49 protein-coding genes (1 of these 49 running past the window's edge) are annotated in these 47,739 nt (G+C 64.9%); 24 read left to right on the forward strand and 25 right to left on the reverse strand.

What is annotated here, in order from left to right; all coding sequences use genetic code 11:
- Both ubiA and QRQ56_RS36300 read right to left on the reverse strand, forming a co-directional pair.
- Positions 1–21, reverse strand: the start of a protein-coding gene (ubiA, locus tag QRQ56_RS36295; RefSeq protein WP_438746416.1) for a 4-hydroxybenzoate octaprenyltransferase. The gene continues 912 nt to the left of window position 1, outside the view; the window shows 21 of its 933 coding nt (coding positions 1–21); it begins with the start codon at positions 19–21; the stop codon falls past the left edge of the window.
- Positions 18–680 carry a hypothetical protein gene (locus QRQ56_RS36300; RefSeq protein WP_438746491.1) on the reverse strand — a complete coding sequence of 221 codons (663 nt, stop codon included), beginning with the start codon at positions 678–680 and terminating at the stop codon, positions 18–20. Before QRQ56_RS36300 ends, ubiA begins: the two co-directional genes overlap by 4 nt.
- 219 nt (positions 681–899) lie before the next feature.
- Between QRQ56_RS36300 and QRQ56_RS36305 the strand changes: the two genes are divergently transcribed.
- Entirely contained in the window at positions 900–1,655 is a 756-nt protein-coding gene (locus QRQ56_RS36305; RefSeq protein WP_438746417.1) for a 16S rRNA (uracil(1498)-N(3))-methyltransferase, read from the forward strand.
- Position 1,656: 1 nt separating this feature from the next.
- Here QRQ56_RS36305 and QRQ56_RS36310 read toward each other — a convergent pair whose 3' ends face one another.
- Both QRQ56_RS36310 and QRQ56_RS36315 read right to left on the reverse strand, forming a co-directional pair.
- Positions 1,657–2,667 (reverse strand): helix-turn-helix domain-containing protein, encoded by a 1,011-nt coding sequence (locus QRQ56_RS36310; protein WP_438746419.1) that lies wholly within the window; start codon positions 2,665–2,667, stop codon positions 1,657–1,659.
- A 9-nt stretch (positions 2,668–2,676) separates the two neighbouring features.
- Complete coding sequence (locus QRQ56_RS36315; RefSeq protein WP_438746420.1) at positions 2,677–3,243, reverse strand: hypothetical protein; 567 nt, start codon at positions 3,241–3,243, stop codon at positions 2,677–2,679.
- 144 nt (positions 3,244–3,387) lie between these two features.
- Between QRQ56_RS36315 and QRQ56_RS36320 the strand changes: the two genes are divergently transcribed.
- The 6 genes from QRQ56_RS36320 to QRQ56_RS36345 all read left to right on the forward strand — a co-directional run bounded on the left by QRQ56_RS36320 (position 3,388) and on the right by QRQ56_RS36345 (position 8,896).
- Positions 3,388–3,612, forward strand: a complete 225-nt coding sequence (locus QRQ56_RS36320) for a hypothetical protein (RefSeq protein ID WP_438746421.1) — start codon at positions 3,388–3,390, stop codon at positions 3,610–3,612.
- Between the two features lie 225 nt (positions 3,613–3,837).
- Complete coding sequence (locus tag QRQ56_RS36325; protein WP_438746423.1) at positions 3,838–4,989, forward strand: ATP phosphoribosyltransferase regulatory subunit; 1,152 nt, start codon at positions 3,838–3,840, stop codon at positions 4,987–4,989.
- Between the two features lie 3 nt (positions 4,990–4,992).
- Positions 4,993–5,970: an ATP phosphoribosyltransferase gene (gene hisG, locus QRQ56_RS36330; RefSeq protein ID WP_438746425.1), complete on the forward strand. Its 978-nt coding sequence runs from the start codon at positions 4,993–4,995 to the stop codon at positions 5,968–5,970.
- Positions 5,971–6,066: 96 nt separating this feature from the next.
- The gene (locus QRQ56_RS36335; protein ID WP_438746428.1) at positions 6,067–7,116 is read left to right on the forward strand and encodes a glycosyltransferase family 2 protein; all 1,050 of its coding nucleotides are present in this window, start codon (positions 6,067–6,069) and stop codon (positions 7,114–7,116) included.
- Entirely contained in the window at positions 7,113–7,958 is an 846-nt protein-coding gene (locus QRQ56_RS36340; RefSeq protein WP_438746429.1) for a ChbG/HpnK family deacetylase, read from the forward strand. Before QRQ56_RS36335 ends, QRQ56_RS36340 begins: the two co-directional genes overlap by 4 nt.
- A gap of 125 nt (positions 7,959–8,083) precedes the next feature.
- On the forward strand, positions 8,084–8,896 hold the full coding sequence (locus QRQ56_RS36345) for a DUF2076 domain-containing protein (protein WP_438746430.1): 813 nt from the start codon (positions 8,084–8,086) through the stop codon (positions 8,894–8,896).
- A 119-nt stretch (positions 8,897–9,015) separates the two neighbouring features.
- Here QRQ56_RS36345 and QRQ56_RS36350 read toward each other — a convergent pair whose 3' ends face one another.
- Positions 9,016–9,828: a L,D-transpeptidase family protein gene (locus QRQ56_RS36350; RefSeq protein ID WP_438746432.1), complete on the reverse strand. Its 813-nt coding sequence runs from the start codon at positions 9,826–9,828 to the stop codon at positions 9,016–9,018.
- A 51-nt stretch (positions 9,829–9,879) separates the two neighbouring features.
- On the opposite strand from QRQ56_RS36350, the gene QRQ56_RS36355 reads away from it, so the two are divergent.
- A complete protein-coding gene (locus QRQ56_RS36355) occupies positions 9,880–10,086 on the forward strand; it encodes a hypothetical protein (RefSeq protein WP_438746433.1) in 207 nt (68 codons plus the stop codon).
- Between the two features lie 60 nt (positions 10,087–10,146).
- Positions 10,147–10,938, forward strand: coding sequence for a protein phosphatase CheZ (locus tag QRQ56_RS36360; protein WP_438746434.1), 792 nt, complete (start codon positions 10,147–10,149; stop codon positions 10,936–10,938).
- Between the two features lie 210 nt (positions 10,939–11,148).
- Here QRQ56_RS36360 and QRQ56_RS36365 read toward each other — a convergent pair whose 3' ends face one another.
- On the reverse strand, positions 11,149–11,670 hold the full coding sequence (locus QRQ56_RS36365; protein ID WP_438746435.1) for a hypothetical protein: 522 nt from the start codon (positions 11,668–11,670) through the stop codon (positions 11,149–11,151).
- A 317-nt stretch (positions 11,671–11,987) separates the two neighbouring features.
- Between QRQ56_RS36365 and QRQ56_RS36370 the strand changes: the two genes are divergently transcribed.
- The 3 genes from QRQ56_RS36370 (at position 11,988) to QRQ56_RS36380 (ending at position 15,492) form a co-directional block, all read left to right on the forward strand.
- The gene (locus tag QRQ56_RS36370; protein ID WP_092229977.1) at positions 11,988–12,284 is read left to right on the forward strand and encodes a co-chaperone GroES; all 297 of its coding nucleotides are present in this window, start codon (positions 11,988–11,990) and stop codon (positions 12,282–12,284) included.
- Between the two features lie 166 nt (positions 12,285–12,450).
- Positions 12,451–14,082: a chaperonin GroEL gene (gene groL, locus QRQ56_RS36375; protein WP_438746437.1), complete on the forward strand. Its 1,632-nt coding sequence runs from the start codon at positions 12,451–12,453 to the stop codon at positions 14,080–14,082.
- Positions 14,083–14,280: 198 nt separating this feature from the next.
- The gene (locus QRQ56_RS36380) at positions 14,281–15,492 is read left to right on the forward strand and encodes a hypothetical protein (RefSeq protein ID WP_438746438.1); all 1,212 of its coding nucleotides are present in this window, start codon (positions 14,281–14,283) and stop codon (positions 15,490–15,492) included.
- A 126-nt stretch (positions 15,493–15,618) separates the two neighbouring features.
- On the opposite strand, the gene QRQ56_RS36385 is transcribed toward QRQ56_RS36380, so the two are convergent.
- Entirely contained in the window at positions 15,619–16,017 is a 399-nt protein-coding gene (locus QRQ56_RS36385) for an META domain-containing protein (RefSeq protein WP_438746440.1), read from the reverse strand.
- A gap of 139 nt (positions 16,018–16,156) precedes the next feature.
- Positions 16,157–17,821, reverse strand: coding sequence for an L-lactate permease (locus tag QRQ56_RS36390; RefSeq protein ID WP_438746442.1), 1,665 nt, complete (start codon positions 17,819–17,821; stop codon positions 16,157–16,159).
- 316 nt (positions 17,822–18,137) lie between these two features.
- On the opposite strand from QRQ56_RS36390, the gene QRQ56_RS36395 reads away from it, so the two are divergent.
- Complete coding sequence (locus QRQ56_RS36395) at positions 18,138–19,895, forward strand: ABC transporter ATP-binding protein/permease (RefSeq protein WP_438746443.1); 1,758 nt, start codon at positions 18,138–18,140, stop codon at positions 19,893–19,895.
- Between the two features lie 201 nt (positions 19,896–20,096).
- Here the strand turns inward: QRQ56_RS36395 and QRQ56_RS36400 are convergent, their stop codons facing one another.
- The 5 genes from QRQ56_RS36400 to QRQ56_RS36420 form a co-directional block, all read right to left on the reverse strand.
- A complete protein-coding gene (locus QRQ56_RS36400) occupies positions 20,097–21,113 on the reverse strand; it encodes a TorF family putative porin (RefSeq protein ID WP_438746445.1) in 1,017 nt (338 codons plus the stop codon).
- A 368-nt stretch (positions 21,114–21,481) separates the two neighbouring features.
- Complete coding sequence (locus QRQ56_RS36405; RefSeq protein WP_438746446.1) at positions 21,482–21,976, reverse strand: hypothetical protein; 495 nt, start codon at positions 21,974–21,976, stop codon at positions 21,482–21,484.
- Positions 21,973–23,295, reverse strand: coding sequence for a glycolate oxidase subunit GlcF (gene glcF / locus QRQ56_RS36410; RefSeq protein WP_438746447.1), 1,323 nt, complete (start codon positions 23,293–23,295; stop codon positions 21,973–21,975). Before glcF ends, QRQ56_RS36405 begins: the two co-directional genes overlap by 4 nt.
- Positions 23,292–24,530 carry an FAD-binding protein gene (locus QRQ56_RS36415; RefSeq protein ID WP_438746449.1) on the reverse strand — a complete coding sequence of 413 codons (1,239 nt, stop codon included), beginning with the start codon at positions 24,528–24,530 and terminating at the stop codon, positions 23,292–23,294. Before QRQ56_RS36415 ends, glcF begins: the two co-directional genes overlap by 4 nt.
- A gap of 58 nt (positions 24,531–24,588) precedes the next feature.
- On the reverse strand, positions 24,589–26,082 hold the full coding sequence (locus tag QRQ56_RS36420; protein WP_438746451.1) for an FAD-linked oxidase C-terminal domain-containing protein: 1,494 nt from the start codon (positions 26,080–26,082) through the stop codon (positions 24,589–24,591).
- Positions 26,083–26,349: 267 nt separating this feature from the next.
- Between QRQ56_RS36420 and cycA the strand changes: the two genes are divergently transcribed.
- Entirely contained in the window at positions 26,350–26,745 is a 396-nt protein-coding gene (cycA, locus tag QRQ56_RS36425) for a cytochrome c-550 CycA (RefSeq protein ID WP_438746453.1), read from the forward strand.
- 961 nt (positions 26,746–27,706) lie between these two features.
- On the opposite strand, the gene QRQ56_RS36430 is transcribed toward cycA, so the two are convergent.
- A complete protein-coding gene (locus QRQ56_RS36430) occupies positions 27,707–28,684 on the reverse strand; it encodes an alpha/beta fold hydrolase (protein ID WP_438746454.1) in 978 nt (325 codons plus the stop codon).
- Positions 28,685–29,017: 333 nt separating this feature from the next.
- Here QRQ56_RS36430 and QRQ56_RS36435 point away from each other — a divergent pair, with 333 nt between their 5' ends.
- On the forward strand, positions 29,018–29,200 hold the full coding sequence (locus tag QRQ56_RS36435) for a hypothetical protein (protein ID WP_438746455.1): 183 nt from the start codon (positions 29,018–29,020) through the stop codon (positions 29,198–29,200).
- Between the two features lie 22 nt (positions 29,201–29,222).
- Here the strand turns inward: QRQ56_RS36435 and QRQ56_RS36440 are convergent, their stop codons facing one another.
- From QRQ56_RS36440 to ykgO, 3 genes are all read right to left on the reverse strand, one after another.
- On the reverse strand, positions 29,223–29,483 hold the full coding sequence (locus tag QRQ56_RS36440) for a hypothetical protein (RefSeq protein WP_438746457.1): 261 nt from the start codon (positions 29,481–29,483) through the stop codon (positions 29,223–29,225).
- 125 nt (positions 29,484–29,608) lie between these two features.
- Complete coding sequence (locus QRQ56_RS36445; RefSeq protein WP_438746459.1) at positions 29,609–30,241, reverse strand: tetratricopeptide repeat protein; 633 nt, start codon at positions 30,239–30,241, stop codon at positions 29,609–29,611.
- 107 nt (positions 30,242–30,348) lie between these two features.
- Positions 30,349–30,474, reverse strand: coding sequence for a type B 50S ribosomal protein L36 (gene ykgO / locus QRQ56_RS36450; RefSeq protein ID WP_006611362.1), 126 nt, complete (start codon positions 30,472–30,474; stop codon positions 30,349–30,351).
- Positions 30,475–30,815: 341 nt separating this feature from the next.
- On the opposite strand from ykgO, the gene QRQ56_RS36455 reads away from it, so the two are divergent.
- On the forward strand, positions 30,816–31,700 hold the full coding sequence (locus tag QRQ56_RS36455; protein WP_194477893.1) for an amidohydrolase family protein: 885 nt from the start codon (positions 30,816–30,818) through the stop codon (positions 31,698–31,700).
- A 69-nt stretch (positions 31,701–31,769) separates the two neighbouring features.
- Here QRQ56_RS36455 and QRQ56_RS36460 read toward each other — a convergent pair whose 3' ends face one another.
- The gene (locus QRQ56_RS36460) at positions 31,770–32,504 is read right to left on the reverse strand and encodes an SDR family NAD(P)-dependent oxidoreductase (RefSeq protein ID WP_438746462.1); all 735 of its coding nucleotides are present in this window, start codon (positions 32,502–32,504) and stop codon (positions 31,770–31,772) included.
- An 85-nt stretch (positions 32,505–32,589) separates the two neighbouring features.
- Here QRQ56_RS36460 and QRQ56_RS36465 point away from each other — a divergent pair, with 85 nt between their 5' ends.
- Positions 32,590–33,024 (forward strand): winged helix-turn-helix transcriptional regulator, encoded by a 435-nt coding sequence (locus QRQ56_RS36465; protein WP_438746463.1) that lies wholly within the window; start codon positions 32,590–32,592, stop codon positions 33,022–33,024.
- A 68-nt stretch (positions 33,025–33,092) separates the two neighbouring features.
- Here QRQ56_RS36465 and QRQ56_RS36470 read toward each other — a convergent pair whose 3' ends face one another.
- From QRQ56_RS36470 to QRQ56_RS36480, 3 genes are all read right to left on the reverse strand, one after another.
- Positions 33,093–33,758 carry a hypothetical protein gene (locus tag QRQ56_RS36470; RefSeq protein ID WP_438746465.1) on the reverse strand — a complete coding sequence of 222 codons (666 nt, stop codon included), beginning with the start codon at positions 33,756–33,758 and terminating at the stop codon, positions 33,093–33,095.
- Positions 33,759–33,887: 129 nt separating this feature from the next.
- Positions 33,888–37,793, reverse strand: a complete 3,906-nt coding sequence (locus QRQ56_RS36475) for a hypothetical protein (protein ID WP_438746466.1) — start codon at positions 37,791–37,793, stop codon at positions 33,888–33,890.
- Positions 37,735–38,844, reverse strand: a complete 1,110-nt coding sequence (locus QRQ56_RS36480) for a helix-turn-helix transcriptional regulator (protein ID WP_438746468.1) — start codon at positions 38,842–38,844, stop codon at positions 37,735–37,737. The genes QRQ56_RS36475 and QRQ56_RS36480 overlap by 59 nt, the downstream gene beginning before the upstream one ends.
- 345 nt (positions 38,845–39,189) lie before the next feature.
- On the opposite strand from QRQ56_RS36480, the gene QRQ56_RS36485 reads away from it, so the two are divergent.
- Genes QRQ56_RS36485 through QRQ56_RS36495 form a run of 3 tightly spaced genes read left to right on the forward strand, consistent with a single transcriptional unit; the run spans position 39,190 to position 41,291 of the window.
- Positions 39,190–39,921, forward strand: coding sequence for a haloacid dehalogenase type II (locus QRQ56_RS36485; RefSeq protein ID WP_438746470.1), 732 nt, complete (start codon positions 39,190–39,192; stop codon positions 39,919–39,921).
- A gap of 27 nt (positions 39,922–39,948) precedes the next feature.
- Positions 39,949–40,416, forward strand: a complete 468-nt coding sequence (locus QRQ56_RS36490) for a YbaK/EbsC family protein (protein ID WP_438746471.1) — start codon at positions 39,949–39,951, stop codon at positions 40,414–40,416.
- Positions 40,417–40,475: 59 nt separating this feature from the next.
- Positions 40,476–41,291 (forward strand): adenylate/guanylate cyclase domain-containing protein, encoded by an 816-nt coding sequence (locus QRQ56_RS36495; RefSeq protein ID WP_438746472.1) that lies wholly within the window; start codon positions 40,476–40,478, stop codon positions 41,289–41,291.
- Between the two features lie 69 nt (positions 41,292–41,360).
- On the opposite strand, the gene QRQ56_RS36500 is transcribed toward QRQ56_RS36495, so the two are convergent.
- The 3 genes from QRQ56_RS36500 to QRQ56_RS36510 form a co-directional block, all read right to left on the reverse strand.
- Positions 41,361–41,717 carry a hypothetical protein gene (locus QRQ56_RS36500; protein ID WP_438746474.1) on the reverse strand — a complete coding sequence of 119 codons (357 nt, stop codon included), beginning with the start codon at positions 41,715–41,717 and terminating at the stop codon, positions 41,361–41,363.
- Positions 41,718–41,811: 94 nt separating this feature from the next.
- Positions 41,812–42,801, reverse strand: a complete 990-nt coding sequence (locus QRQ56_RS36505) for a Bug family tripartite tricarboxylate transporter substrate binding protein (protein WP_438746476.1) — start codon at positions 42,799–42,801, stop codon at positions 41,812–41,814.
- A 137-nt stretch (positions 42,802–42,938) separates the two neighbouring features.
- Positions 42,939–43,754, reverse strand: coding sequence for a hypothetical protein (locus tag QRQ56_RS36510; protein ID WP_438746478.1), 816 nt, complete (start codon positions 43,752–43,754; stop codon positions 42,939–42,941).
- Between the two features lie 205 nt (positions 43,755–43,959).
- Between QRQ56_RS36510 and QRQ56_RS36515 the strand changes: the two genes are divergently transcribed.
- On the forward strand, positions 43,960–44,217 hold the full coding sequence (locus QRQ56_RS36515) for a hypothetical protein (RefSeq protein WP_438746480.1): 258 nt from the start codon (positions 43,960–43,962) through the stop codon (positions 44,215–44,217).
- Positions 44,218–44,338: 121 nt separating this feature from the next.
- On the opposite strand, the gene QRQ56_RS36520 is transcribed toward QRQ56_RS36515, so the two are convergent.
- Entirely contained in the window at positions 44,339–45,274 is a 936-nt protein-coding gene (locus QRQ56_RS36520; RefSeq protein ID WP_438746481.1) for a LysR family transcriptional regulator, read from the reverse strand.
- 117 nt (positions 45,275–45,391) lie between these two features.
- Between QRQ56_RS36520 and QRQ56_RS36525 the strand changes: the two genes are divergently transcribed.
- The 3 genes from QRQ56_RS36525 (at position 45,392) to wrbA (ending at position 47,613) form a co-directional block, all read left to right on the forward strand.
- Complete coding sequence (locus QRQ56_RS36525) at positions 45,392–46,144, forward strand: SDR family NAD(P)-dependent oxidoreductase (RefSeq protein ID WP_438746483.1); 753 nt, start codon at positions 45,392–45,394, stop codon at positions 46,142–46,144.
- Positions 46,145–46,181: 37 nt separating this feature from the next.
- Entirely contained in the window at positions 46,182–46,880 is a 699-nt protein-coding gene (locus QRQ56_RS36530; RefSeq protein WP_438746484.1) for a pirin family protein, read from the forward strand.
- A 133-nt stretch (positions 46,881–47,013) separates the two neighbouring features.
- Complete coding sequence (gene wrbA, locus QRQ56_RS36535; protein WP_438746485.1) at positions 47,014–47,613, forward strand: NAD(P)H:quinone oxidoreductase; 600 nt, start codon at positions 47,014–47,016, stop codon at positions 47,611–47,613.
- Positions 47,614–47,739 lie beyond the last annotated feature (126 nt).

Genomic DNA, 47,739 nt, shown 5'->3' on the forward strand with positions numbered 1-47,739 from the left:
GCGGGCTGATGTGTCGCTCATCGGGTGAGGACGTTGCCGTTGAGCGTGTCGAAGGTGCTGCCGCCCTTCTTGCCGGCATTGGCCTCAGGCGCCGAGCCCGAGCCCAGCACCTCGCTCAGCGACGGGCCCGCGGGGCGCGCCTGCTGTTGCTGCATCTGCTGCGCGACGTTGCAGACCTTGGCCTGCATGGCCTCGGTGTTCTTGTGGCCGTCCTTCATCTGCGCGCCGACCTGCGGCGGAATTCCGCACTTCGAGGCGTTGCCCTCGATGTACTTGATCATCTTCGACTCGGCCTGACTGAAATTGCGGATCAGCTTGCAGGCTTCATCGGGCGGCGCGTGACGGTCGCTCGCGGCCTTGATCAGCTTGCCGCGCTTCTCGGCCTCTTCGCGCAGGGGCATGAACGCCTTCATGCAGTCCTCGCCGGGGCCCGCTTGCGTCGGCGGAGCCGCGCCAAACGCACCGGGGCCGCCGATCGGCGCAGCGCCGTTGACGGGGAACGAGGATTGCGGGGACGTCCCGACGGACGCCGTCGGCGCCGAACCGTTCACCGGCGGGAACGCCGAGCTGGTCGGAGCCTGGTTGGGCAGCGGTGCGGGGAACGCGCTTTGCGCATAAGCACCCGCGCCAGCCATGGTGACCATGGCGGCAGTGATCGGAACCATCAAATGACGGATCATACGGATCATCTAGAAAATCTCTCCGGCAGGAGCTGACGGGGTCCAGCGCCTTCTCAATTGAAGCGCAACCAGCGTGCTCGCGATTTTACGATTCCCGCCGGCCCTTAACAACCCACCGAATAGGGCAAGAGCGCGGCGCGCCGACGCAGCGACTTGGCAATATTTACCCCGAAATGGCTGCTTTCGGTTAATAACGGCCCCAAATTGGACTTTTGCACCATGCCTTCCCACGATTTTCGCGCCCCCCGCCTGTTCGTCGACACCCCCTTGGCCCAGGACGCCCGGATCGCGCTCGACCGCGACCAGAGCAATTATCTCGGAAATGTGCTGCGGCTTGGGGCCGGCGCGGAGGTTTTGGCGTTCAACGGCCGCGACGGCGAGTGGCAGGCCGCCATTGAGGGCCGCAAACGGCCGGACGGGCTCGTCATCCTGCAGCAGACCCGGCCGCAGGACCGGCTCGCCGACCTCGCCTACGTCTTCGCCCCGCTCAAGCACGCCCGGCTCGACTACATGGTCCAGAAGGCCATCGAGATGGGCGCGGCCGAACTGCACCCGGTTTTGACCCGGTTTACCCAGGCCTCCCGGGTCAACACCGAGCGGATGCGGGCCAATGTCGTCGAGGCCGCCGAGCAATGCGGCATTTTGAGCATCGCTACCGTCGCCGAACCGGTCGCCCTGGAGCGTTTCCTCAGCCAGCGCCCGGCCGACCGCCTGCTGATCTTCTGCGATGAGGCCGCCGAGGTCGAAAATCCGGTTCAGAGCCTCCAGGCCGCCCGCGCCGCCGGACAAGGTATCGACGTCCTGATCGGCCCCGAAGGCGGCTTTGCCGAGGAAGAGCGGGCCTTGCTGCTGCGCCAGCCCAAAATCCTCCGGCTGGCCCTCGGTCCCCGGATCATGCGGGCCGACACCGCCGCAGTGGCAGCGCTGGCGCTGGTCCAGGCCGTGCTGGGCGATTGGGACGGCGGAAAACGCTAAATTAAATCGTTTCCTGCATCGCGCGCTGCAAGGTCTCGGACGGCAGCTCGCCAAAGGCCGCCCTGTAACTCGCCGCGAACTCGCCCAGATGCCAGAAGCCATGCGCGATCGCGCAGGCCTTCACGCTGCGCCGCCCCGCGCCGACGCGCAGCTGCTTGCGTAGCGACCAGAGCCGCAGGACCCGGCTATAGCGATGCGGGCTGATGCCGCAGATGGCCTGGGTCGCGCTCTGGAGCGTGCGGACGGACACGCCCACCTGCTCCGCGAGCTCGGGCGTCTTGAGCCAGATCGTCAGGTCCTGCTGGATCAGTCGTTCCATGTCCGCGACGATCCGCCGGTAGCCTTTCATCTTGGACGACACCGGGCCGCCAATCGTGCTGGTGCGCAGCGCAGCTTCCATCGTGCTGAGCAGCGATTGCTCGACGGCCGTCAACGACGTCGGCGCGTTCAGGAAGTCGGGGTCATGGGCTGCGGTTTCCAAAGTGACGGAGACCAGACGGCGCAACGAGGCCAGGACGTCCGGCGTCGGGTTCACCAGATGATAGCCGTCACCGAGATGCGACCAGGGCTCGCGCGGGGGCGGTGTGAAATAGACGACGCCGATCAGCCGGCCCTCCGGCTCGTGGACCACGCAATCGGAGCCGCCTCTGAGAACGACGATGGAACGGCCCATCGATTGCCCGTTGATGCGGGCCGAGGTCACGTGGTCCATCGGCACCACGAAGGCGGCGGCATTCGATAATTGATAACCGCGAATGATCCGCGGAAAGGTCTTCACCAGCGACAGGGTCAGGCTCGGCAGGTTGAGCCGCGCCCGCATGATGGCGATCGCCCCGGCCGACAAGGGCATGCTGGATGCGCCGGCATATCTTTCCGTCTCGCCGAAATGGTCGATGTCGTAGGCCCTGAGCTCGAGGGCCGACGACGGCTTGAGGCCCTGGAAGGACATCAGGCGGTCCGTCGCCAGCTTTTGCGCGCCGTCGCGCCCGGTATCGAGATGGCCCTGATCCATGTCGCGCGCTTACTTTGCCTTTCTTGCGGACGCGGCGCCCTTGGAGGCGCGCAGGTCGTCCGGCCCATTGATGCCCGCACGCTTGAGATCGCGAAGCAGCTTGGTCAGCAGCAGCATGTTGGTCTTCTGCAGTTCGTGGTTGTTGCCGAACCTGAACGCGTTCTGCTCGGTCACGATCAGTCCGGCCTTGGTCTCTTCGAGGATCTTCCGCCGCTTCAGCCCCGTCACGCGACGGCGAACCGTCTCGAGCGGCAGGCTGAGAAAGCGGGAGAGTGCCGCACGAGACACCCCCTGCTTGATCACATCCGGCTCGACGGCATGAATGCTGGAGAACTTCTCGTCCAGCACCGGATCGTTCATCACGTGGATGACGTTCGCGTTCAGCACGGCATGAACGATCAGAAGGTCCAGTGGATCGAATTCCTCGTAGTGCCGGAACAGCTCGCTCATCGAGAACAGCATGTAGGCGAGCGTATGTCGCGAGACCGTCCGGATAATATCTGAAGCATTGCGCATGAATCGAAAACCAACATCCATCTTGTAAACGATGGCTACGGCGAGCGGATCATCCGCCATACCCAAATTGAGTATGCGGCGACTTGCCGTCGGTTCTCAATTTATCATTGTGACTTCAGGCATTCGGCCGCACCGCGACATCGCGCGCCGCTGCGTTCGCGAAGGCGATGACGGCCACTCGAGGTGACGAGAGCGATGGATGGCATGACGGTCAACGACGGCGTCGCGCCGGATCCAAGGCGATACGAAGAGCTGCGGCTCATCAGGGCATTTCTCCGTCTCACCGACCACGACAGAAGGCAGAGGATACTCGAGCTCGTGGAGCAGCTAGCGGAAGACGCCGAACTCGCCGCGGCGGCGCCGGCCTTCGTCGCAGCCGAGACGTCGGCCCCAGAGCTGATCAGGGACGCCGCTGGTCCCAGCGAGTGAAATTGGCCCTCTTCCGGAGCGGCAAGAAGTTAGGTATTTTGTTACCTTGTTGGAAATGAAAGCGCTGCTCCGCTTCAGACCTGACCGACCGGCCGCCTTCGCGCCGAACTCGTTAAGCGATTGATCCTTTGGAGGTCGAAACCGCTTCCGGGCCATGCTAAGGGCTGCGCAATTCCTGTCCTTTCCCTTGCCTGCCCGGTTCCGCCGGGTCGATGGACCCCTGTTATGACCGCGACTGCCACCTCAAATGCTGCCAGCTCCGCCGCCTGGGCGGACACGCTGCTCTTGTCGTTCGCGCAGGCCGGTTACGTCAGGGCCGAGCCGGCGATCCTGCAACCGGCCGAGCCGTTCCTCGACCTCTCCGGCGAGGACATCCGCAAGAGCCTCTACCTGACCACGGACCTCACGGGCGAGGAACTCTGCCTGCGCCCGGACCTGACCATCCCGGTCGCCCGCGACTATCTCGCCTCGACCCGCGCCGGCCAGCCGTCCGGCTTCAGCTATCTTGGCCCAGTATTTCGTTACCGCAGCGGCCGCGCCAGCGAATTCCTGCAGGCCGGCATCGAATCGTTCGGCCGTCAGGACCGCGCCGCGGCCGATGCCGAGATGCTGGCGTTGGCGCTGGAGGCAACCAGCGCCTTCGGCGTCCACGACGTCGAGATCCGCACCGGCGATGTTGCGCTGTTCAACGCGCTGCTCGACGCGCTCAACCTCTATCCGGTCTGGCGCCGCCGGCTGGTCAAGGATTTCAACCGCAAGATCAGCCTGGAGCAGGATCTGGAGCGGCTGGCGGCCACGACCACCGCGACGCGCAGCGAATATGAGGGTGTGCTCGCCGCGCTGGCCGGCTCCGACCGCAAGGCCGCGCTCGCCTTCGTCACCGATTTGATGTCGATCGCCGGCACCACCAATGTCGGCGGCCGCAGCACCGCCGAGATCGCCGATCGATTCCTCGAGCAATCGACTCTGAAGGGCGGCGCGCTGTCGCGCGAGGCGATCACGGTGCTCAAGCGTTTCCTGTCGATATCGGGCAACCCCGACGATTCCATCGCCGCGTTGCGCGCGCTCACCAGCGATGCCCGGCTCGACCTTGCCGGGGCGATCGACCAGTTCGAAAGCCGGGTCGGCTTCATGGCCGCGCGCGGCATCGACGTGAAGCATACGCGCTTCTCGACCGCGTTCGGACGCGGCCTCGACTATTACACCGGCTTCGAATTCGAGCTGCATCACCGCGGCAACGGCAGCGAGCCGCTGGTTGCCGGCGGCCGCTATGACGGGCTGATGACCCAGCTCGGATCGAGCGAACCGATCCCCGCGGTGGGCTTCTCGGTGTGGGTGGATGCGCTGACCGGAATCGGCCGCAAGGTGGGAGCTTAAGTCATGAGCGCGCCATTCGTTCTGGCCGTTCCCTCCAAGGGCCGCCTGCAGGAAAACACCGAAGCCTTCTTCGCCCGGGCCGGCCTCAAGCTGTCGAAGGCCGGCGGCGCCCGAGACTATCGCGGCACCCTCGCTGGCCTCGACAACGTCGAGGTCGCCTATCTCTCGGCGAGCGAGATTGCCTCGCAGCTGTCGCGCGGCCTTGCGCATCTTGGCGTCACCGGTGAAGACCTGGTGCGCGAGAACATCGCCGATGCCGACAAGCGCGTGTTGCTGATCGACGGCCTCGGCTTCGGCTATGCCGACGTCGTCGTCGCGGTGCCACAGGCCTGGATCGACGTCCGCACCATGGCCGACCTCGACGACGTCACCACCGGCTTCCGCGAGCAGCATCACATGCGGATGCGGGTCGCGACCAAGTTCGTCAATCTCACCCGTTCGTTCTTCCAGACCCAAGGCATCACCGATTACCGCATCGTCGAAAGCGCGGGCGCAACCGAAGGCGCACCGGCGGCCGGCAGCGCCGAACTGATCGTGGACATCACAACCACGGGCGCAACCCTCGCCGCCAACGGCCTGCGGGTGCTCGACGACGGCGTGATGCTGCGCAGCCAGGCCAATCTGGTGGCGTCGAAGGATGCCGACTGGTCGCCGCAGGCGCGGGAGACGGCACGGGTGATCCTCGACCACATCGCGGCACGGGCGCGGGCCAACAAATACCGCGAGGTCCGCACCCGCTTCCGGCAATGCGACGCCGCCCTGCTCGGCGAAACCCACAGCCGGTTCGGCGTCGAGGCCCCGTTCGGCGGCCCCACCTCGTCAGGCATGCTGACGTTGCACTGCCCGCCGGGACAGCTCTATGCACTGGCAAGCTTCCTGCGCGAGCATGGCGCCGAGACCGTCTCGGTGGCGTCGCTCGACTACGTGTTCGACCGGGAGAACCCGCTGTTCGCCAAGCTCGAGACCTTCCTGCGGCGGTAAGCCCCAGGTACGCTCGGCTCCGTTCAGCTTTGCGACAGCAAACGGCAGCTACCATATGCTGTTGAGATGACTTTGAACGCCTCTGGGACTTGATCGATGACGCTGGGCTCCGACGTTTCCGGCATGACGACCACCGCGAGCACTGCGGCCGCGAAGGGATTGTCGATAGTCGTCCCCGTCTACAACGAGGCGGCGGGGCTCGCCGCCCTGCATCAGCGCATCTGCGATCTCGCAAGGACCGTGCAGGAGCGCTACCGGCTCGCTTGCGAGGTCGTCTATGTCGACGACGGCAGCAAGGATTCGACGCTGGCGATCGCACGTAGCCTGCCGGCCGACGCGATCGACGTCCAGGTGGTCTCGCTGTCGCGCAATTTCGGCAAGGAGGCGGCGCTGATGGCCGGCCTCGATCACGCCCGGCTCGGCGCCGTCATGTTCATGGACGGCGACGGCCAGCATCCGCCGGCGCTGATCGAGCAGCTGGTGCGGCACTGGATCGATGACGGCTATGACGTCGTCTATACCGCCAAGGCACATCGCGACAACGAGAGCTTCCTGCGCCGTGTCTCCGTGCACGGCTTCTACGCGCTGATCAATTGGGGCGCTCGCCAGAAGATCCCCGAGGACGCCGGCGACTTCCGCCTGCTGTCGCCGCGCGCCGTCGCCGCGCTCCGGCAGCTGCCGGAACGCAACCGCTTCTTCAAGGGCCTCGCAAGCTGGATCGGCTTCCGCCAGATCCGCGTCGACTACGAGCCTTCGGCGCGCGCCCATGGCGTCACCACCTTCAACGCCGCGAGCCTGCTGGGCCTGTCGATCGAGGGCCTGACCTCGTTTTCGGTGGCGCCCTTGCGCTTCGCCAGCCTGCTCGGCGTCATCCTCGCCGGCGGCGCCTTCCTGTTCGGCCTGTCGATCCTCTGGGAGGTGTTCACCACCGGCAAGCAGGTCCCCGGCTATCCCTCGCTCGTGATCGGCCTGATGACGATCGGCGGCGTGCAGCTCATCATGATCGGCATCGTCGGCGAATATATCGGCAAGATCCTGTCCGAGATGAAGGCGCGGCCGATCTACTTCGTCGCCGAGCACAGCGAAAAGCGCGCCGAGGCCGACGCTTCGAGTGAAGCCGCCGCGAAGCGGACGGCGGCCGAATGAGCACGGCCGCGGAGCTGCGGCGGATCTGGCTCTGCGCCGACGATTACGGCATCAGCCCCGGCGTCAATCGCGCCATCCGCGACCTGATCGAGCGCGGTCGTCTCAACGCCACCTCGGTGATGATGGTGGGGCCTGCGATCGCGCGCAGCGAGGTCGAGGCGCTTCAGGCGGCGGCGCAGACGAGCCCGCGCTGCGCGATCGGTTTGCATGTGACGCTGTCGGCGCCGTTCCGTCCCCTCACCATGCATTTCCGCCCGCTCGACGGCGACATGTTCATGCCGTTTCCTAAGTTGCTGCGCGCCGGACTGATGCGCCGGCTCGACCGCGAGTTCTTTCGCAACGAGGTGAAGGCGCAGCTCGCCGCCTTCATGGAAGCGTTCGGTCGCGCGCCCGACTTCGTGGACGGCCATCAGCATGTGCAGCTCTATCCGCAGGTGCGCGACGGCTTCGTGGAAGCGGTCAGCGACGGCGCGCCGAAGGCCTGGGTACGCCAGGGTGGCCGCGACCTGCCGCTCAAGCAGCGGCTGGCTTCGCCGAAGGCCCTGGTGCTCGATGTCCTCAGCGCGCAATTCCGCCGCTGCGCCGGCGACGCCGGGCTCGACTTCAATCCGGGTTTCGCCGGCGCCTATGATTTCACGCGCGGGACAGATTTCGGCGAGTTGATGCGACAGTTCCTGGAAGGCTTGCCGGACGGCGGCCTCGTGATGTGCCACCCCGGCTTCGTCGACGACGTCCTCGTCGGCCTCGACGAGATGACCGACGTCAGGGAACGCGAGCATGCCTATCTCGCGGGCGAGGCGTTCGAGCGCCTGCTGACGGAGCGCCGCGTCACGCTGGGATGACGCCGGCAAAAGCCTGGCTTTGAGGCACCTTGTCGCATACGGAAATTTAATCCGGCCGGCACTGTTGGGGCCACAATGGAACCCTACATCTGCCTCGCGCTTGTTTTGCGCGAGGGAGACTGACCATGACGCCGCAGGAACGCCAGCTCGTCGACGACCTTTTCGACCGGCTTTCGAAACTGGAAAACGCACCGCGCGATCCCGACGCGATCGCCGCGATCTCCGATGGCCTGCGCAAGGCCCCCGGCGCGGTCTATGCGCTGGTGCAGACCACGCTGTTGCAGGACGAAGCGCTGAAGCGTGCTCATAACCGGATCCAGGAGCTGGAAGCGGCCCATGCGCCCGAACAGGCGCAATCCGGCGGCTTCCTCGACACCATGCGCGACACCCTGTTCGGCGGAGGCCCCTCGCGCGGCTCGGTTCCGAACGTGCCGCCGCGCGAGCAGCGGCCCGTCTGGAACACCGGACAGGCGATGCCGCAGGGCCAGCCGGGCTACGGCGCGCCGCCGCCTTATGGGCAGGCCTACGGCCAAGGTCAGGGTTATGGCGCTCCGCCGGTCGGCGGTGGCGGCGGCTCGTTCCTCGGCACGGCCGCGGCGGCCGCGGCCGGCGTCGTCGGCGGCTCGCTGCTGCTCTCGAGCATCCGCGGCATGATGGGCGGATCGCACCAGCAGGCCTTCGGCGACGGCAATTCCCTTGGCGGCGATCGCAGTCCCTGGAGCGGCAGCGATCAGTCCGGCGGCTCGCTGGCGCGCGATGCCGGCCTCAACGACATCGGCTCGAACCGGGAGTCCCGCCAGAGCTTCTCCGACCAGGCGAGCAACGATCATAACGACAACGATCGGAACTACGGCGACGACAACGACGGCGGCAACCTGGACCTGGCCGACGACAGCGATTTCGGCGGCGACGACGATGGCGGCAGCGATTACGCGTAAGGCTGCTCGATAGCGCAACAGACGAAGACGGCCGCCCGGGAGGCGGCCGTTTTATTTTGCGTCGTTTTGCGCTCTTCGCTTTTCCCCTCCTTGGGAGAAGGCGAGCAGCGATCGCTTGGCTACATCACCACGACCTTGGTGCCGACATTGACGCGGCCGTAGAGGTCGATGACATCCTCGTTGCGCATGCGGATGCAGCCGGAGGAGACGTTGGTGCCGATGGTCCAGGGCTCGTTGGAGCCGTGGATGCGGTAGAGCGTCGATCCGAGATACATCGCGCGCGCGCCGAGCGGATTTTCCGGACCGCCTTCCATGTGCCGGGGCAGATCGGGTCGGCGCGCCAGCATTTCCGACGGCGGCGTCCAGGCCGGCCATTCGCGCTTGGCCGTGATCGACTTCACGCCGGACCAGGTGAAGCCGGGGCGGCCGACGCCGATGCCGTAGCGCATCGCCCTGCCGTTACCCTCGACCAGATAGAGGAACTTGTTCGGCGTATCGACCACGATCGTGCCGGCACTTTCCTTGCCGCTATAGTCAACGGATTGTTTCTCGAATCTCGGGTCGAACTGACGCTGCCGCGGATCGACCGCGTCCTGCTGCAGCGCGCCTTGCTGATATCCACCCTGCATCTGCGGCTCGCCCATCGGCGGCAGGCGGCGCTGGTCGTAATAGCCCGGCTGCTGCTGATACACCGGCCGCTCGGGCGCATAGGCCGGACCGCGGCCGGGGCCGTCGCCGAACAGGAACTCGATGAAGCCGCCGCCCATGTTCGCATTGGAGGCGACGCGCACCGGCGCCGGCGGCACCTGCGGCTGGTAGAGCACCGCGGGCGGATCGTTCGGCACGGTGTTGTCGAAGGCGCTGGCGCTGTTCGCGCCAACAATGAAGGTGCAAGCGCTGCCAAGCAGCGCGACAGACATTTTCTTGAACATCGACGTACTCTGTACTGTTTCGTCTAGATCACATGCGTCGCCCGAGAGCCGGTGGTTGGTCCTGCGCTCCTCGACGTGGTCAATAAAGGGCAAAAGCCGTTTCGTTTAGTAAACGGAAGCGGCGTTTGGATTCACCACGTCGTCAAGCGCGCGGCAATTTGGCGATCAGCGTTTATTTTCGATGAACGCGGCGCGGCCATGGTTAATCGCTTCTTTGCAAGCCGTCGCACGACAGCCGCACAACAGTTCCGGCTGTGAACTTCGTGTTAAATCGCTTCTGCCTAAAAAGACGCGTGAGTGAGGTGGGGGGAGTTCCTGATGGCTGTTCACCGCAAACGTTTTCGGGTCGAGGATATCGTTAGTGGCGAGATGCCGATTCTCGAAGTAACCGAAGAGGCGGGCCCGATGCATAGCGAGATCATGGCGGAGCTGCGCGCGATCCGCGCACAGATGGCGAAGGGCGCCACGGCGGCCCCGCTGTCCGGCAGCGCAGCCATGGCGGCGATCGACGCCTCGACGGCCCATGAGCTTTCCGAAGCGCGCACCATGCTCGATACGTATCGGGCGCAGATCGAGCAGTGCGAGAAGCTGAAGGTCGAGCTCGACCTCATCCACGACGCCATCGACCGCACCAAGCGCGAGATCGCGACGCTGCACGGCAAGAGCTTCGACGGCGGCGAAATGGCCAAGGTCAATGGCGAGCTCGGCGCGGTGGTCGGCGGCACCGAACAGGCGACCCAGCAGATCCTCGAGGCCGCGGAATCGATCGACCAGGCCGCCAGCGCGATGTCCAAGGTCGACTCGGCCGATCAGCAGAAGCGCCTCGCCGACGACATCCAGGAACGCGTCATCTCCATCTTCGAAGCCTGCAACTTCCAGGACCTGACCGGCCAGCGCATCAGCAAGGTCATGACCACGATGAAGTTCATCGAGCAGCACATCAATGCGATGATGGACATCTGGGGCGGCGTCGACGCGATCAAGTCCCATGTGCCGGCGCATGTGCATGCCGATAACCGCAGCGAGGACGAGAAGCTGCTCAACGGCCCCAAGCTCAACGGCGACGTCGGCCACGCCTCGCAGGACGACATCGACGCGCTGTTCGACTGAGCGGACGACAGACAGAAAGACAAAAACGCCGGCCTTGGGGCCGGCGTTTTTTGTTTTTGGGTGTCATCCCTTCCGCTGTCATCGCCCGGCCAGTGCGCAATTGCGCACCGGGACCGGGCGATCCAGTATTCCAGACACAGCAGTGATTGAGCCGAGAAGCCGCTGCGTACTGGATGCCCCGCCTTCGCGGGGCATGACGGAGAAATGTAACTACGCCCGCGGCGCGCAGCGGACGTAGACCATGTTGCCGTAGCGGGTGGCGGCGTCCTTGTCGATGAAGCGGGTGATCAGGACGCGGCCGTCGAACGAGACGATCTCGCGGTCCTGCTCGCCAGGGGTGGGACCTGCCGGTCCGATATAGTTCTTGCCGCTGGGCGAGCCCTTCAGCCGCAGTTCCTGGGGCGTCGCCTGGTCGGCCAGATGCATGATCACGCCGCCGGAGGAGCCGGCGGTGATCACGTAGGGATTCTTGCACTGGGCCCGGGCGGCCGCCTCGGTGCGGGTGCGGTCGGCCGGGTTCTGGAACGAGGCCAGGCCCCAGCGGCCGACGATCTCGTCGGCGCGAATGGTCGCAGGCATTTCCGGGGCGACGCCCGGCTCGGCGTCGGGCGGCGGCGAGGACGACGAAAAGGACGGCAGGCTCATGCCGCCGCCGCAGGCGCCCAGCAGCAGCGCCAGACAAGAGGCGGCCGCCAGATTGGCAACCGTGCGCGCGTGAGCTGAACTGATCATGGCATTCCCCCGAACAAGACCATGGCCGCACCCCTCCTGCAGCCAAGCGCAAAACCGCTGCCGGAGCAATGACGTCCTTTAATACGTCGGCGCCCCGAACAAGTTTCCAATGCCACCATCCTATATCCGCCTCACCAATCGCTTAACCACCTTTGCTTGACAGGATCGCGGCCAAGCCATATTTCCCAGCCCACTATTAGCACTCGGAAAGCCCGATTGCTAAGCGCGCCGTTCGATCCTCGGGATAGGGGGTGGACGGAAGCGCCGCCCCACCCACTTTCCACTACTTCCGAAGCGAGCCTCCAAAGGGAAACGTCATGGCTAAATCCAAATTTCGTCCGCTGCATGACCGTGTCGTGGTCAAACGTATCGACGCCGAGGAAAAGACCAAGGGCGGCATCATCATTCCGGACACCGCCAAGGAAAAGCCGTCCCAGGGCGAAATCGTCGCCGTCGGCCCCGGTGGCCGTGACGAGGCCGGCAAGCTGATCCCGATCGACCTCAAGGTCGGCGACCGCGTGCTGTTCGGCAAGTGGTCGGGCACCGAGGTCAAGATCGACAACGAAGATCTCCTGATCATGAAGGAGTCGGACATCATGGGCGTTATGGCCTAAGGCCGTCCGCCTGAACGGCCGCTGAATGTCATGCCCGGATCCGAGCGATCCGGGCATCCATGCTTCCGCACAAGAAGATGGATGGCCGGGTCAAGCCCGGCAATGACGAAGACAGCGCCGTACAGCACGAAACAAGACACAGCACGAAACACGAGGGATTGCAGATATGGCTGCCAAGGACGTCAAGTTTTCCGGAGACGCGCGCGATCGCATGCTGCGCGGCGTCGACATTCTCGCCAACGCCGTCAAGGTGACGCTCGGCCCGAAGGGCCGCAACGTCGTCATCGAGAAGTCGTTCGGCGCGCCCCGCATCACCAAGGACGGCGTCACCGTCGCCAAGGAGATCGAGCTCGAGGACAAGTTCGAGAACATGGGCGCCCAGATGGTCCGTGAGGTCGCCTCCAAGACCAACGACCTCGCCGGCGACGGCACCACCACCGCGACCGTGCTGGCCCAGGCCATCGTGCGCGAAGGCGCCAAGGCGGTTGCCGCCGGCATGAACCCGATGGACCTCAAGCGCGGCATCGACACCGCGGTTGCCGCCGTCATCAAGGACATCGAAAAGCGCGCCAAGCCGGTTGCCGCCTCCTCCGAGGTCGCCCAGGTCGGCACCATCTCCGCCAACGGCGATGCCGCCATCGGCAAGATGATCGCCCAGGCGATGCAGAAGGTCGGCAACGAGGGCGTCATCACTGTCGAGGAGAACAAGTCGCTCGACACCGAGGTGGACATCGTCGAGGGCATGAAGTTCGACCGCGGCTATCTCAGCCCCTACTTCGTCACCAACCCCGAGAAGATGACCGCCGAGCTCGAGGACGCCTATATCCTCCTGCACGAAAAGAAGCTCTCCGGCCTGCAGGCCATGCTGCCCGTGCTGGAAGCCGTGGTGCAGTCGGGCAAGCCGCTCGTCATCATCGCCGAGGACGTCGAAGGCGAGGCGCTGGCCACCCTGGTCGTCAACCGTCTCCGTGGCGGCCTCAAGGTCGCTGCCGTCAAGGCGCCGGGCTTCGGTGACCGCCGCAAGGCCATGCTCGAAGACCTCGCGATCCTCACCGGCGGCCAGCTGATCTCCGAAGACCTCGGCATGAAGCTCGAGAACGTCACGGTGAAGATGCTCGGCCGCGCCGGCAAGGTCGTGATCGACAAGGAGAACACCACGATCGTCAAGGGCGCCGGCAAGAAGCCGGAGATCGAGGCCCGCGTCGGCCAGATCAAGGCCCAGATCGAGGAGACCACCTCGGACTACGACCGTGAGAAGCTCCAGGAGCGCCTCGCCAAGCTCGCGGGCGGCGTCGCGGTGATCCGCGTCGGCGGCGCCACCGAGATCGAGGTCAAGGAGAAGAAGGACCGCGTCGAGGACGCGCTCAACGCCACCCGCGCCGCGGTGCAGGAAGGCATCGTCCCCGGCGGCGGCGTCGCGCTGCTCCGCGCCAAGAAGGCTGTGGGACGCCTCACCAACGCCAATGCCGACGTGCAGGCCGGCATGAACATCGTGCTGAAGGCGCTGGAAGCTCCGATCCGCCAGATCGCCGAGAACGCGGGTGTGGAAGGCTCGATCGTGGTCGGCAAGATCCTGGAGAACAAGTCCGAGACGTTCGGCTTCGACGCCCAGAACGAGGCCTATGTCGACATGGTCGAGAAGGGCATCATCGACCCCGCCAAGGTGGTGCGCACCGCGCTGCAGGACGCCTCCTCCGTGGCCGGCCTGCTGGTGACCACCGAAGCCATGGTCGCCGAGGCGCCGAAGAAGGACGCTCCGCCTGCCATGCCGGCCGGCGGCGGAATGGGCGGCTTCTAAAGCCCATCCTCACCCGACACCATCGCGAAGGCCGCCTCCGGGCGGCCTTCTTTTTTGCCGACGATGGGCTCCGCTTTCCGATTCAATCCACGGCCAAAACCCACTACGGTGGCGCCGATTCTATTGTTTGAGCAGAATCTTTTCGGAAAGCCGCTTCGCACTTTTCCGGATCATGCTCATTGCTCGAGGATTTCGTCGATGCGCGCGCTTCTGGTTTGTTCGACAGCCCTGTTGGCCGTTCTGCTGGCAGCTTCGCCTGAAACTGCCTCCGCCCAGATGAAGCTGTCGCCCAAGGCCGCGTCGCCCGGCGGCGTGGAGACGCGCTATTTCACCTCGATCGACGGGCTGATGGACGGCAATGCCGACGTGATCCTGAAGGAGACGCGCCAGGGCAAGACGGTCACGGCAGCGGTGCTCGACGTCTGTTACCCCGTCGCGAAGAATTCCGACCGCAAGGACCGCTTCGTCGTCAACCTCCAGGTCGCGGGCCAGACCCTGACCGGCACCACGCAAAGCGTCGGCGAGAAGGCGCCCGTCAGCGTCAAGCTGCTGCGCAAGCAGAGCGGGGACACGTTCGAATTCCGCGGCCAGATCAGCATCGGCCAGGTGGTGACCGAGGTCACCTCGCCCGACAATTCCGATCTCAGCGAGAAGGAATTTCAGGACAACCAGACCTCCGACGACGGCATCACGCCGCAGCCGAAGGATTTCACCGACGTCTCGCCGGAGGCGATCGCGGTCAAGGTCAAGCTCGATGCGGCGACCGATTTCCTGAAGAGCCTGAAGGGCCAGGATGTCGAGGTGACGCTGGCGAGCCTCACCGTTGGCTGCGATGCGTTGCGCGCAGGCGAGCAGACCATCAACATGTCGGTCGATCCCGAGCGCGCCGGCGCGCTGCTGGCGAAGTTCAAGGCGACGCCGGGCGTCACCGCCGCCGGCTGGACCGCGGGCATGACCGAGATGGACCGTACCATCCGCTTCACCGCGGCCGACTGGCGCGAGGGCGACAAGATCAACCGCACCAAGCTCGCGACCGCCGTCTCGAACGTCCTGAGCCGAACGCTCGCGGCAAAGCCGGTCTCGCAGACTTTCAGCCCCGCCACGGGCAAGCTCAAGCTGGTCTTCAAGCGGCCGAACCTGGATTTCCCGGCGCTCGAGCTGACCGACACGATCGAGATCACGGGGCTGGTCTCGCCCGACAAGCCAGGCAGCACCGACAAGCTCATGCTCTGGATCGGCAGCCCCGCGACGACGACCGCCGACGAAGGCACCGGCGCCAAGCTCAATCTCTCCGACGACGCCTCGGTCGACGAGGAAGGCGAGCAGCCCGACGATAACGGCTCGATCGAGGCCCTCGCCAAGGAGCTTAAGGGGCAGCGCTGGGACGCCGACAAGTCGGTGTGGAAATAATGTAGCCACCTACTCGGTGTCATCGCCCAGCTTGACCGGGCGATCCAGTAATCCGAGACGGAAATGATTGAAACGGTAGGCCGAGGCGTACTGGATTCCCCGCCTTCGCGGGGAATGACAGCTGCCCTAATTCCCCGTCGTCCGAAAGCGCAGCGGCTTGGGGCCGATCAGCGTCAGCACGTCGCCCTGGCGCTTCCAGGTCTCGACGCTGGAGAGCGCTGCGAGGAGATCGTCGTCGGCCTGCGCTCTCGCCGGCGGGCAGTTGCGGTCCTGGATCTGGCCGGGAACGAAGATGACGGTGTTGCCGGCGACCGAGAACTGGCCCTTGCCGCCCTTGCACCAGAGCTCCAGCAACACCTCGCCGTGATCGCCGATCTCGATGTTCGGAATCCGCTTGGAGCCCGCCTGCGGCAACGCTTCCAGCGTCATCTCGCTGCCGAACGGAAAACCGTCCTCGGCACGCGCGACCGTGGATATCGCGAGCGTTGCAACCGCCGCACACACCAATTGCTTGAGCGAAACCATGAGACCTCTCGTCCGACGTGATTTGCGGCACCTTCTATAAGACGGCGGCGCCATTGAGAAGGTTCGCTCATGGCAGATACGAAAATCCCCGCGGAGGGCGAACCCCGCGGGGATTTGCATCGAAGCCGGTCCTGGCGCGTTACTTCAGGACGAGCGCCGTGAACGGGTAGACATAGGCCTGCAACGTCACGAGCACACCGACCAGACAGGCCAGTACGATCGAGTGCCAGAACACGAAGCGCAGGATCGTGCCCTCGTGGCCGTACCAGTTGGTGGCGGTGGAGGCGACTACGATCGACTGCGCGTCGATCATCTTGCCCATCACGCCGCCGGACGAGTTCGCCGCCGCCATCAGCACCGGCGACAGGCCGAGCTGCTCGGAGGTGATCTTCTGCAGGTTTCCGAACAGCACGTTGGACGCCGTGTCCGATCCCGTCAACGCCACGCCGAGCCAGCCGAGCAGCGTGCCGAAGAAGGGATACAGCACGCCGGTTGCGGCGAACGCCAAACCAAGCGTCGCGTCGACGCCGGACAGCCGCGTCAGGGTGCCGATCGCGAGCATCGCCGAGATCGTGATCAGCGAGATCGCGCAGAGCCGGATGGTGCGGCCGTACTCGGTCAGGAGCCGGCCGGGACCGACGCCCATCAGAACACCGGAGATGATCGCCGCGATCAGCATGCCCGTGCCGGTGAAGGACAGGTAGGTGAAGCCGAACACCGCGCTCTCTTTCGTCGGCCCTGGCGCGACCGGTGGCATCTTGTTGATCATCTGATGCAGCTCGGGCACCGGATAATTCCAGACGAAGATCGAATTCGCCCAGGTCTTGAAGGCGCCGTTGCCCCAGATCAGCATCACGATGCAGACGATGATCCACGGCAGCAATGCGCTGAACAGCTCGCCCTGCGTCAGCGGCGTCTTGTCGAGCGGTTTCGCCGCCGCCATGGTGGCCGCCGACTCATCGCGGCCGCGCAGCGCCGGCGACAGCCAGAGCTGCCTGGGCTGCCAGACCTTCAGGAACAGGATCAGCGCTCCCATCGAGATCAGCGACGCTCCGATGTCGACGATCCAGGGATTGATGTGGTTCGAGATCACATATTGCGGAACCGCGAACGACACGCCGGTGACCAGGATCGCCGGCCAGACATCCTTCATGCCCTTCCAGCCCGCGAACGCCCACACCACCCAGAACGGCACGATCAGTGAGAAGAACGGCAATTGGCGACCGACCATCGCGCCGAGGATGTAGGGATCGAGCCCGGTGACCGAAGCAAGGCCCTGGATCGGCGTGCCCAGCGCGCCATAGGCGACCGGCGCGGTGTTGGCGATCAGCGACAGGCCGGACGCGGCAAGCGGCGAGAAGCCGAGCCCGATCAGCACCGCACCGGTGATGGCGACCGGCGTGCCGAAGCCCGAGGCGCCCTCGAAGAATGCGCCGAACGAGAACGCGATCAGCAGCAATTGCAGTCGCCGGTCCTCGGTGACGCCGCCGATGGCGCGCTTGAGCAATTCGAAGCGGCCGGTGCTCACCGTCACCTGATAGAGGAAGATGACGTTGAGGACGATCCAGCCGATCGGGAAGAAGCCGGTCACGATGCCCAGCACCGAGGCGCGGATCGACATGTTCGCCGGCATGGTGAAGATGAAGATCGTGATCAAATTGGCCACGATCACGGCGATGATCGCCGCGATATGCGCCTGAACGCGTCCGCTGGCGATCAGGACCAGCAGCGTGACGACGGGCACCGCCGCCGCGATCGTCGACAGCACAGGGCTGTGCAAGGGGTCATAGACTTGATTCCACATGGTCTTCCTCCCCCACGCATGTTTTCGGCAGACGGCCCGCGTGGAGAGCCGATCCTGCTTGACGCTGAAGCGATAACCCCCGAGCGGGACGCGAATTCCTCGCGAATGCGGCGGTTCCCGTTCCCGCTCACAAGGTCGCGAAATCCCGGAGCACCCCTACCCCGCGCCGTCGAACGCCATGCTAGGGTTGCGAGGTGCGACAAGACAACGCAAATTGCAGACCTTGCGACTTTAGTCTAAGCGCGCCGCTTTCTGCCATGGCTTCAAGTCCTTGGCTCCGGGCATTTGTCCACAATCCCCGAGGAGATCCCGCTCTGTGAAGAACATCAGCGCCACGCTCGCGATCGTCTGGCGAATCGCCGCTCCCTATTTCCGATCGGAGGATAAGTGGGTCGGCCGCACCCTGCTCGCCGTGATCGTTGCGATGGAGCTGGTGCTGGTCGCGATCAACGTGCTCCTCAATCAATGGCAGAACCGGTTCTACAGCGCGCTGCAGGCCTACGATTTGCCCGAGTTCATCAAGGAGGTCTGGATCTTCCTGGGCCTTGCCTTCACCTTCGTCGCTCTGGCCGTCTACAAGCTCTATCTGAACCAGTGGCTCCAGATCCGCTGGCGGCAATGGCTGACGCAACATTATCTCGGCGAATGGCTCGACGGCGCCACGCATTACCGCATGCAGCTCAAGGGCGACGCCGCCGACAATCCGGACCAGCGCATCACCGAGGACGTCAAGACCTTCGTCGAGCAGACGCTGACCATTGGCCTTGGCCTCCTGTCCTCGGTCGTGACGCTGGCCTCGTTCGTCGTCATCCTCTGGGGCCTGTCCTACAAGGCGCCCTTGTACATTTACGGCACCGACATCGTCGTCCCCGGCTTTCTGGTCTGGTGCGCGGTGGCCTATGCGATCGTCGGTACCGCGCTGACCCACTGGATCGGCGCCCCGCTGATCAACCTCAATTTCGAGCAGCAGCGCTTCGAGGCCGATTTCCGCTTCAACCTGATCCGCGTGCGCGAGAACTCCGAGCAGATCGCCCTTCTGAAGGGCGAGGGCGCCGAGCGGGGGCGCCTGTTGCAGCGCTTCGGCTTCGTCATCGGCAATTGGTACGAGATCATGAGCCGGACCAAGCGCCTGACCGCCTTCACTGCGAGCTACGGCCAGGCCGCAACGATCTTTCCCTATGTGGTGGTGGCGCCCGCCTATTTCGCCAAGCGCATCCAGCTCGGCGACATGATGCAGACCGGCTCGGCGTTCGGCAGCGTTCAGGACGCGCTGTCTTTCTTCGTCACGGCCTACCGCTCGCTCGCCGAATGGCGCTCGGTCATCGCCCGTCTCGACGGCTTCGAAATGTCGGTCGGCTCCGCCGCCCAAGGTGCGGCGCTCGAGCCGACCATCGAGGTGGCGCCGTCCAACGGCAAGGCCATCGCGCTCGAGCAGTTGCTGGTCAAGCTGCCGAACGGCGCACCTCTGGTCGCAGCCGATGCCTTCACGATCCAGCCCTCGGAGCGCGTGCTGGTGACCGGCCCCTCGGGCTCCGGCAAGTCCACCCTGTTCAGGGCGATCGCGGGCGTCTGGCCGTTCGGCACCGGCACGGTCGCCGTCCCCGAAAAGTCGAAGCTGATGATGCTGCCGCAGCGGCCGTATTTCCCGATCGGCCCGCTCGGCGACGCCGTCATCTACCCCGCCGAGCACGGCTCGATCCCGCCCGAGAAGATTCGCGAGGCGCTGGCCGCCGTCGGCATGCCGCGCCTTGCGGAGCGGCTCGACGAGGACGGCCACTGGAACCGGACCTTGTCGCTCGGCGAACAGCAACGCCTAGGCCTTGCCCGCGCGCTGCTCCACGTGCCGGACTATCTGTTCCTCGACGAGGCGACGGCCTCGCTGGACGAGCCGTCCGAGGACCGGCTCTATCGTCTGCTGACCGAGAAGCTGCCCCAGGCCACCATCGTCTCCATCGGCCACCGCTCGACGCTCGACGCCTTCCACACCCGCAAGGTGTCGCTGGTGGAGGACGGCGACATCCACGTGCTTGGCAAAGCCAAAGCGCCGGCGCAGGAGCCGACCGCGGCGCGCTGAGGCCAACGCTGTGTGGCCGCTGGTCATCGAGGTCGAGCCATCGCCCCACTCGTCATGCCCGGGCTTGACCCGGGCATCCACGCCCTTTCTCGGCTCGGAGCGACGTGGATGGCCGGGTCAAGCCCGGCCATGACGGCGTGGAGACAAGCAAAAGGGCGGCAGATTGCTCTGCCGCCCTCGTAAGTCGTCTCGGGACAAAACTTACTTCAGGTTGGTCATCGCCGTCAGGTCGAACGAGAGCTTGGCGATGCCGGCAGCGCCGCACCACTTCGAGCCGACGCCCGAGGGATTGATGCTGCTGAAGCTGCCGCTGAAGGTGGCGGTGTTGTCGCTGGTGAAGGCGTTGCAATTCGCCTTCGAGAGATCGGTGTCGGAGTAGCGGAGATCCAGCGTCGCGACCTTGTAAGTGAAGCCGACGCCGATATTCCAAGTGTTGTAGTCAGCATATTTGATGCCGTTCGGGAACGGGCCGCCACCCAGCGGGCTGGCGATGCCGGTGCCGTAGAACGAGTCGGACGTGCCGAACCACTGGCGGCCGAACTCGCCGGACACATACATGCCGACACCGCTCGAACCGAAGGTCGCGCTCGGCGCCGTCCACTTGGCCGTGATCGAGGTGTAGTTGCCCCAGGCGCCCGTGTTGAGGAAGTTCGGCGAATAGTATTCGTTGAGGCCGACGCTCCAGTTGTCGTTGATGGTGTAGTTCACCTTGCCGTAGACTTCGAAGAAGCTGACGTCCTTCTTCATCACGTTGCCGTTCAACAGCGCGTTGGCGGCGCACTCGGCGCTGAGCGGATTGCCGGCGGTGTCGGCGGCGGCGCCGTAGAAGCAGGTTCCGCCCGGATAGAGGTAACCCCAGACACCGATGTCGAAGGCGAAGGCGCCGAAGGTCGGGCGGATACCACCGTAGATGTCGATCTCGGCCGCGGCGCGGTTCGGGAAGGAGATGCTCTCACCGGCCACGCCCACATAGAGCTGCAGGTCCTTGGTGACGTTGTAGCGCGGCTCGAAATAGGCAGCGACCGACGGCTTGTGGTTCGACTGGGTGATACCGCGGAAGACGTAGTCGTTCATGATCGCGGCGCCGAAGGCGACATCCCAGGGGTCGAAAGCGGGCGGCGGCGGGGCTTTCATTGCCTTCACGTGCATGTCTGCTGCGAAAGCCGAGCCCGTCGTCACCATTGCCAGCGCCGTTGCCAACAAAGCCACTTTTTTCATTTCAATCCCCATCACCAGTTCTTGCCAGTCGGTCCCGGAAGCCCCCCGGGGCCAAACGACCTGCGTGCAAAATTACGTTACTGCGACAATCTGGATTGAGGGACGTGGACCGTGAAGCAAAAATCGCGGGCAACTGCCGCCTTTTTGGGCGTTTCAACGATTCCACGAAAGGTTGTCAGGCTGTGTGTCTTCTCGATCACATTATTTGCATTCCAAAGTGCACTGCGACTCCGTGCAAGTACGGGGAGGCCCGCCCGGCGTGGCAGCCGGGCTACGAATCAATCGGGCACGGGAAAGCAAGGGCTTCCGAGCGGGCGGGACGATGCAAAAAGGCCGCAGCGTTACCGCCGCGGCCCTGTTGTTGACGATCAAGGTCGCTGGCCGGGAGCTAGCTCTGCCCCTCGGCCGGCGCCGCTTCCGCAGAAGACGAAGGCATCGCCCAGCTTGTCTCGGCTGCCGGCTCGGGAGCCGGAGCCGCCGCCGCCGGTGCTGACGGCTTCGGCGCGGGAGCTGCCTTCGCCTTCCTCGGTGCCGCTTTCTTTGCGGCCTTCTTCGGTGCGGCCTTCTTCACGGCCTTCTTGGCCGACTTTTTCGCAGCCTTCTTGGCGGCCTTCTTCGGAGCAGCCTTCTTCGATTTCTTCGAAGTTTTTTTGGCAGATTTCTTCGCGGACTTCTTCGCGGATTTCTTGGCTGCCTTCTTCGCGGTCTTCTTCGCCGCTACAGCCTTCTTGGCCTTTTTGGCCTTCTTGCTTTTCTTCTTCTTCGCTTTCGCCATCGTGGTCCTCCTGTTGCCGCCGAACAATGGTCGATCGGGCGTCTTCAGTCGTCACCCCGGGAGGACAGTTGAGGCCCTGAAAGCTCAACCTTGCGCATTCAGTGCCGGCCGCGACCCGCCCGTAGCCCAATCGAGAAGCTCAATCGTGTGTACGACCGGAACTGACGTGCCACTGGCAATCTGCACCATGCAGCCGATATTGCCCGCGGCAATCATGTCCGGCTTGACGCTCGCGATGTTGGCGACCTTGCGATCGCGCAACCGGCCCGCAAGCTCGGGCTGGAGAATGTTGTAGGTCCCCGCCGAACCGCAACACAAATGGCTCTCCGGCACATCTTTCACCACGAATCCATTCTTGGAAAGCAATTCTTTCGGAAGGCTCGTGATTTTCTGCCCGTGCTGCAACGAACATGCTGAGTGATAGGCGACGACGATGTTGTCCTGTCGCGCGGTCGGCTCTATCCCGAGGCCGGCGATGTATTCAGTGATGTCCTTGGCGAGCGCGGACATCGTGGCTGCATCGGCAGCGAAGGCCGCATCCTCGCGCAGCAGATAGCCGTAGTCCTTGACCACCGTGCCGCAGCCGGACGTGGTCACCAGGATCGCGTCGAGCCCCTCGCCGGCCGCTTCCTTGCGCCACGCCGCGACGTTGGCGCGCGCCCGCCCCAACGCATCCTGATCGTTGCCGAGGTGATGGGTCAGCGCGCCGCAGCACTGCTCGTCCCTGACGAGGACGACCTCGATGCCGTGGCGGGTGAGCAGACTGATGGCGGCCTGGTTGATGCGCGGCGCCAGCACCTGCTGGGCGCAGCCCTGGAGCAGCGCGACCCGGCCGCGCTTCTTGCCCAGCGCTGCGAACACGCTGCCCGGCAGCGCGCCGGGCGGCGGCAGCCGGTTTGGGGCCAGCGCCAGCATCGCCTTGAGGCGCTGGATCAGGCCGGGCGTGGCCGAGGGCCGCGGGGTCGGCAGGAACACCGCGAGCGGCCGGGCCAGCCGCGCCAGCACCATGCTGATGCGAAATCGCTGCGGGTCCGGCAGGACGTAAGCCAGCACCTGGCGCAGCACCCGCTCGGCCAGAGGCCGCTGGTAGCGCTGCTGGATCCGGACCCGGGCCTGGTCGACGAGGTGCATGTAGTTCACCCCCGAGGGGCAGGTCGTCATGCAGGACAGGCACGACAGGCAGCGGTCGACATGCTTGACAACCTCGGCCGTCGGGGTCTGGTCCTTCTCCAGCATCTCCTTGATCAGGTAGATGCGCCCGCGCGGGCTATCGAGCTCGTCGCCGAGCAGCACATAGGTCGGACAGGTTGCGGTGCAGAAGCCGCAATGGACGCAGGCGCGCAGGATCTTGTCGGCTTCGGCGATATCGGGATCGGCGAGCTGCGCCAGTGTGAATTCGGTCTTCATGCCGATGCGCCCCGGCTCAAGCGTCCCCGGTTGAGAACGGTCTTCGGATCGAAGCTGGCGCGCACCCGCTCGCTCAGGGCGGCAATGCCCGATGCCTGCGGATGGAACACGTCAACCTCGCGCCTGACATCCTCGGCCGCCCGGATCAGCATCGCATGTCCCCCGACCGCATTGGCGTGCGCGCGCACGGCCGGACCATGCGCATCGCCCTTCGGCGGCAATGCCGCCCAGATCAACCCGCCGCCCCAATCGTAGATCACATCGCCCCCCGTCTCGCGCGCCAATTGCGTGCCGAGTGCCGCGCCCGAGGCCGGCGGACAGACGATCCGCCACACCTGCCAGGCGCCGAGCGCGCCGCCGGCGGCGAAGGGAAGCACGTCGCGGATCGTGGCCCACAGCGACGCGGAGGCCGCGTCCTCGACCAGCGCCGCGGCTCCGAACGGCGCCAGCAACTCGCGCAGCGAGCCGGCGCGGTGGGCGGCGGAGGCCGTGATGCCCTCGAGCCGCAGCGCGGTCAGCGCCTCGCCCTCCCCTGCAAGGTCGCCAAGCCCGTCGGTCTTGGCACGGAACGCTGATTTCGGCAGATGTGCAGCACCTGAGACGTCGAAGGGCGAGCCGAGCGCCGCGGTCATGGCCTTGTTGGCAACGACATCGTCAAGCCCGCGCAGCAGCAATGTCCGCTCCGATTCCGGCTTCGGCATCACCTTGAGCGTCACCTCGGTCATCACGGACAGCGTGCCCCAGGATCCCGCCAGCAGCTTGCAGAGGTCGTAGCCGGTGACGTTCTTCACCACCTTGCCGCCGGTCTTGAAACTGTCGCCAAAGCCGGAGACGGCGTGCGCCCCGAGCAGGTGGTCGCGTGCCCCGCCCGCCCTGATCCGCCGCGGGCCGGCGAGCCCTGCTGCGATCATCCCGCCGATGGTGCCGCGCGCTGGCGTGCCGAGCAGCGGCGCGGTGTCCATCGGTTCGAAGGCGAATTGCTGGTTCTTGGCATCGATCAGCGACAGCACGTCGGCGAGCGGCGCACCGGCCTGCAAGGTGATGATCAGCTCGTTCGGCTCGTAGGAGGTGACCGAATTGAGCCCGGAGAGGTCGAGGACGGCATTGGTCGCCATCGCATGGCCAATGCCGCGCTTTGAGCCATGACCGATGATCTCGAGCGGCTGCTCATTGGCAATCGCCGCGCGCACCACCTCTTCGACGTCTTTGGCGTCTCTGACTTTGAGCGTATCCACGAGTGAGCCGGTATCCAAGTTTAGAACGAAAAGCAATTCGACGCTTGCCGCGATCGCGCTAGAACCGCGGCAGGTCCGGGAAGGCCAGCTTACCGGCATGGACATGCATGCGGCCGAGCTCGGCGCAGCGGTGCAGGGTCGGAAATACCTTTCCGGGATTGAGCAGGCCCTGCGAATCGAAGGCGCATTTCAACCGCTGCTGCTGGTTAAGGTCGATCTCGCTGAACATGTCCGGCATCAGGTCGCGCTTCTCGATGCCGACGCCGTGCTCGCCGGTGAGCACGCCGCCGAACTCGACGCAGGCGCGCAGAATGTCGGCGCCGAAGGCTTCGGCGCGCTCTATCTCGCCGGGCTTGTTGGCATCGTAGAGGATCAGCGGATGCAGATTGCCGTCGCCGGCGTGGAACACGTTGGCGCAGCCGAGCTGGTATTTTTCCCCGAGCTCGCGGATGCGCGCCAGCGCCTTCGGCAGCGCGCCGCGCGGGATGGTGCCGTCCATGCAGAGATAGTCGGGCGAGATGCGCCCCACCGCCGGGAACGCGGCCTTGCGCCCGGCCCAGAACAGGTTTCGCTCGGCTTCCGAGTTGGAGATTTGCAGCGTCACCGAGCCGCAGCCTCTCGCGATGGTCTCGACCCGCGTGATCAGCTCGTCGACCTCGATCTTGGGCCCGTCGAGTTCGATGATGAGCAGCGCCTCGACGTCGAGCGGATAGCCGGCGTGGACGAAGGCTTCGGCGGCGTGGATCGCCGGCTTGTCCATCATCTCCATGCCGCCGGGAATGATGCCGGCGCCGATGATGCGCGCGACGCATTCGCCGGCGGCCTCGACTTCTGCGAATCCGACCATCAGCGCGCGCGCCGTCTCCGGCTTCTGCAGGATGCGCACCGTGACCTCGGTGATGACGCCGAGCAGGCCTTCGGAGCCTGTGATGACGCCCATCAAATCGTAGCCGGGATTCTCGCACCCCTTGCCGCCGATGCGCAGGATCTCTCCGCTCATCAGGACGATCTCGCAACCGAGCACGTTGTTGGTGGTCATGCCGTATTTGAGGCAGTGCACGCCGCCGGAATTCTCCGCGACATTGCCGCCGATCGAGCAGGCGATCTGCGAGGACGGATCGGGCGCGTAGTAGAAGCCGGCATGAGCCACCGCCTGGCTGATGGCGAGGTTGGTGACGCCGGGCTCGGTGACGACGACGCGGTTGTCGAAATCGATCTCGCGGATGCGCTTGAACTTGCCGAGGCCGAGCAGCACGCCGTCTTCCAGCGGCAGCGCCCCGCCCGACAGCGAGGTGCCGGAGCCGCGCGGCACCACCTTGATGTTCTGCCCTGCACAATATTTCAGGACGAGCGAGACCTGCTCGGTCGTGTCGGGCAGCACCACGACCATCGGCGGCTGCCGATAGGCCGTCAGCCCGTCCGACTCGTAGGCCCGCATTTCCGCCGGCGTATCGATCACCCCCTCCCCGGGCACGATTGCACGCAGCGCAGCAACAATTTCGGCGCGCCGCGCCAGCACGGCCTGGTCGCTCGCAGGCATCATAATGGCCATGATTTATCCTTCCGGCTGACGCCGCACGATCAAATTTGTCTCGGCAAATCAATCACGTCCGTGCCCGTTTGGGTAGGCCATCCGAAAGTCGGAGCGACCATCTCGAGCCAGTTCGCTCTGGGACAAGTCGGAAATCATGAAACCTGTCATGGTTTGGTGGCTTGTCCAAGCCGAGCAGGCCTGCCAAAACCGGCAGGTCGGGCGATTGCCGATCAGGCAAGAGACTGACCAGGCCAGACCCTCCAGGGAAGAGACGAAGAGCATCCGATGACAAAACTGACTTTTGGCGCACTGACGATCCTCACCGTGATTGCCACCGCACCCGCCGCCATGGCGCAGGATGCCGCAGCCGGCAAGACATCGTTCAACAAATGCCTGGCCTGCCACGCGATCGGCGAAGGCGCCAAGAACAAGGTTGGCCCCGAGCTCAACGGCCTCAACGGCCGCAAGTCGGGCACGGTTGAAGGCTACAGCTACTCCGACGCGAACAAGAATTCCGGCATCACCTGGAACGAGGCCGTGTTCAAGGAGTACATCAAGGATCCCAAGGCCAAGATCCCCGGCACCAAGATGGCCTTCGCAGGCATCAAGAACGAGACGGAGATCAACAATCTCTGGACCTACGTCTCGCAGTTCGACAAGGACGGGAAGATCAAGCAGTAAGCCTGCACAAGGCAGCCGCTGCAGCTTCGGTTCCGATCGAATCGGGACCGAGGCTGCAGCTTTTTGTTTTGGGGCAGCTGTCGACGCGTCATTGCGGCGAATGTGGCGCACGCTCTCTCAACGTCATTGCGAGGAGCCCTTGCGACGAAGCAATCCAGAGTCCCTCCGCGGATGGATTTCTGGATTGCTTCGCTTCGCTCGCAATGACGGAGTATGACGCGAGGGCATCGCTCTCCCAGCTAGCATCTCCCTTGCAGGCACGCCTTCTCGTTCTCGCGGCTGAAATCACCCGAGCTTTGCTTCATCTTTCGTCCCTCTGAAATCCAAGAGGGCGCAGGGAAGACCGGGTGCCGACCTCGCACCCGCGGTCCGCTGCGCGAAATGCACACGCAGGAAGAACCGCACAGCAGCATACAGGTGGTGCCGATCACTCGGCCTTCCCTGCGCGATGGCCGGACAGCTTATGCCGTGCTCTCCCGGGAGCCGAACTTTCCTTTGGCCTCCCTCACCGTTCGAATTGACGATGCCGTCCGCCCGGTTGGGCTCGCGCACATCTTCGAACGACTTGACCGTAGCAACGACGGCCAGGACCACACGGTTTTGCCGTACGCAAACAGCGCCGCTCGTCTGCACGCGGGGTGCGGGCTCACAGGGACTACCCGCCCTGCCCGCCCCGTCTCGTGCCGACGCTGCCGCGTCCACCGCAAGCCCGGCTCGCGATCAAGACGACCTCGAGATCGCCCCTCCTGAATGAGCCGGGATGGACGACACATACGTCAAAACCGAATTTCGGTAAAGTGGAATATTTCCGCGACGGCGGGTTGACAGAGCGCGACCATAGGCACGGCTGCGTAGCCCGGATGGAGCGCCAGCGTAATCCGGGACAGTTGAAGATGCCGGGCGAGCGCCCCCCGGATGTCGCTGCGCTCATCCGGGCTACGGGAGCATCCACCCAAGAACGCTAATCGGCGGCCGCCTGCGCCGGGACGATCGTCCCGATCATTGTCTCGATCTCCGTCTTCACCAGGTCCGGCACGGCGGTCTGCACCATGTGGCCGAGATCGGGCAGCACGATCAGCTTCGCATTTGGCACCGTGGCAGCGAACGGACGGGCGTGGATGTTGGTCCTCACCGTCTTGTCGGGCTCGCCGGCGATGATCGTGACCGGGGCTTTGATCTCGCCATAGCGCGGCGCCTGCGCGGCAACAGCTTCCTTCAGCGTCACCAGATCATGGGCATTGGCGATGAACTCGCGCGGGCGCAGCAGCAGCGGGGTCGCGGAATCCTGCACGAAACCATCCGGCATGGTTTGCGGCAGGAAGACGCTGCGCGCGCCGGGTTCGACGAGAAAATAGCCGAGCGGCAGGGTGATGGTGTAGGCGAGCAGCGGCCCGATCAACGGCATTGCGATGATCTCGTTGTAGCGGCCGACGCCGCCGCGCCAGGGATGGGTAACGGGCGCGAGCATGACGAGGCCAGCGACGCGGCCGGGATGATCGAGCGCCAGCCGCGCGCCGAGCGCGCCGCTCCAGGAATGCACGACGAAGATCGCGCGATCGATGCCGAGCTTGCCGAGCGCCGCGTCGATCATCCGCGCCTGGACCTGCGGCGTGGAATCCTCAAGCCGCGCCCGCGTGCTCCAGCCATGGCCGGGACGATCGACCAGGATGACGCGGTGGTCCCGGGCGACGAGATCGCCGAGCGGATGCCGCATCGCTTCGAGGTTGGAGCTCGCGCCGTGCAGCATCACGATCGGCAGGCCCGCATTGCGCGGACCGGGTTCGGCCGCGGGCGGGCCGAGATCGACGATGTGCAGCCTCGCGCCGTCGACTTCGACCATCTCGCCTTGCGGCGGAAAGGCCCGCTGCACGGCGACGACACCGGCCTGCGTGACCAGCGCCAGCAGAACCAGCGCCGTCACGACTGACATTACGATCATCAAGAGAATCCGGGAGATCCTGGGCACAGGGCAGTTACGAGCTTTAGGGGGCGGCAGTTTCGTTCCACGAACTCCCCGCGTCTTTCACCGAAAACGCCGGGGCTGTGGATATGTGCATAATTGCGGAACTTAAAAACTCAATGGAATCAACAACACTCCGCACGGTCGCGCAAGCCCCGGAACAGCTTCATGCGGCCGTCATCACGGTCTCCTTATAATCGCCACGGTCGGTTCCGCCATTTAGGCGCGGGTGGGCGCCGATCCTCCTCACGACCTCAGAAAACGGGGGAAAGACCGGCAGAACTTGTCCTGGTTTGAACCGGAGGATTTTCGATGAGCTTCAGATCGAACGACAATGCGATCGACGAGATCGTGGCGAGCTGCAACGGCGACCTGCGCGGTGCCGTGCGAGCGCTGCTGCTGATCAACGAGCATCTCGAGGCGGAGCTGGCGAAGGCCTATGCCGCAGCCGCCGACCAAGGCCTGGTCGAGCGCGGTGGCAGCGCCTTGCATTGAGTCGTCCTGCACTGAACGCAGGCTAGTTCGTGCCGTCCTCGTCCTTTTCCTCGTCCGGCGTGAGCGCGGGACAGACGCGGATCGTCGAACGGGCAATCTTGGCATCGGCCCGCGACTTGTAGGGACCGTCGCCGAACCAGATATCGCCGATGATGACCGGATTGCTGGTCACGATGTTGCATTTTCCGGTGGCGCGGTTGCCGACCACCCAGAACAGGCCGTCGGCGAGGCTGACCGTCCCCGAGGCGAGCAGCAAGCACCCTGCAAAGATCAAACGCTTCATGGCTTTCGCTCCTGCCATGCAGGTAGGTCTGCGGCGGGCCTGGCAATAGTCCTCACGATGCCGCGCCTCCGATCGTGGTTAATCCGAAGCCGCCGCATTCACTCAAGACATGATCGAGCTTGAAGCTAAATATCCCGTCCCTCGACCTTCTCGGTCAGCGCCTTGACCTGATCGGGGATCTTTTCGAGGTGCGGATTGACGGCGAGCGCCTTGCGATAAGCCTCGAGCGCGCGCTTCTCGTCGCCGACCTCCTGCATGATCATGCCGAGACCCGCGAGCGCGCCGAAATGGCGGGGCTCCCGGATCAGCACCTGCTGGATGTCTGCGAGCGAACGGCCATAGTCGTTCTGCATGTAGTAGAGCGTGGCGCGCCGGTTCCAGGCCTCGATGTAGTCAGGCCTGAGCTTGATGACCGAATCCAGGAGCTTGATCGCGACATCGATCTTCTTCGCATCGACCGCGGTCTTTGCCCGCGACATCAGCAAGGACGCGGTGTCGCTGGGGGTCTGCAGCCAGATCGCCCAGATCCGCGCCTCGACATGCTTGGCGCTGACCTCGTCCGGCGCCGCCTTCAGCGCGCCGAACAGGAAATCGAGGTTCTTGGAGCGATCGACCTTCGGCAGCTTGGCCGGCGCCTCCGGCAGCTTCTTCTGCTTGCCGGGCGGCTCAGCCTGCTGCGCCAGCGCCGGCGCGAGGCCGGCCGTTCCCAGCACGAGGGCCAGACACAGGGTGCGCGCAAACGAGAATCTCACTGCCATGGTGAAAGTCTAAACGCGCAAAGCCGCCCTTGCAAAGCAAAGGCGGCGTCAAACTCGTGTGAGCAGTGGTCTTGCGGGGCGCGCGCGAGGCGACCGCGAGGGCTGATTTAGCCCTGGCGAGCCTTGAAGCGGCGCTGCACCTTGTTGATCACATAGACCCGGCCCTTGCGGCGGACCAGGCGGTTGGCGCGATGGCGACCGCGCAGCGATTTCAGCGAGTTACGGACCTTCATGGCAGAATCCTGAACGTTCGAAAGGCCGTGTTCGGCACTACCGTTTCGGCACGCGCGAATGTGGCAAAATGAGATTTTTCCCGCTGGCGGACGACCGCCCGGGACGGGGCGGTTCTTAAGGCATGGCGGGCGGGGCTGTCAATGTTAACTGCCGCCTTCCGGGCCGGCAAATTCTGGAAAACAACCCCATGCACAGTCAAACCGGGCCGGATCGGCCCGATCTGCCCGTCCGTGGTCGCCCGAGCCGAGGACTTTTGCGGACAGTGATTTCGCCACCACCAACGCCTTGCCAAATTCGTTATATCATATAATCAATTTGGCAACCCGTCGGGAGGAAACCAATGCCGAAGCTGAAGCTGCCTGATATCGACAAGGTCGTCGCCATCGACATCCACACCCATGCCGAGGAGCCCTGCGGCTGCCATCCCGACGACGGCTATGACGACTTCCAGGCCCAGATGGCCGAATACTTCAAGTCGCCGAACAAGCATCCGCCGACCGTGCCGGAGACCGCGGCCTATTACCGCTCCAAGAACATCGCCGCGGTGATCTTCCCGGTCGATGCCGAGCGCGAGACCGGCTTCCGCCGCTACAACAATTACGAAATGATCGAGGCCGCCTCCGACCATCTCGACGTCCTCATCCCCTTCGTCTCGATCGACCCGCACAAGGGCAAGCTCGGCGCGCGCGAGGCGCGCAAGCTGATCGAGGAATACGGCGTGCGCGGCTTCAAATTCCACCCGACCATGCAGGGCTTCTACGCCAACGACCGCATGGCGTACCCGCTCTACGAAGAGATCAACAATGGCGGCGCGATCGCGCTGTTCCACACCGGCCAGACCGGCGTCGGCTCGGGCATGCCCGGCGGCATGGGGATGCGGCTGAAATATTCCAACCCGATGTACATGGACGACGTCGCGGCCGATTTCCCCGACCTCAAGATCATCCTCGCCCATCCCTCCTTCCCCTGGCAGGAAGAGGCGCTGTCGGTCGCGACCCACAAGCCGAACGTCTATATCGACCTCTCCGGCTGGTCGCCGAAATATTTCCCGCCGATCCTGGTGCGCTACATCAACTCGATCCTGCAGGACAAGATGCTGTTCGGCTCGGACTGGCCTGTCATCACGCCGGACCGCTGGCTGTCGGACTTCGCCAAGATCGATATCCGCGACGAGATCCGCCCGAAGGTGCTGAAGGCCAACGCGCGCAAGATTTTGGGGATCTAGCGGCATCGACCTCAACGTTGAGGGCTTCGATCCCGCTAATCGAAGCCCTCACGATCAGTGCTCGGAGCCTCAGATCTGAGCAAGACCCCCGTCGACGAAAACCTCGCTGCCGGTCATGAAGCTGCTGTCCGACGACGCCAGGAACGCGGCGACTGCGCCCGTCTCCGACGGCGCTGCCACGCGGCCGAGCGGCGTCGTGCTTCCGAGCGCATCGAACGCTTCCTCGCCGACGATCTCCAGCGCCAGCTCGGTCTTGGTCGGCCCCGGTGACAATACGTTGACGCGGATGCCGGTGCCGCGAAGGTCCTGCGCCCAGCTCCGCGCCAGATTCCGGACCGCGGCTTTCGTCGCGCTGTAGATGCTGAACTGCGGCGTGCCCATCACGCCCGTGCTCGAGCCGGTCAGGATGATCGACGCGCCCTGCTTCATCAGCGGCAGCGCCTTCTGCACGGTGAACACCAGCCCTTTCACATTGACGTCGAAGATGTGATCGTAATGTTCGGGCGTGATCTCGCCGAGCGGCGCGAACAACCCGGTCCCGGCGTTTGCGAACAGGATGTCGAGCGTGCCTCGCTCCGTCCTGACCGTCTCGTAGAGCCGGTCGAGGTCGGCCAGATCCGTCACCGAACCTTTGATTGCACGCGCCTGGGATCCGAGCTTCGCCACGGCGGCGTCGAGCTGCTCCTGCCGCCGTCCGAAAATGTACACGAACGCGCCTTCGTCGATGAACCGTTTCGCCGCGCCAAATCCGATGCCGGTTCCGCCGCCGGTCACCACCGCCGTCTTGCCTTGTAGTCTGCTCATGATGTGCTCCTTCATTGAGGTTGCACTGAGCTGGCGGCGTACCCACCTATCGACAAGTATGCACCTTTTGGTAAGTGCCCAAATAATGTCAGACACGATTTCTCCGCCTGCGCCGGCTCCAATATCCGTCCAGACCTGCACGCCGACTTTGCCCGGCTTCACCTGCGGGCTCGACGCAACCTTGCGGGTCGTCGCCGGCAAGTGGAAGCCGCTGATCCTGTACTTCGTCGCCCAGGACGGCCCGACCCGCTATGGCGAACTCCGGCGCGCCATCCGCGATGTCAGCGACAAGGTTCTGATCCAGCAGTTGAAGGAGCTCGAGGCCGATGGGCTCGTGAAGCGCACCGACTACAAGGAAGTGCCGCCGCGGGTGGACTATAGCCTCACCCCGTTGGGCCACAGCCTCGCCCAGGCGCTCGTGCCGCTCTGCACCTGGGGCACGGAGCATATGGCGGAGGTCAGCCAGGTGTTCGCCGAAAGGGCGACCTGGACGCGGCGAGGACGTGAGCCGGCTGTCTAGTCTGATGTCCTGACGGGATCACCGAGGCCAATCCCGTCATCGCATCATGATCCGGGGTGTCGCCGGGCTTACTCGCATCTCTGGTAAATTCCGGAAATCGCTTCGGCCGAGCACATGATGCCGCCCCATTGATAACCAATGCGGCCGTGGAATTCGATCTTGAACCAGTCGTAACCGTCCATGCTGCCGGCGCGCTCCAGCAGCGTGATGCCGCTTTTCTCGGTCAGGCTAGCAAGTTTCGGCGCCGACATTGACGGTTCGGTCCGCATGATACCGCCGAGCGACATGCCTGCCATCGGCAGCGCCGGCTGGTTGGCGATGGGACGCCGGCCGGGATGCGCATCGTTGGGAACGCATCGGTCGGTCTGCGGCGCCTGATGGAAGCCGGGCCCGCAGGGGCCTGCATTGCCGAGCCCGGACCGGCCATCCTGCGCGACGACCTCCGGCCTGAAGCTGCATTTGGCGGATCCCCAATCTGGAATTTCGACGGTGATGCGGCTCTGGTCCGGGGAGATCTGGACGGCGTAATCACCGTCGGAGAAGCGCAAGGGATTCCCCGCTTCCTGCTTCAGCCGCATCGTGCCGCCCTCGATCGGACCGGCCTTGATCGCATTCGGAGCGATCACCGTGAGCGTGATGGCGTTGCCCTTGGCGCAGGAATAGGTGCGGGTTTGCGCGCTGGCAAAGCTGCCGGAAAACATCAGGACCAAAACGGCGGCAAGCGTCTTTAGCATCGGCGATACTCGCGTTGGAGCCGCGCATTGCGAAAACCGTCATGGCGGCAGTGACGATCAACCCTGACCCGTCGCGAAGATTGCGATGCCGTGGCGTGACTGCGCGCCACGGCATCCAATGATTTGTCGTCACACACACTGACCCTGCGGGTTCAGCTTCTTCGGCGGCGCGCATGCCGGAGGTGCCGGCGGCGGGGGCGCCGTTACCGGTTTCGGCGGCGGTGGCGGTGGTGGTGCCACCGGCTTGGGTGGAGGCGGCGGTGCTGTCACCGGCTTCGGTGGCGGCAGCGGAGGTGGCGTCACCGGCTTGGGCGGAGGCGGCGGCGCTATCACCGGCTTCGGTGGCGGCGGCGTTGTGACAGGCTTCGGCGGCGGCGGTGGCGTCACCGGCTTTGGCTGCGGCGCGACCTCAGGCTTTAGTGCAGGTGCCGGCGACGGTGCCACCACCGGCTTGGGCGCAGCCGTCGGAGTTGGCGAGGGCGTTGCCACCGGCTTGGGCGCCACCGTCGGTGTTGGTACGACGCTTGGTGTTGGCGACGGCGGTGCTCCCGGCTTCGGTGCCGGCGGCGGAGTTGTCGTCGGTGCCGGGCTCGGAGTTGGCGACGGCGCAATGGTGGTGCCGGGACGTGGCGATGGCGCGGTCTTGACGCCGGAGGGAGGGGGATTGGCGCTGCAGATGAACTTGCCGCCGCCCTGATCGACGGTCTTCATCAGGCAAGCGCATTTGGTGGCGATGATATCCTGACCTTCGGCACAGTTGCCGCCCTTGGTCGTTGGCCTGGACTCGTCGCTCAGCAGGCGGCCGCAAACTCCCCTCTCGATCGGCTTCAACGGAGCTACGCAACTGCAGCCGGTTTGCGCGATGTTCTGTCCTTCGAGACAGGCACCGCCACGCGTCGGCTTGCCGCAACGACCGCCCGGCAGATCGACCAGCGGGAGGACGCAACGGCAACCGCCGGCCGTGCTCTGCCCTTCGGTGCACGACGCACCTCCGACGATCGGCGCCTTGCCGGAAGACGTGCAGTAGAGGTCGTTGCCAACTTTGACGGTCGTCATGCGGCACTTGCAGCCGCTACCGCCCATGAGCTGGCCGTCGGTGCAAGTCGTGTAATTGACCGACGAGCAGATGAACTTTCCACCGCCGGCATCGACGGTGTTCATGTTGCAGGTGCATCCCGTCGCCGCGATATCATCGCCCTGCTTGCAGATTCCGCCGTTCGAAATCGGCTTGGTTTCGTTCAGCAGCAACCGCCCGCAGACTCCGTTTTCGATGGGCTTCAGCGGCGCGGCGCAGTTGCAACCGGTCTGGGCAATATTCTGGCCTTCGAGACAGGCCGCACCGCGGGCGGTGGGCTGGGTACATTTGCCGCCAGGCAAGACCGTCAGCGGAGCGGCGCAGAGGCAACCACTGGCGGTGTTCTGACCATCGGTGCAACGCGGCGGCCCTCCCCCGGTTTGTGGCGTGGGCTGACCACCTCCCGTGGCACCGCCTCCGGTCGCCGGCGTGGGCGTGGGGACAGGCGTAGGCGTGGGCGTGGTGTTGGCCGCAACGCATTGGAAATTCTGGCCACTGCCGGAGAGACGTGTCCCGCTGGGGCAACCGCAGACACCCTGCTCGATCCTCCCGCCGGTACAGGTGATGCTGGCGTTCAGCTTCACGCAATTGCCGGCGGCGTCCTTGGTTTCGCCGATCTGGCAGATCTTGTTGTTGCCGCCAGCCGCAACGCACTGGAAATTGGTGCCACCGCCTTGAAGCGTCGTTCCAGCCGGGCAACCGCAAACGCCCTGCTCGATCCGCCCGCCAGTACAGGTGATGCTCGCGTTGAGGCTGACGCAATTGCCGTTGGCGTCCTTGGTCTGCCCGATCTGGCAAACCGTCCCAGCACGGGGCGCGCTGGTGGCACAAACGGACCCTGCGCCGGCGACCTCGAACTTTTGAAGCAGGCAAACGCAGCCCCCGGACATGTTCTGCCCGTCCAAACAGGCCTGCCCGGCACTGGGCATGGCAAAGCACCGCCCATCCGACGTTGGGCGCATCGGCAATTCACATTTGCAGCCGCTGTTGAGAAAGGCGTTGTTGGCGCAGACCGGCGCCGCACCTGTCGGTGTCGATGTGGGCGAAGGCGCAGGCGCAGGCCTCTCGATGATACCCGGGGTGGTGGTCGGCGTAACCACTGGCGTCGTGGTCGGGGTCACCACGGGCGTCGTGGTCGGCGCGACAACCGGTGTTGCGACCGGCGTTGGCGTGGGCCGCGGCATCTGGCGATAGCAATTCGGCGGGGTGCCGACGAGCGGCGGTTGACATGTCGCGGCCGCGACACAATTCGGCGGCGTGCCGGTCTGCCCGCTGCCGCAGAATTTCTTGTTGCCGAACACGTTGCCGACCTGCGGACGGTCCTTGCCGCCGCCGATGATCCCCAGCACCACGCCGCCGACGACGGCCGGCACCAGATACGGCGCCACGCGCGAAATCGAGGCGACGCAGGAGAACGTGGGATAGTCGCCCCAGACGACTGTGCCGCGCGGGCAGTAGCAGGCCTGATAGCCGTTGCCGGATATCCCGACCTCGCCGCCGCGACAGACCAGATCCCGGCGGCAGGTGCCTCCGGGTCCCATTTGCCAGGGCGGGCAGTTGCCGCCGCCGATCCATTCGCATTCGCCGGTCGCTTCCGACCATCGGAAGCCGCGTCGGCACGACAGCGGCTCGGTGAAATAGGCCGGGCGCCGGCACGTGGAGCCGGTCCAATAGCCCCCGATTTCGCGGCAGTCGGCCAGCGCGAGGTCATAAGCGGAGTTGCGGGGCGCGGCAGGCGCCGCAGCCACCGGACGTCCGCCGGGCGCGGCTGCGACCGGGCGCCACTGGCTGTAATTGTCCTGGTCTTGCCGGAAATCGTCGACCAAAGCCGCCGCGCCATTGACCGAAAGCAGGAAGCGATCGGTCTCGCGATTGCGGAACTGGACGAAGTTGGTGCCGTCGACCGGCTCGAACGACCAGTGCCCTTCGGTCGCTTCGGGCGAAGCCGGGATCGCGCGCGGCTTGCCATTGACGTCGGCGAGATAGGTTTTCTTCCAGGCGTTCCTGATCCGCACGAAAGGCGTATTCGGCACGCTTTCGAACGTCCATTGCCCGCTGTCCCATTCAGGAGACACCGCGATGACATCGACCGTCCCCGAGGCCTCCGTGTTGAGCGCCTTGGAATTGTCGAGACGCGTGACCAGCCGGTAGGCGCCGCGGAGCTGAAATTGCTCGACGGGCGAAACCTGCGGCAGCTGCGCCATCGCATCTTGCGGGGCCGGCTCCGGCGGCGCTGCGGCGACAGGAGCAGGTGGCGGCGAGGCTTGAACCACCGCGGCTGGTGGCGGCGCTTGAACGACGGCGGGCGGAGGCGGTGCTGCGGGCGCAGCCGGGGCGAGCGGCTGCTGCGCACCAGGTACTGGCGGCGTCAACTGCGCGGTCGCGACGCCGCCGATATCGATCGTCATCGGATCGGCCGTGGCCGTGACGGCAGTGAGGCATTTTTCGGCGTCGTCGGTCACGATCCAGGAATGGCCGCTCGACGTCGGTTGCTTGAACTGATTGCCGCCCTCCACCAGGCCGACGAATTTGCGATCGCCGGTCGGATCGAGCCAATAGATGCGACGACGTTCGGTCGAGGCGTTGCGGAACGACAACTCGACGGGGCTGCCGGGCTGCGCTGACTTCAGGCTGCCCTCGGCGCTGCAATCCAACGCCTGTGCCGCGCCCGGGGATACGGAAGACAGTGTTGCGGTTGCGAAGATCAGTGCAGAAAAAACGGCGTTCGAAAAAGAACGAGGCAAAAGCGGCGACATCAATGCACACCTCAAAAAAATGGGCGCGCGCAGCCGCAATATGACCGCGTAATCGCGTTGCATCCCGCCGCGAGTTAACAAGGCGGTTTTCGCGCACGCATGATCAGTTCTGATTATGCGACAGTTTGAAGCAGACTGAGCCGCCTCAGCTCGCTTGCGGATCTCCGCCGCGTACCGCGGAGATGCCCCCCAGCAAGGCGACAACGTCGGTCTGGCGCTGACAGCCGGTTTTCTCGAGAACGGCCCTGACCTGGACGCGAACGGTGTTCGGCGAAACGCCGTTGTCGCCGGCGAGATCGTCCACGGTCCGTCCGGCGGCAAGGCCGCGGGCGACGCGCGCTTCGGCCGGCGTCAGATCGAACAGCGACATCACCAACTCCACCGGCGGCGAATTCGGCGCGGCGACCGGCATCAGGATGAAGACGGCCGTGCTGCGGGCGAAGATATCGCGGGCGGAAAAGCGGATCGGCACGACATGGCCGACCATCAGCGTGTCGTCGATCGGGCTGCGTACAGGAAAAGACTGAACTCCACTGTGATCCCTGAGCTTCACACGGGCGAGTGCCTCGCCCAGCATGTCGTCCGCGCTCCTGTCCTTCAGCGCCACGCGATCGCCTGCCCGCCAATGCACGAGATCGCTCATGCCTTCGATCAAGGCGTTGGCGGTGAGCACGCTGCCGGCCTCGTCCAGCACCAGCGCGGCCAGGCCGAGCGCCGCCAGGGTCTGGCTGGCTGCCTGCGCGCGTTCGAGGTGCAGCCGTGCCGCAAGCACCGCGGCGCGGGCGAGATGCGGGCGCAGCATGTCGAGCTTCTTGATCACGGCGATATCGGCGGGCCCTTGAGCAACGGTGCGCGACAGCACGATCGAAAGCGCTTCGCCGGTCGGCAACGAGAAAGCCGTCGCGGCCCCCCAACCGAGGCCCATCTTGCGCCAGTTATCGCGATAAATCGGCTCGGCCTCGAGCTCATCCTGCGAGCACAGGTCCACGTCGCGCAGAAAGCCGGCATGACGGCTTTTGTGAACCAGCGACATCAGCTTGCCCTGCCAATACCAGCCGTCGGCGACGAAGCGCCCGGTGATTTCGCGGGAATTTTTCGAAGCCGTCCAGGCTGTGACCTTGGGATTGGTGACGAACAGCGAGGCGCCGGCGGACTCGGATATTTTCGAGGTGTTCTTCAGCACTTCAGGCCAGAGCTCCGGCACGAAGCTGCACTCATAGATCCGGTCAACCAGCTCGGATTCCAAGGATTCCATGTGGCTTTGCCCCCTCCATGACAGCCCCGCCAAGCTGCTGCGCGATCATCGTGGCGAGAAAAGCAAAGCTTGTCGAGGGCCGCACAAGCGAACGGTATCCAAGGACAAGCATCGAAAATCTCCGTCTCAGGGGATTCCATAGTGGCCATCAGCTTCGCAGTCCGGCTCGCTGCATTCATTGCGCGAGCCGGCGACCAATGAATATCGAGCGGCGTGCGCAATGGGACACACGCCGCCGATCACCCTTGCAGTGGCAGACTCCCGCTTTGCTCTGGTAAGCTGACGACGATGTGCGCTCCCCCCAAACGGAGCTTTTCTGACCACAACTGCCTGGAAGGACAGCCGATGCCCACCAAAGCCGTCGTCTTCGACGCCTACGGGACGCTCTATGACATCCAGTCGGTGGCTGAAATCACCGAGGAAGCGTTTCCGGGCTATGGCGAGATCATCACGCAGGTCTGGCGCATCAAGCAGCTCGAATACAGCTGGCTGCGCTCGCTGATGCGGCGCTACCAGGATTTTGCGGCCGTGACCCGCGACTCACTCGCCTATACGCTGCGCGTGCTCGGGCTCGACTATCAGAGCGAGGCCTTCGAGCGCGTGATCGCGAAATATCTGGATCTCGATCCCTATCCGGATGCGGCGGACGCGCTTGCGGCCCTGAAGCCGCGCAAGCTCGCGATCCTGTCCAATGGCAGTCCGGACATGCTGAACGCGCTCGTGCGCAACTCCGGCTTCGACCGCCTGCTCGACGCGACCATCAGCGTCGATGCGAAGAAGATCTTCAAGCCGAGCCCGCAGGCCTATGAGCTGATCGGCGAGGCGCTCGGCACCGGACCGGACGAGGTCCTGTTCGTCTCGTCGAACCCGTGGGACGTGGCCGGCGCGAAAGCGTTCGGGCTCAACGTCGCCTGGATCGAGCGGGTGACGCCCGAGGCCATGGCGCTGGCTTGCGTCGAGAACGAACTCGTGGCACCGCTGACCATGTTCAAGGCGATCCGCACCCAGATGGACGAGCTTGGCTTTGCACCGGACCACCGCGTCCATGCGCTGTCCGAACTCCCAGGGATTGCCTAGAGATCGTCGCCCGCCCGTGAGAAGTGAATGAGCCTGGAATCCGTTCGCGCCTTCTTCGCCGAGAAAGCCCCCGACATCTCCGTGATGGAATCTCCGATCAGTTCGGCGACCGTGCCGCTGGCCGCCGAGGCCTACGGCGTCGAGCCCGGCATGATCGCCAAGACGCTGAGCTTGCGCGTCGGCGAACGCGTGATCCTGATCGTCGCCGCCGGCACCTCGCGCATGGACAACAAGAAGGTCAAGGCGCAGTTCGGCGGCAAGCCGAAGATGCTGGGGCTGGAGGAGGTCGCCGACATCACCGGCCACGAGGTCGGCGGCGTCTGCCCGTTCGGGCTGAAATCGCCGCTGCCGGTCTATTGCGACGTGTCGCTGAAGGCGTTCGACGTCGTGGTCCCGGCCGCGGGCTCGACCCACAGTGCGGTGCGCATCACGCCGGAGCGGATGGCCGAGCTCACCGCGGCCGAATGGGTCGACGTCTGCGAGGTCAGGCCGTAAGGCGGCGCCGGATACGATGCCTGATGCATTTGCCGGCCAGGGAGGCTAGCATAACGACCATGACCGACGAGAAGGTGAAACGACGACTGACCACCGTGCTGTGCGCCGACGTGTACGGCTATTCGCGCCTCATGGAGGCGGACGAGGCCGGAACGCTGGAGACGCTCCGCCGCTACCGCACCGCCATCGCGCGCCTGGTCGAGCGCCATGACGGCCGCATCGTCAATACCTGGGGCGATGCCGTGATCGCCGAGTTCGCCAGCGTCGTCGAGGCCGTGCAATGCGCGGTCGAGATCCAGCATGAAATCTCGTCGGACGCGTCACAGACGCCCCCGATGCAGTTTCGCATCGGCATCAACCTCGGCGACGTCATGGTGGACGGCACCGACATCTATGGCGACGGGGTCAATATCGCATCGCGCCTGCAGGAGCTCGCCGAGCCCGGCGGCGTCGTGATCTCGAGCTCCGTCTACGATCAGGTCCACAACAAATTGTCGGTCGGCTTCGACTGCCTCGGCCAGCGCCCGCTAAAGAACATCGCTCCCCTCACCAGCTATCGGCTGACCCTGGGCGGCCAGGCCGCCGCTCCGAGGGGCGTTCCGATCCAGACAAGCGCAGCTTTCTCGGAGAGTGCGCGGGCCCCACGGATGGACGACAGGCGCGAGCCAGCGTCTTCGATGAATATCGTCTCCGAGTGGTTCACAAGGCTGCCCCGCCCGATCGCAGCGGCCCTCACGGTGTCGGCCTTCCTGATCGCGATCAATCTGCTCACCAGCCACAGGATCTGGTTCCATTGGCCAGTCGCAGCCATTCTCTTCGGCGTGGTCTTGCGAACGGTGCTTGCTCGTGAATCGGACAGCAGGACGGATCGCTGAACGAGGCGGCACAGCCGCATCGGCGCGCTGTCCGCCGCGCAATCTTCCGATCAAGCCTCTCCTCGAAGCCTAGTCGTCGTTATCGTCATAGGGCCGCGGTTGCGCCTGCGGAGGTGGCGGCGGCGCGTTGTTGTAGCGCGGCGGCGGCGCCGCGCGATTGCGCGGGACCTGCTGTTGCGGCGGCATCTGGTTGTTGGACTGGAACACGGCGCGGCAGCCGCTCGAGAGTTGCGGCGTGTTCTGCTGCAGACAGGCGGTGATGCGGCTCACATCCGGAATCTGATCGCTGCACAGCCGCCAGACGTCCGGCGTGCAGGCCATCTGCTGCTCCATGGTTCCACGATATTCTTCGGCGAATGCTGCGCCCGGCACGGCGATGCCGCCGATCGCAAGCACCACACCCAGCGCAATCCGCTCTGTTCGCATGGTCCTGATCCCTTGATGTCCTCAGATTCTCTTCAATCAATGAGGCGGGAGCCGGTTCTGGACCAACAACTAAATGTGAAAGTGCGTCTGGAACCTACTCCACCTTGCCGATCTTCTTTACCGCCGCGATCAGGCGCGTGCTGTCGGTCGCGACGAATTGCGCGAAGGCCGGCGCGTCCTGATAAGCGACGAGGCTGCCCGAGGTTTCGAACGCTTTGAGCACGTCGGGGCTCGCCATCACCGGCGCCATCGCCTCGCGCAGGCGCGTCGCGATCGGCGCGGGGAGCGAACTCTGCGCGAACAGCCCGGCCCAGATGTACATCTCGACGTCCTTGTAGCCGAGCTCCTGGAAGGTCGGCACGTCGGGGAAGCTTGCGATGCGCTGCGCCCCGCAATTGCCGAGCACCCGCAGCTTGCCGTCGTCGACCTGCGGCTTCAGTGTGCCGGGCGCCGCCGCGATTGCCTGCACGGTGCCGCTGAGGATCGCGGTGAGCGCGGGACCTGCGCCGCGGAACGGCACATGCAGCAGCTTGATGCCGGCACTGTTCGCGAACATCTCCATCGCCACATGCAGCGTGCCGTAGGGCCCGGACGAGCCATAGGTGATCTGGCCCGGCCGCTTTTTCGCATCCTCGACGAAATCCTGCGCCGTCTTCCAGGGCGCGGAGGCCGGCACCGCCAGCAGCGTGGGATCGGCGAGCACGCGCGCGATCGGCATGAATTGCGAGACCTCGTAGGCAGCGGGACGGTCGAACAGCCGGTCCGCCTCCGGCAGCACCGCGAGCGAGGACAGTGTCATCAGCAACGTGTAGCCGTCGGGCTCGGCGCGGGCCGCCGCGGCGTTGCCGACCGAACCACCGCCGCCGCCGGCGCGGTTGTCGACGATGACGGGCTTGCCGAGGATGCGCTCCAGCGCCATCGCGACGGGGCGCGCGGCGAGATCGGCCTGACCGCCGGCCGGAAACGGCACGATCATGGTGATGTTGCGCGAGGGGTAAGGAGCTTGGGCAAAGCTCGATTGAGAGCAAGCTGCCTGTGCCAGCGGCAGCACGGCAGCGGCCTTCAGGAGTTCGCGGCGGTTCATTGGTGGTACCTCCCCGATTGTTTTCGTTGTTGGGAGGCAGCCTAACCGAAATGGATTGTGTTGCGATAGCCGCGCGCTTGGCACCCTCCCCGGAGGGGGCCTGGAGGGGGGTCGACCGGTTGGCCGGATCTCCTCAACTACTGCGACTGCAACAGGGCAGGCAGGCTCTTGTCGAGGACGTTGCCGAGCAATTGCCGCGTCGACGCGCGCATCACTGGATTGTTGGCGGCTTCCGGCGGTTCTGGCCACTGCGCCCAATCGATGCGCAGCGTCGGCGGCCCGGTCATAAAGTTGCTTCCGCTGATCGAGCCTTCGCCGCTCTTCAGAATATCGAAGCTTTGCCCGTCATGAACGTAGATCCGTATGACCGCGTAGATGTCGGCCATGTTGTACAACGGGCTGCCCTTCATGACACCGATGCCGAAGAATCCACCCTGGCGTATTCCCTTGATCACGACGACATAGCGTTTGCATCCGGCCTGACCGGCAACTTGTCGGACGATGGCGCCGGCCTTGTCGCCGCGAACGAACATGCCAAGCCCGGGATCGTAGGAACTGAATGCGGATTTATCGGCGGCGATCCTGCGGACCACAAAACCGGAGCCGACCGCGGCCCTCACGCGCTCGACAACGAGGTCATCGAGCCCGAAACCGTCGACCGGAACCTCCTTGTTCTCGTTGCCGAACACGGTCACGCCGACCTTCTTCACGATGAAGCGATCGCCCAGCAGCGATATCACGCCGACGCACGGTCCTGCAGCTTGCGGCGTGGACCGCGAAGCAGGTGCCGGCTTGGAAGGCGCGTTCTTTGCCGGCTTGGCAACCGTCGCCGGCTGGGTGGTTTGCGCCTGCGCGGGACCGGCCAGGCACAGTGCGAACAGGACGAGGCAAACAAGGCGAAGCATCATGTATGCGGTCGATCGGGTTGTTGAGAAACACGAAGCAGGAAACAAAACGCGGCGCGGATAGAGACAGCAAAGTTTATGACCGCAACGCGACGGCGCCTAGATGATGGTGCCCTCCCCCTGATTTTCTTTTGTTCGGCCAGCCTAGCGCGCCAGGCGGCAAGAACAAGACGTTTACGAAGCGTTAGCCATGTCCGGCTCGACCAGGAACGCATGTCGGGACCCGCTGTTGCCCTCCCGAGGAGAGCGAGTGATGCGGAATCTGGCGACCATCGACGTCGCGCTGGACGAGATGCTGGTGAATCTCGCGGCGATCGTGTTGCGGCTTTCGAAGCCCGAATTGACGCGGACACCGGAAGCGCGGCGCGCTTTGGCGCAATCCGTCCGTCAATACGCAGCTTGCGCCAAGCGTTCGAACGACCCTCGCGTTCACGAATTGAAGACGCGGCTGGAGGGCACGCTGAAGCCGACCCTGCGCATCGTTGCCATCGACGGCGTGAAAGTGGGGTAGATTCAACACCGCCATTGCGAGGAGCCGTTGCGACGAAGCAATCCAGAATCTCCACGCGGAGACACTCTGGATTGCTTCGCTGCGCTCGCAATGACGGGAAGCGTCGAGGCCGTTCGCTTCCCTACGACGCCTTGGCTTTCGCGCGTGGCCGCCGCTTGCAGGTGCCGGGAAGCTTGGCTGCGAGGAAGTCGCCGAGCGCTTCGACGCGGGCGGGGCGCGGGCCGCCGGGCGGCGTGATCAGGTGCACGGCGCCTTCGGCCTGCTTCCAGTCCTTCAGGATGACTTCGACGGCACCGGAGGAGATGGCCTCGCCGACGATGAATTCGGGCAATTCGGCGATGCCGAGCCCTGCGATCAGCGAGGGCATCACGGCTTCACCGTTGTTGACGCGAAGCGGCCCACCCGGACGTACGCTGGCCTGCTCGCCGGCCGAGTTGGTGTAGTGCCAGATGTTCGGCGTCGACATGTAGGCGTAAGCGAAGCATTTGTGCTCGGCGAGATGCATCGGATGCGTCGGGCGACCGTGCTTCTTCAGGTATGACGGCGCGGCCACGGTGAAGCGCGGCATGGTGAACAGGCGTCGCGCGATCAGCGAGGAGTCCGGCAGCCGCGCGATGCGCACGGCCATGTCGAAACCCTCGCCGATCAGGTCGACCGTCGCATCGCTCAAATGCAGATCGACCGACACCTCCGGGTAGGTTTCGAAGAACTCCGGCAGCAGCGGCGCGACGGCCTTGATGCCGAACGACATCGGCACGGCGAGCCGCACCAGGCCGCGCGGCGCCACCGATTGCGCCAGCGCCTCGTTCTCCGCCGCCTCGCCGTCAGCGAGCAGGCGCGTGGCGCGGTCGGCGAGCTTGTGGCCGGCATCGGTCAACGCGAGCCGGCGCGAGGTGCGGTTGAACAGCCGTGCGCCGAGCCGCTCCTCGAGGCGCGTGACCGCCTTGGAGACCGTCGCCTTGGACGTCGCCAGCTCGCTCGCGGCCCCCGCAAACGACCGTAATTCCACGACTTTTGCGAAGATCGCGAGCGCCTCGAAATCGGGGAGTTTGGCCATGGGTCGATCCCGCCTGAGTTAATTTCAGGAAACAATGCGTTTCAACAGTTTCTATTTCTATACCACAGGCGGAGGCTTATCCAAGGGTCATCAGAAATTCAGCAATGGAGAAATCCAATGACCAGGAAGCTCTCAGGCAAGGTTGCCCTCGTGACCGGCGGCTCGCGCGGCATCGGCGCGGCAAGCGCCCGCGCTCTCGCCGATGAAGGCGCGGACGTCGCCATCAGCTATGTCGCTTCGCCGGAAAAGGCCGAAGCTGTCGTCGCCGACCTCAAGGCCAGGGGCGTCAAGGCCCGCGCCTTCCGGGCGGACCAGGCCTCGGCCAAGGACGTGACGCAGCTCGTCAACGACGTCGCCAGGGAATTCGGCCATCTCGACATCCTCGTCAACAATGCCGGTGTCGCCAATGGCGGTGCGATCGACGATGCCAATGCCGACGCGGATGCGCTGGCGCGCCAGGATCAGATCAACGTGCATGGCGTGATCGCGGCGATCCGCGCCGCCTCGCAATTGATGGGTGAAGGCGGCCGCATCGTCACCGTCGGCTCGATGCTGGCCGACCGCGCCTCGTTCCCCGGCCTTGCCGACTACGTCGCCAGCAAGGCCGCAGTGGTAGGCTACACCAAGGGCGCGGCCCGCGACCTCGGCCCGCGCGGCATCACCGTGAACGTGGTGCAGCCCGGCTCGATCGACACCGACATGAACCCGAAGGACGGCGGCGAGTTTGCCGAGACCCAGCGCAAGCAGCACGCGCTGCAACGCTTCGGCCGCCCCGAGGAAGTCGCCGCCGGAATCGTCTTCCTCGCCAGCCCGCAAGCCTCCTTCGTCACCGGCACGGTGCTCAATGTCGACGGCGGGTTTGGTGCGTAACGCCAAACCCCCTCCCCTCCAATCAGGAAACACTGCGATGATCGAACTCAGACCTTTCGACAAGCTCGGCGGCGCCGACCACGGCTGGCTCAAGGCCAAGCATCATTTCTCCTTCGCCAGCCATTACGATCCCAACAATATGGGTCATGGCGCCTTGCGGGTGTGGAACGACGACGAGATTGCGCCGAACACCGGCTTTCCCGCTCATCCCCACGCCAACATGGAGATCATCACCTATGTCCGCGAGGGCGCGATCACCCATCAGGACAGCCTCGGCAACGAGGGCCGCACTGAAGCGGGCGACGTGCAGGTGATGAGCGCCGGCAGCGGCATCCGTCACTCCGAATACAATCTCGAGCCGACGAAGACGCGGATCTTCCAGATCTGGATCGAGCCGACGGCGCGTGGCGGACAGCCGACCTGGGGCTCGAAGCCGTTCCCCAGGGCGGATCGCTCCGGCAAGCTGGTCACCATCGCGAGCGGTATCGCGGGCGACGCTGACGCGCTGCCGATCCGCGCCGATGCGCGGGTGCTCGCGACGACGCTGAGGGCCGGCGAGAGCGCGGAGTATGCGCCGCAGAAGTCGCGGCATCTTTACCTCGTGCCCGCGGCCGGCGCGGTCGAGATCAACGGCGTGCGCGTCAATGCCCGCGACGGCGCTGCGATCCGCAACGAGGAGAACCTGAAGATCACGGCGCTCGAAGACAGCGAGATCGTGCTCGTCGACGCGGCGTAGCGACATCCTCTGCCGTCATTCCGGGATGGCGCGAAGCGCCAGACCCGGAATCTCGAGGTTCCGGGTTCGATGCTTCGCATCGCCCCGGAACGACGGAGAGAAAGAACATCAACTACCCACAACGGAGACCACCATGACCAAAGTTCTCGTCCTGTATTATTCCGCCTATGGCCACATCGAAGCGATGGCGAATGCCGTCGCCGAGGGCGCGCGCGAGGCCGGCGCCACCGTCGACATCAAGCGGGTGCCCGAGCTGGTGCCGGCCGAAGTCGCCAAGGCCTCCTATTACAAGGTCGACCAAGCCGCCCCGATCGCCAAGGTCGAGGATCTCGCCAATTACGATGCGATCATCGTCGGCACCGGTACCCGCTTCGGCCGCATGGCCTCGCAGATGGCGAACTTCCTGGACCAGGCCGGCGGGCTCTGGGCCAAGGGCGCGCTGCACGGCAAGGTCGGCGGCGCCTTCACGGCCACCGCGACCCAGCATGGCGGTCAGGAGACGACGCTGTTCTCTGTTATCACCAACCTCCTGCATTTCGGCATGGTGATCGTCGGCCTGAACTATGGCTTCGCCGGCCAGATGAAGCTCGACGAGGTCACCGGCGGCGCGCCCTATGGCGCGACCACGATCACCGGCGGCGACGGCAGCCGTCAGCCCAGCGCCAACGAGCTTGCGGGTGCGCGCTATCAGGGCCGCCAGATCGCGGAGACCGCCAAGAAGCTTCATGGCTGAGCTTCTTGGCTGAGCTTCATGGCTGAACGATAGGACCGATACGTCGCGGCCATCCCGGACGGGACTTCCGCTACAAAGGAATACCATGCCCACGTCGGGCGCCGCGAGAGCGGCGGCCGGGGGGTA

It is taken from the genome of Bradyrhizobium sp. U531, assembly GCF_051710265.1.
Taxonomy (GTDB): Bacteria; Pseudomonadota; Alphaproteobacteria; order Rhizobiales; family Xanthobacteraceae; genus Bradyrhizobium.

Excerpts from the sequence above, each read along its gene's own strand:
- QRQ56_RS36300 (WP_438746491.1), bottom strand. The coding sequence starts at position 680 with ATGATCCGTCATTTGATGGTTCCGATCACTGCCGCCATGGTCACCATG.
- QRQ56_RS36305 (WP_438746417.1), top strand. The coding sequence starts at position 900 with ATGCCTTCCCACGATTTTCGCGCCCCCCGCCTGTTCGTCGACACCCCC.
- QRQ56_RS36310 (WP_438746419.1), bottom strand. The coding sequence starts at position 2,667 with ATGGATCAGGGCCATCTCGATACCGGGCGCGACGGCGCGCAAAAGCTG.
- QRQ56_RS36315 (WP_438746420.1), bottom strand. The coding sequence starts at position 3,243 with ATGGCGGATGATCCGCTCGCCGTAGCCATCGTTTACAAGATGGATGTT.
- QRQ56_RS36320 (WP_438746421.1), top strand. The coding sequence starts at position 3,388 with ATGACGGTCAACGACGGCGTCGCGCCGGATCCAAGGCGATACGAAGAG.
- QRQ56_RS36325 (WP_438746423.1), top strand. The coding sequence starts at position 3,838 with ATGACCGCGACTGCCACCTCAAATGCTGCCAGCTCCGCCGCCTGGGCG.
- hisG (WP_438746425.1), top strand. The coding sequence starts at position 4,993 with ATGAGCGCGCCATTCGTTCTGGCCGTTCCCTCCAAGGGCCGCCTGCAG.
- QRQ56_RS36335 (WP_438746428.1), top strand. The coding sequence starts at position 6,067 with ATGACGCTGGGCTCCGACGTTTCCGGCATGACGACCACCGCGAGCACT.
- QRQ56_RS36340 (WP_438746429.1), top strand. The coding sequence starts at position 7,113 with ATGAGCACGGCCGCGGAGCTGCGGCGGATCTGGCTCTGCGCCGACGAT.
- QRQ56_RS36345 (WP_438746430.1), top strand. The coding sequence starts at position 8,084 with ATGACGCCGCAGGAACGCCAGCTCGTCGACGACCTTTTCGACCGGCTT.
- QRQ56_RS36350 (WP_438746432.1), bottom strand. The coding sequence starts at position 9,828 with ATGTTCAAGAAAATGTCTGTCGCGCTGCTTGGCAGCGCTTGCACCTTC.
- QRQ56_RS36360 (WP_438746434.1), top strand. The coding sequence starts at position 10,147 with ATGGCTGTTCACCGCAAACGTTTTCGGGTCGAGGATATCGTTAGTGGC.
- QRQ56_RS36365 (WP_438746435.1), bottom strand. The coding sequence starts at position 11,670 with ATGATCAGTTCAGCTCACGCGCGCACGGTTGCCAATCTGGCGGCCGCC.
- QRQ56_RS36370 (WP_092229977.1), top strand. The coding sequence starts at position 11,988 with ATGGCTAAATCCAAATTTCGTCCGCTGCATGACCGTGTCGTGGTCAAA.
- groL (WP_438746437.1), top strand. The coding sequence starts at position 12,451 with ATGGCTGCCAAGGACGTCAAGTTTTCCGGAGACGCGCGCGATCGCATG.
- QRQ56_RS36380 (WP_438746438.1), top strand. The coding sequence starts at position 14,281 with ATGCGCGCGCTTCTGGTTTGTTCGACAGCCCTGTTGGCCGTTCTGCTG.
- QRQ56_RS36385 (WP_438746440.1), bottom strand. The coding sequence starts at position 16,017 with ATGGTTTCGCTCAAGCAATTGGTGTGTGCGGCGGTTGCAACGCTCGCG.
- QRQ56_RS36390 (WP_438746442.1), bottom strand. The coding sequence starts at position 17,821 with ATGTGGAATCAAGTCTATGACCCCTTGCACAGCCCTGTGCTGTCGACG.
- QRQ56_RS36400 (WP_438746445.1), bottom strand. The coding sequence starts at position 21,113 with ATGAAAAAAGTGGCTTTGTTGGCAACGGCGCTGGCAATGGTGACGACG.
- glcF (WP_438746447.1), bottom strand. The coding sequence starts at position 23,295 with ATGAAGACCGAATTCACACTGGCGCAGCTCGCCGATCCCGATATCGCC.
- QRQ56_RS36420 (WP_438746451.1), bottom strand. The coding sequence starts at position 26,082 with ATGGCCATTATGATGCCTGCGAGCGACCAGGCCGTGCTGGCGCGGCGC.
- cycA (WP_438746453.1), top strand. The coding sequence starts at position 26,350 with ATGACAAAACTGACTTTTGGCGCACTGACGATCCTCACCGTGATTGCC.
- QRQ56_RS36430 (WP_438746454.1), bottom strand. The coding sequence starts at position 28,684 with ATGATCGTAATGTCAGTCGTGACGGCGCTGGTTCTGCTGGCGCTGGTC.
- QRQ56_RS36435 (WP_438746455.1), top strand. The coding sequence starts at position 29,018 with ATGAGCTTCAGATCGAACGACAATGCGATCGACGAGATCGTGGCGAGC.
- QRQ56_RS36440 (WP_438746457.1), bottom strand. The coding sequence starts at position 29,483 with ATGAAGCGTTTGATCTTTGCAGGGTGCTTGCTGCTCGCCTCGGGGACG.
- QRQ56_RS36445 (WP_438746459.1), bottom strand. The coding sequence starts at position 30,241 with ATGGCAGTGAGATTCTCGTTTGCGCGCACCCTGTGTCTGGCCCTCGTG.
- ykgO (WP_006611362.1), bottom strand. The coding sequence starts at position 30,474 with ATGAAGGTCCGTAACTCGCTGAAATCGCTGCGCGGTCGCCATCGCGCC.
- QRQ56_RS36455 (WP_194477893.1), top strand. The coding sequence starts at position 30,816 with ATGCCGAAGCTGAAGCTGCCTGATATCGACAAGGTCGTCGCCATCGAC.
- QRQ56_RS36460 (WP_438746462.1), bottom strand. The coding sequence starts at position 32,504 with ATGAGCAGACTACAAGGCAAGACGGCGGTGGTGACCGGCGGCGGAACC.
- QRQ56_RS36465 (WP_438746463.1), top strand. The coding sequence starts at position 32,590 with ATGTCAGACACGATTTCTCCGCCTGCGCCGGCTCCAATATCCGTCCAG.
- QRQ56_RS36470 (WP_438746465.1), bottom strand. The coding sequence starts at position 33,758 with ATGCTAAAGACGCTTGCCGCCGTTTTGGTCCTGATGTTTTCCGGCAGC.
- QRQ56_RS36480 (WP_438746468.1), bottom strand. The coding sequence starts at position 38,844 with ATGGAATCCTTGGAATCCGAGCTGGTTGACCGGATCTATGAGTGCAGC.
- QRQ56_RS36485 (WP_438746470.1), top strand. The coding sequence starts at position 39,190 with ATGCCCACCAAAGCCGTCGTCTTCGACGCCTACGGGACGCTCTATGAC.
- QRQ56_RS36490 (WP_438746471.1), top strand. The coding sequence starts at position 39,949 with ATGAGCCTGGAATCCGTTCGCGCCTTCTTCGCCGAGAAAGCCCCCGAC.
- QRQ56_RS36495 (WP_438746472.1), top strand. The coding sequence starts at position 40,476 with ATGACCGACGAGAAGGTGAAACGACGACTGACCACCGTGCTGTGCGCC.
- QRQ56_RS36500 (WP_438746474.1), bottom strand. The coding sequence starts at position 41,717 with ATGCGAACAGAGCGGATTGCGCTGGGTGTGGTGCTTGCGATCGGCGGC.
- QRQ56_RS36505 (WP_438746476.1), bottom strand. The coding sequence starts at position 42,801 with ATGAACCGCCGCGAACTCCTGAAGGCCGCTGCCGTGCTGCCGCTGGCA.
- QRQ56_RS36515 (WP_438746480.1), top strand. The coding sequence starts at position 43,960 with ATGCGGAATCTGGCGACCATCGACGTCGCGCTGGACGAGATGCTGGTG.
- QRQ56_RS36520 (WP_438746481.1), bottom strand. The coding sequence starts at position 45,274 with ATGGCCAAACTCCCCGATTTCGAGGCGCTCGCGATCTTCGCAAAAGTC.
- QRQ56_RS36525 (WP_438746483.1), top strand. The coding sequence starts at position 45,392 with ATGACCAGGAAGCTCTCAGGCAAGGTTGCCCTCGTGACCGGCGGCTCG.
- QRQ56_RS36530 (WP_438746484.1), top strand. The coding sequence starts at position 46,182 with ATGATCGAACTCAGACCTTTCGACAAGCTCGGCGGCGCCGACCACGGC.
- wrbA (WP_438746485.1), top strand. The coding sequence starts at position 47,014 with ATGACCAAAGTTCTCGTCCTGTATTATTCCGCCTATGGCCACATCGAA.